Source organism: Paraflavitalea sp. CAU 1676, assembly GCF_029223285.1.
GTDB lineage: Bacteria > Bacteroidota > Bacteroidia > Chitinophagales > Chitinophagaceae > Paraflavitalea.
The window spans coordinates 346,028-403,698 of the sequence record NZ_JARHUJ010000010.1 but is presented as its reverse complement, the minus strand read 5'-3'; the positions used below and the strand labels follow the sequence as shown (position 1 = coordinate 403,698).

General features: G+C 50.2%; 48 protein-coding genes (2 of these 48 running past the window's edge). 24 read left to right on the top strand and 24 right to left on the bottom strand.

Going from position 1 to position 57,671, the window contains the following annotated elements; translation table 11 throughout:
* On the top strand, positions 1–425 hold the 3' portion of the coding sequence (locus P2H89_RS30760; protein WP_275834468.1) for a hypothetical protein. The gene continues 106 nt to the left of window position 1, outside the view; 425 of the gene's 531 nt are visible here — the last part of the coding sequence; the start codon falls outside the window, past its left edge; it ends in the stop codon at positions 423–425.
* Here P2H89_RS30760 and P2H89_RS30755 read toward each other — a convergent pair.
* The gene (locus P2H89_RS30755; protein WP_275834467.1) at positions 420–1,682 is read right to left on the bottom strand and encodes a DUF4407 domain-containing protein; all 1,263 of its coding nucleotides are present in this window, start codon (positions 1,680–1,682) and stop codon (positions 420–422) included. The two genes, P2H89_RS30760 and P2H89_RS30755, sit on opposite strands and share 6 nt — an antisense overlap.
* A gap of 239 nt (positions 1,683–1,921) precedes the next feature.
* Here P2H89_RS30755 and P2H89_RS30750 point away from each other — a divergent pair, with 239 nt between their 5' ends.
* Positions 1,922–4,567, top strand: coding sequence for an ankyrin repeat domain-containing protein (locus P2H89_RS30750; RefSeq protein WP_275834465.1), 2,646 nt, complete (start codon positions 1,922–1,924; stop codon positions 4,565–4,567).
* Between the two features lie 108 nt (positions 4,568–4,675).
* Here the strand turns inward: P2H89_RS30750 and P2H89_RS30745 are convergent, their stop codons facing one another.
* From P2H89_RS30745 to pxpB, 9 genes are all read right to left on the bottom strand, one after another.
* The gene (locus P2H89_RS30745; protein ID WP_275834463.1) at positions 4,676–5,938 is read right to left on the bottom strand and encodes an ankyrin repeat domain-containing protein; all 1,263 of its coding nucleotides are present in this window, start codon (positions 5,936–5,938) and stop codon (positions 4,676–4,678) included.
* 89 nt (positions 5,939–6,027) lie between these two features.
* The gene (locus P2H89_RS30740; RefSeq protein WP_275834461.1) at positions 6,028–6,732 is read right to left on the bottom strand and encodes a hypothetical protein; all 705 of its coding nucleotides are present in this window, start codon (positions 6,730–6,732) and stop codon (positions 6,028–6,030) included.
* Positions 6,729–7,199, bottom strand: coding sequence for a hypothetical protein (locus P2H89_RS30735; protein ID WP_275834459.1), 471 nt, complete (start codon positions 7,197–7,199; stop codon positions 6,729–6,731). The genes P2H89_RS30740 and P2H89_RS30735 overlap by 4 nt, the downstream gene beginning before the upstream one ends.
* A 10-nt stretch (positions 7,200–7,209) precedes the next feature.
* Positions 7,210–7,911, bottom strand: coding sequence for a hypothetical protein (locus P2H89_RS30730; protein WP_275834457.1), 702 nt, complete (start codon positions 7,909–7,911; stop codon positions 7,210–7,212).
* A gap of 87 nt (positions 7,912–7,998) precedes the next feature.
* The gene (locus tag P2H89_RS30725) at positions 7,999–8,436 is read right to left on the bottom strand and encodes a hypothetical protein (protein ID WP_275834455.1); all 438 of its coding nucleotides are present in this window, start codon (positions 8,434–8,436) and stop codon (positions 7,999–8,001) included.
* 52 nt (positions 8,437–8,488) lie between these two features.
* On the bottom strand, positions 8,489–9,820 hold the full coding sequence (locus P2H89_RS30720) for an NRAMP family divalent metal transporter (protein WP_275834453.1): 1,332 nt from the start codon (positions 9,818–9,820) through the stop codon (positions 8,489–8,491).
* A 16-nt stretch (positions 9,821–9,836) separates the two neighbouring features.
* Complete coding sequence (locus P2H89_RS30715; protein WP_275834451.1) at positions 9,837–10,598, bottom strand: 5-oxoprolinase subunit PxpA; 762 nt, start codon at positions 10,596–10,598, stop codon at positions 9,837–9,839.
* Positions 10,592–11,587 (bottom strand): biotin-dependent carboxyltransferase family protein, encoded by a 996-nt coding sequence (locus P2H89_RS30710; RefSeq protein WP_275834449.1) that lies wholly within the window; start codon positions 11,585–11,587, stop codon positions 10,592–10,594. The genes P2H89_RS30715 and P2H89_RS30710 overlap by 7 nt, the downstream gene beginning before the upstream one ends.
* Positions 11,588–11,653: 66 nt before the next feature.
* Positions 11,654–12,403: a 5-oxoprolinase subunit PxpB gene (gene pxpB, locus P2H89_RS30705; protein ID WP_275834447.1), complete on the bottom strand. Its 750-nt coding sequence runs from the start codon at positions 12,401–12,403 to the stop codon at positions 11,654–11,656.
* 214 nt (positions 12,404–12,617) lie between these two features.
* Between pxpB and topA the strand changes: the two genes are divergently transcribed.
* From topA to P2H89_RS30685, 4 genes are all read left to right on the top strand, one after another.
* Positions 12,618–15,218: a type I DNA topoisomerase gene (topA, locus tag P2H89_RS30700; protein ID WP_275834445.1), complete on the top strand. Its 2,601-nt coding sequence runs from the start codon at positions 12,618–12,620 to the stop codon at positions 15,216–15,218.
* 6 nt (positions 15,219–15,224) lie between these two features.
* A complete protein-coding gene (locus tag P2H89_RS30695) occupies positions 15,225–15,776 on the top strand; it encodes a YcxB family protein (protein ID WP_275834443.1) in 552 nt (183 codons plus the stop codon).
* Positions 15,777–16,024: 248 nt separating this feature from the next.
* Positions 16,025–16,939, top strand: a complete 915-nt coding sequence (locus P2H89_RS30690; RefSeq protein ID WP_275834441.1) for a transglutaminase family protein — start codon at positions 16,025–16,027, stop codon at positions 16,937–16,939.
* Between the two features lie 143 nt (positions 16,940–17,082).
* Positions 17,083–17,553 carry a Dps family protein gene (locus P2H89_RS30685; RefSeq protein ID WP_275834439.1) on the top strand — a complete coding sequence of 157 codons (471 nt, stop codon included), beginning with the start codon at positions 17,083–17,085 and terminating at the stop codon, positions 17,551–17,553.
* 123 nt (positions 17,554–17,676) lie between these two features.
* Here P2H89_RS30685 and P2H89_RS30680 read toward each other — a convergent pair whose 3' ends face one another.
* From P2H89_RS30680 to P2H89_RS30660, 5 genes are all read right to left on the bottom strand, one after another.
* Positions 17,677–18,441 (bottom strand): methyltransferase domain-containing protein, encoded by a 765-nt coding sequence (locus tag P2H89_RS30680; protein ID WP_275834437.1) that lies wholly within the window; start codon positions 18,439–18,441, stop codon positions 17,677–17,679.
* Between the two features lie 112 nt (positions 18,442–18,553).
* The gene (locus P2H89_RS30675) at positions 18,554–20,389 is read right to left on the bottom strand and encodes a RagB/SusD family nutrient uptake outer membrane protein (protein ID WP_275834436.1); all 1,836 of its coding nucleotides are present in this window, start codon (positions 20,387–20,389) and stop codon (positions 18,554–18,556) included.
* Positions 20,390–20,407: 18 nt separating this feature from the next.
* Entirely contained in the window at positions 20,408–23,548 is a 3,141-nt protein-coding gene (locus P2H89_RS30670; protein WP_275834434.1) for a SusC/RagA family TonB-linked outer membrane protein, read from the bottom strand.
* 517 nt (positions 23,549–24,065) lie between these two features.
* A complete protein-coding gene (locus P2H89_RS30665) occupies positions 24,066–25,505 on the bottom strand; it encodes a Gfo/Idh/MocA family oxidoreductase (RefSeq protein WP_275834432.1) in 1,440 nt (479 codons plus the stop codon).
* Between the two features lie 271 nt (positions 25,506–25,776).
* Positions 25,777–27,213: a Gfo/Idh/MocA family oxidoreductase gene (locus P2H89_RS30660; protein ID WP_275834430.1), complete on the bottom strand. Its 1,437-nt coding sequence runs from the start codon at positions 27,211–27,213 to the stop codon at positions 25,777–25,779.
* Between the two features lie 67 nt (positions 27,214–27,280).
* Here P2H89_RS30660 and P2H89_RS30655 point away from each other — a divergent pair, with 67 nt between their 5' ends.
* The 9 genes from P2H89_RS30655 (at position 27,281) to P2H89_RS30615 (ending at position 36,295) form a co-directional block, all read left to right on the top strand.
* Entirely contained in the window at positions 27,281–27,613 is a 333-nt protein-coding gene (locus P2H89_RS30655; protein ID WP_275834428.1) for a tRNA-binding protein, read from the top strand.
* A 21-nt stretch (positions 27,614–27,634) separates the two neighbouring features.
* Complete coding sequence (locus P2H89_RS30650; RefSeq protein ID WP_275834426.1) at positions 27,635–28,135, top strand: methylated-DNA--[protein]-cysteine S-methyltransferase; 501 nt, start codon at positions 27,635–27,637, stop codon at positions 28,133–28,135.
* 62 nt (positions 28,136–28,197) lie between these two features.
* Positions 28,198–28,728, top strand: coding sequence for an O-acetyl-ADP-ribose deacetylase (locus tag P2H89_RS30645; RefSeq protein WP_275834424.1), 531 nt, complete (start codon positions 28,198–28,200; stop codon positions 28,726–28,728).
* Complete coding sequence (locus P2H89_RS30640; protein WP_275834421.1) at positions 28,718–29,722, top strand: YhdH/YhfP family quinone oxidoreductase; 1,005 nt, start codon at positions 28,718–28,720, stop codon at positions 29,720–29,722. The genes P2H89_RS30645 and P2H89_RS30640 overlap by 11 nt, the downstream gene beginning before the upstream one ends.
* A 21-nt stretch (positions 29,723–29,743) precedes the next feature.
* Positions 29,744–30,781 (top strand): iron-sulfur cluster-binding domain-containing protein, encoded by a 1,038-nt coding sequence (locus P2H89_RS30635; protein ID WP_275834419.1) that lies wholly within the window; start codon positions 29,744–29,746, stop codon positions 30,779–30,781.
* Positions 30,782–30,982: 201 nt separating this feature from the next.
* Positions 30,983–32,251: an NAD(P)/FAD-dependent oxidoreductase gene (locus P2H89_RS30630; RefSeq protein WP_275834417.1), complete on the top strand. Its 1,269-nt coding sequence runs from the start codon at positions 30,983–30,985 to the stop codon at positions 32,249–32,251.
* Positions 32,252–32,429: 178 nt separating this feature from the next.
* Entirely contained in the window at positions 32,430–34,220 is a 1,791-nt protein-coding gene (locus P2H89_RS30625; RefSeq protein ID WP_275834415.1) for a hypothetical protein, read from the top strand.
* A 78-nt stretch (positions 34,221–34,298) separates the two neighbouring features.
* Positions 34,299–35,117, top strand: a complete 819-nt coding sequence (locus P2H89_RS30620; protein WP_275834414.1) for a PhzF family phenazine biosynthesis protein — start codon at positions 34,299–34,301, stop codon at positions 35,115–35,117.
* 161 nt (positions 35,118–35,278) lie between these two features.
* Positions 35,279–36,295: a hypothetical protein gene (locus tag P2H89_RS30615; RefSeq protein WP_275834412.1), complete on the top strand. Its 1,017-nt coding sequence runs from the start codon at positions 35,279–35,281 to the stop codon at positions 36,293–36,295.
* Positions 36,296–36,317: 22 nt separating this feature from the next.
* Here P2H89_RS30615 and P2H89_RS30610 read toward each other — a convergent pair whose 3' ends face one another.
* Positions 36,318–37,289, bottom strand: a complete 972-nt coding sequence (locus P2H89_RS30610; RefSeq protein ID WP_275834410.1) for a helix-turn-helix transcriptional regulator — start codon at positions 37,287–37,289, stop codon at positions 36,318–36,320.
* A gap of 70 nt (positions 37,290–37,359) precedes the next feature.
* Here P2H89_RS30610 and P2H89_RS30605 point away from each other — a divergent pair, with 70 nt between their 5' ends.
* The 7 genes from P2H89_RS30605 (at position 37,360) to P2H89_RS30575 (ending at position 43,743) form a co-directional block, all read left to right on the top strand.
* Positions 37,360–37,743 carry a hypothetical protein gene (locus P2H89_RS30605; RefSeq protein WP_275834408.1) on the top strand — a complete coding sequence of 128 codons (384 nt, stop codon included), beginning with the start codon at positions 37,360–37,362 and terminating at the stop codon, positions 37,741–37,743.
* Positions 37,744–37,932: 189 nt separating this feature from the next.
* On the top strand, positions 37,933–38,448 hold the full coding sequence (locus P2H89_RS30600; RefSeq protein ID WP_275834406.1) for a DinB family protein: 516 nt from the start codon (positions 37,933–37,935) through the stop codon (positions 38,446–38,448).
* 143 nt (positions 38,449–38,591) lie between these two features.
* Positions 38,592–38,960 (top strand): hypothetical protein, encoded by a 369-nt coding sequence (locus P2H89_RS30595; RefSeq protein WP_275834404.1) that lies wholly within the window; start codon positions 38,592–38,594, stop codon positions 38,958–38,960.
* A 130-nt stretch (positions 38,961–39,090) separates the two neighbouring features.
* Positions 39,091–40,422: an ethanolamine permease gene (eat, locus tag P2H89_RS30590; RefSeq protein ID WP_275834402.1), complete on the top strand. Its 1,332-nt coding sequence runs from the start codon at positions 39,091–39,093 to the stop codon at positions 40,420–40,422.
* A 1-nt stretch (position 40,423) separates the two neighbouring features.
* Positions 40,424–41,797, top strand: coding sequence for an ethanolamine ammonia-lyase subunit EutB (locus P2H89_RS30585; protein ID WP_275834400.1), 1,374 nt, complete (start codon positions 40,424–40,426; stop codon positions 41,795–41,797).
* Positions 41,798–41,816: 19 nt separating this feature from the next.
* Complete coding sequence (eutC, locus tag P2H89_RS30580; protein WP_275834398.1) at positions 41,817–42,596, top strand: ethanolamine ammonia-lyase subunit EutC; 780 nt, start codon at positions 41,817–41,819, stop codon at positions 42,594–42,596.
* A gap of 133 nt (positions 42,597–42,729) precedes the next feature.
* A complete protein-coding gene (locus P2H89_RS30575) occupies positions 42,730–43,743 on the top strand; it encodes a S41 family peptidase (RefSeq protein WP_275834396.1) in 1,014 nt (337 codons plus the stop codon).
* A 225-nt stretch (positions 43,744–43,968) separates the two neighbouring features.
* On the opposite strand, the gene P2H89_RS30570 is transcribed toward P2H89_RS30575, so the two are convergent.
* The 3 genes from P2H89_RS30570 to fbp form a co-directional block, all read right to left on the bottom strand.
* Positions 43,969–44,502: a CAP domain-containing protein gene (locus tag P2H89_RS30570; protein ID WP_275834394.1), complete on the bottom strand. Its 534-nt coding sequence runs from the start codon at positions 44,500–44,502 to the stop codon at positions 43,969–43,971.
* 335 nt (positions 44,503–44,837) lie between these two features.
* On the bottom strand, positions 44,838–45,299 hold the full coding sequence (locus P2H89_RS30565) for a GNAT family N-acetyltransferase (protein WP_275834392.1): 462 nt from the start codon (positions 45,297–45,299) through the stop codon (positions 44,838–44,840).
* 377 nt (positions 45,300–45,676) lie between these two features.
* On the bottom strand, positions 45,677–46,684 hold the full coding sequence (gene fbp / locus P2H89_RS30560; protein WP_275834390.1) for a class 1 fructose-bisphosphatase: 1,008 nt from the start codon (positions 46,682–46,684) through the stop codon (positions 45,677–45,679).
* A 527-nt stretch (positions 46,685–47,211) separates the two neighbouring features.
* On the opposite strand from fbp, the gene P2H89_RS30555 reads away from it, so the two are divergent.
* Together P2H89_RS30555 and P2H89_RS30550 are read left to right on the top strand one after the other, a co-directional pair.
* Complete coding sequence (locus P2H89_RS30555; protein WP_275834388.1) at positions 47,212–48,483, top strand: aspartate kinase; 1,272 nt, start codon at positions 47,212–47,214, stop codon at positions 48,481–48,483.
* 6 nt (positions 48,484–48,489) lie between these two features.
* Complete coding sequence (locus P2H89_RS30550; protein WP_275834386.1) at positions 48,490–50,271, top strand: hypothetical protein; 1,782 nt, start codon at positions 48,490–48,492, stop codon at positions 50,269–50,271.
* A gap of 100 nt (positions 50,272–50,371) precedes the next feature.
* Here the strand turns inward: P2H89_RS30550 and P2H89_RS30545 are convergent, their stop codons facing one another.
* From P2H89_RS30545 to P2H89_RS30525, 5 genes are all read right to left on the bottom strand, one after another.
* Entirely contained in the window at positions 50,372–51,742 is a 1,371-nt protein-coding gene (locus P2H89_RS30545; protein WP_275834384.1) for a TlpA disulfide reductase family protein, read from the bottom strand.
* 102 nt (positions 51,743–51,844) lie between these two features.
* Positions 51,845–53,329 carry a PKD-like family lipoprotein gene (locus P2H89_RS30540; protein ID WP_275834382.1) on the bottom strand — a complete coding sequence of 495 codons (1,485 nt, stop codon included), beginning with the start codon at positions 53,327–53,329 and terminating at the stop codon, positions 51,845–51,847.
* Between the two features lie 18 nt (positions 53,330–53,347).
* Positions 53,348–54,100, bottom strand: a complete 753-nt coding sequence (locus tag P2H89_RS30535) for a DUF4843 domain-containing protein (RefSeq protein ID WP_275834380.1) — start codon at positions 54,098–54,100, stop codon at positions 53,348–53,350.
* 18 nt (positions 54,101–54,118) lie between these two features.
* Complete coding sequence (locus tag P2H89_RS30530; protein ID WP_275834378.1) at positions 54,119–55,561, bottom strand: RagB/SusD family nutrient uptake outer membrane protein; 1,443 nt, start codon at positions 55,559–55,561, stop codon at positions 54,119–54,121.
* Between the two features lie 18 nt (positions 55,562–55,579).
* On the bottom strand, positions 55,580–57,671 hold the 3' portion of the coding sequence (locus P2H89_RS30525) for a SusC/RagA family TonB-linked outer membrane protein (RefSeq protein WP_275834376.1). It continues 1,205 nt past the right edge of the window; 2,092 of the gene's 3,297 nt are visible here — the last part of the coding sequence; its start codon lies off the right edge, out of view; the stop codon is at positions 55,580–55,582.

The following is a 57,671-nucleotide window of genomic DNA, read 5'->3' as shown; positions in this document are numbered from 1 at the left end:
TCATCTACCTCGCCTGGCAGATCAGCAACATCACTTCTTCAAAAGCCGATGCTTACCGGATGGACAACGGGGCATTCCAGATCAGCCGGTCGGAGCTTATCAATGATGTCCGATCTGTTGTTTCCATTGTGCTGGCTTTACTGGGCGGTTGGCTATTGCTGCGGGGTAAGAGGTCCGGTTGGGTTATCAGTATCCCCTTGCTCTTGCTGCTCAACACCATTGCAGGCGCGCTCATGGTTCAATATTATCCCCTTGCCGATAGCCTGCAGAAGGCGGTTGGCGGTGTCTTTGTATTGAGCTTGTTGCTGGCGCTGCTCTTCCTCGTAATACCTTCTGCCCGAAAAAAATATAAGGTCACCCGTGTCACTTTCGTATCCACGCTGACCTTACTGGCTTTATTGGTAGGGCTATACTTCTTCCTATAACACATCGCCTTCATCGACCTGGTAGCGCTCCTTGATCTTGCGCATCACCTCGTCCATCGAAGCACGATGGTCTTTGGGATTCCATTCCCCACGCTCCCATTTGTCGAGTTCTTCATCGATATGCTTTTGCTGCAATGCACTGAGTTTTTCGGCCAATTGATCCGATACCTCTTTTTGCTTGCGGTAAAATGCTTTCTTCTTTTCGGACGTAAGTTCTTTGTCCTTCCGCATATCATTTTCAGCAGCTGCCATGAGCGTCAGTTCTTCTTTGGCCAGCGCTATATCGTAGGGCCCCACGGGCATGATCAGTTTCGATAAGATGGGCCCCACCTCGATGAGGATAATGAGCATCGACAACAGGAAACTGGTCCAGAATACACTGCTTTCTTCACTGGCCAGGTCGGTGAGTGCTTTGTTGCGCTCCAGGAAACCAACGTTGGCTTTGGCCGCGGCTTCATATTCCTTGCGTTTATCCTGCAAGCCCGCCTTGGCGCCGGCCAATATGCTATCCTGTTTGGCGATATCGATTTGCAATTGCGTCAACTCTGGTGTATACAACAAACGTGCATTGTGGAAAGCGTCCATCTTTAGGCGGGTAAGTTGCTCGATGCCCCTCCTGCCCGATCCGCCCGTTCCATCCGCTTCCTGCACATAAGATTGCTGGAGACGGCTCAGCGTATCTTCCAGCGAGAGCTTACGGTTGACGAGCCGGTTGCGCTCGGCCTCGGTAGTTTGCATCAGCGCTTTGTTCTCGGCCTGCAACAGGCTATCGTTCAACTGGATCTTTTTGTGAATATTCTCCACCACCTTGGTATCGATCTCCTTTTCGAAGATCTTCAGCTCGAGCGGGCGGGCGATAGTTACACCGATCAGCAAAGCCAGCGCTATACGCGGCACGGCCATCCAGGCCTGCTTGCGCGGGCTGACGCCATATTTACGCATGGTGGATACGAGGAAACGGTCGAAATTGAAGATGATGATGCCCCAGATGGCAGCAAAGAGGATCGTCCAACCGATATTATTGAAGATGCTGTAAATGGCATAGCCCGATGAAATGGCGGCCAGCACGAAGGTGGCAAGGATCACCCCACCCAATCCGCTGTACTTACTATGTTCGGATGGAAACTGTTTCAGCAGCTTTTGGTGCGCGCCCGCACACCACCATAAGAAGTTATTATCCGATCGTTTTCCGCTTCCCCCACTGAAGGAATCGTAGGCGTACAGGTCACTATCCTGCACAGGTTCTTTGGCAGACATAAGAATGCTTTAAAATGAATTGTAATAAATGAACGTAGTGGTAGAAGTGGAACGAGAATACAACGGCAAATAAACGGAATAATTGCAAATGAAACGTGAAAACGCGGTGTTAAAATAATACAATTCAGCCCTTAAAGCAAGCACTTCAAACGCGAGCAGCCCATTTGCGAAAATATCAGCCATAGTTTGCCGTTTTTCCGGATTGCTCCGCCTCCAGGGAGTCCATCAAAACATATTCTATGCAGGAACACAGACATTACGACTTCGACCTTACCCACAACGAATTGTGCATGGTAGATTGGTACGGTTTCAGAACGGCGGCCAAGATCAACCTCAAAGAGGTTAGCAGCCAGGCCAAAAAATGGCCTAAGAACGCCAGCGTAAAAATTGAATCCGATTCGTCCGTGAAAAAACCGGGCGACATATTGGGGAATGACGAAGACGTCATGATCGTTTCTCTTCGGGCCAAAGAGATCATGGAATCCTTTTCGGATCCGGCCAACGTAGAGTACCTGCCTATTCAGGTTTGCGACAAAAAAGGTAAAGTGATCGGGGGTGAATATTTTGTAGTCAACCCACTCACGATATGTGAGGCGATGGATATTGCCGCCAGCGACCTGTATTGGGATAGCGACGGTGAAGTGTACCGGATCAACAGTATTGTGCTTCAAAAGGAAAAAGTACCCAAGCTACCGCCAGTATGCAGGTTGAAACACGTGGAGAAAAAAGTCATTATCAACTATCCATTGGCAACAGCCCTGTATGAAAAAAAATGCCTGCTGCCCTGGATGCGGCTGGTTTATAATGATGCTCCGGAAATCACCGCCTGGCGAAAGATGACGGGCATACCAGCCACGGCCACTTACCGGCAAATGAGCATTTCCCAGCAGTTCATAGACGCCGTAAAGGACAACAAAAAGCCCAGGGTGGTCAAGTTACTGGAGGAAGGCCCCTTCCTGAATGCATTTGACGCTCAGAAAACCGGCAGCACGGCGCTCATGTACGCGGCAGAGCAGGGTCAGGTTGAACTCCTCAAGTTGTTGTTGAAAGCAGGTGCATCACCAAATATAAAAGACCAGGAAGGCAAAACAGCCTTGTACTATGCAGTGCAGGAAGAAAAAGAAGCTTGTGTGAAAGCCTTGCTGGAAGCCGGCGCCAATCCCAACATTCCGCGGGTTGAGCGGGATGAGCCCGAAAAGATCATTGGCAGTTGTCTCGAAACGGCCGTTTACCGGAAATTCGACTCCATTGCAGCCTTATTGGTGAAGTACAAGGCCGACCCTAATCTGGCCGATCACGATGGCAAGATCCCCTTCCACGATGCAGAAAGTGAAGCGATATTCCGGCTGCTATTTGAAGCAGGCACGCACCCGAATGCACAAAGTCCCTACTTCAGTACGCCCTTTCATATGGTAGCCCGCGCAGGCTCCGTGTCATTGCTCGGGGCCATGCTTAAAAAAGGGGGCGTTGTTAATGGCGTCGATACTTATTCCAAATCGACACCGTTGATGGAGGCGGCCGCAGGAGGTTTGGTCGATAATATCCGCTTCTTATTGGAAAATGGCGCCAAGCTGGAAGCGAAAGACAAAAAGGGACTCACCGCTATACAGCATGCCTTTAATAACAAGCATTTCGAGGTGGTGGCCCTGTTGGTAAAACAGGGGGCGAAGGCCGATGACAAAATGCTGAAGCGTATTGAAAAACTACAGCAGGATAGGAAGGAACTCGCTTTCGATAAATATGCAGAGGAGATGGCGGCTTATATTGCCGGGATCATCACGAAAAACAAAAGCAAAGTAAAATTCGAAGCACAAAAACTGCAGGTTAATTTCGATAAAGAGGGAGCGCTGGACTTCTTGGCACTCACCGGCAAAACCGAAAAGCAGGTTTTTGAACATCATGAGGACGGCAAAGCCGCAAATGCGCCAACAGGCTATTCCGCCGACAGCCTGCAACAGCTCACTGCTGCTTTTCAAAAGAAACACCAGCTAAAACCCAAAGACTTTTCTGTGCTGCCGTTGTTGTGCTGGCAATTGCACAAACACCTCACGGGCCTTTTGTCGCAGCTCGGCGACAAGCCCGTTTCGCTCTTAATGGTCGTGGACGATTACAAGCATTACGAAGATTTAAGTGTTACGGGACGAAAGGTGATGACTGCCTATAACAAACAGGTTACTAAAAAAGGTTTTATGGAGGAGCTTGCCATGTTGTGCCTGGTACGCCCGGCCGGGCAAAAAGATCTGTTGCAACTATTTGACTCGCCCGACACCAGCTACGCGCTGGATGACCTTTGCGTTTCGATCGCTGCATCGGCCGTAAAGGCCGTAGTGGAACGCCGTGCAACCATCAAGCACCCTGTTTCGAAGATCAAATTGCTGTACCAGGATTTCGGCTCTATGCTGCCTGCCTTTGTTGAACTGGAGTTCGCTAAAGGCAAAGGGCAATACTGGCCCATCGAGCTTCCCTACTCTCCGCTACCCTATCATATCGACGAAATGCATGAAGAAGATTTTTTATTGCCGGATTTTGTCAACAAGCATAAGTTGAAAGGATTGGAATGGGGCGATCTCTTCCAGCTCCCGCATTCCTTATTAAGAATGGAATTGCTGATTGCCGTAGCGTCGGTAGCTCATCAATTGAAAGAGCAAGGCATTGTAGTGGAAGATGATGCGTTGATCTGTATCGGCGATGGGGAAGAAGATACCGACGATTTGAATGGTTATACCGGTATGGTCCAGAAAGACCTGCAAAAGAAACTAAAAGACGGGAAAGTGCTCAAAGCCTTTGCGGCCCTGTGCTATCGATCAAAAGAAAAGCAGGCATGGTTGCAGAAACTGCCAGGCATGAAGAAGATCGACATGAGCAATAGCTGGCTGGGGCATTAAAAGATACAGCCTGACACATACACTCCTGGCAAACACCTGTTTGCCGGGAGTGTAACGGTGGTGGCGATGCAGTAAAGACCATCCCGTCTTGCACTTATAGTCATTTGGTTACAGGTATTTTTCCAGCTTTTTTACCAGCGCTGGTTGTTGTTGGTGCGAGCTTACAGTTTTTTCGTTAAGAAAGTCTTCGATAGCAGTAAGATCGCTGTCGTACTCATCATAGTCATCGATCAGTTTTTTCATCAACCCGAACCAAGCAGGATGATTAACGGCGTCCTTTTTCTTCAACACGCTCAACAAAGCTTCTATATTTGAATAGTTGCCACTATCCCAGGACTGACAAAGCCAGCCTTCATCATCTGTTTGCGATACACGGGTGCCATACACCTCCTCAGCCACGTCCTCAAAACATGGTTGAGCATCGATAATGGTTTCCATGGCTTTTACCCAATCGTTATGCTTCAGCGCATTTGGATGCCCCAAGACCCGGAGGATTAGTTTGTTGCGTTGTTTGATAGAAAACTCCTGTACGGTTGCCGTGAATTGTGACAACCAGCCTGCTTTTGAGAAATCCATCAGCGATTGAATGGCCTGCGCGTAAGGCACGGTATCCTTTTTCAGCATATCCTGCAATTCCTGATAAGATGGACCAGGCTGTACTCCCCAACTAATGAGGGTATCGATCACTTTAGCCCAGGTTTTCTTATGCTCTGCAAATATGTCCTTAGATTTCCAGCCCATCGATGCGTTGGCGTTGATTGTCTGTAATGCATTGAGGACCGCAATATTGAAATGAAAGTCGAGATTGGCTCCGGCATCGCGCAACAGCACAGCGACCGGCATCGATGACTTCAGCAGAGCTTTATGCAGAGGGGTAGCACCTGGCTGGTAATACCAGGTCAGCCTGGTTTCAATGACATCAATAGCTGCTCCCCGTTCTATCAGCAATTTACCAATCGACACATCCAATTGGGCAACACTGAGCAGCGCCCGCCCATGGGAATAGGCCGACAGATTAACATCGGCGCCTTCATCAAGCAATGCCGTTAATTTATGGAGAAGTTCTGGTGTTGCATAATTTTCGGGCTTATCGTCAAGCAAGTCCATAAGAGTTCTGGACGCCGCGGGATTTACTTCTGGGAGATGAGTATAGGTAAGATCGGGATAGGTATTTTTTAGCTCTTCCAGGTGTTCATCGTAGGTCCAGATCGCATTGATCAGGTGAGGGCAGTCAATGAATTTTTCAGTCAACTTACCGTCCTGTTGAAACCTTGACACCACTTTCATTGCGGTCGGATCGAAATATATCTCAAGCTGATGGCCTCCTGTGGTAAACCGTTTTAACCATTGTTGCTGCATGTAGTCCTTCATTTAGAAGGGTAACTAACGCCTGCAGGCCCGGAACTGTTGTACAATTGAGCAAGGTGAAAAGACTGTTCAGGATGAATTATTGATTGTTATTACTGACCGTCATATACACTAAAAGCGGAAAAAGGAATGATCTGAACATCCTTCTTTGTGCGGTCTTGCAGGGAGGGCTTTACCAAATCGTGTCCGCGATAGCTGCCAGACACATTTTTTGAAAGGTACCAGGTGTATTCCTTTGGGGAATACCTGAAAGTGGTGCTCCGTGTCCAGGCATGGTTGCTGCCTCCCAGCTGAGTTATGGTGAACGATCCTTTTTTGATCGACATCGCTTTATAGGGATCTCCCCTCCTGCCTCCGCAGATCACGCATTTTACAATGCTGTCACTTTGCGCAGCGAGCCTGTATGAATCGCCCGTACCGGTGAGGATCAATAATCGCCTGGTGAGAATACCGGCATTCCTATGCGCAAGCGAATCTTCGTCGTATTGACGCAGCAGGATGAGAAAATCGGTAATAGTATCCAGGTTGAGGTCGCCGCTACACGTGTCGATGATCTCATAGCCTTCCGGAATATGGGTCAATACCTGCTTTATCGACGCAATGATCGGCGGATTGTCCCTATAACCTTTTGGCGCTTGTTTTGGCGTTTTAATGAGCGTAAGTTGTGTAGTGCTGTCGGTCTGCCTCTTGAACAATGTATCGGCACCGGCTGGCACAGGGGAGGCTGGCCCACTTTGGCATGCCGCGAAGGTTAGGCTGCAAACGATTGGTAAAATAACTTTTGCAAGACTTCTCATCGTTGCCGGGGATTGCGCAGTTGATCATACTCAGATTGGTTCCATTCGATCTTCGTTAGTTCGATGGTCCTTTCCTCACCGTTCTGGTGTGTTTCAAGCATGCGTTGTTTGGAGAACTTCGAGACATACAAGCTGTCGGTCACCTTGATCCAGTCAAACCTCTTTTTGTCAAGCCGATCGCCACGGTACTTTCTGAAGCAGGTGTCGCAGTAAGTGGTGACCCGTTCCCTGAAGCACTTACCTTTCTTGTTGAAATCGTAATAGAAAGAAGTACGATACCAGGAACTGTCATCGATATGCATGGCGACCGTGTGCTCCCCCTGCTCAATGGGATCGCCTTTGTATTTATGGAATTTAACGCTCGACCTTAAAGCACGCAGGGTGGCCGTGCGTGTTTTCCCGATGTATTGGGCAGAAGCCTGGGCCGCAACGACCAGGCAGAGAACTACCAGCAGCAGTTTATACATAGCAAAGGGTTTATTGGTCTTTGTAGATGTCGAAAGCGGTGAAGGGTACTTTGCCGAAGTCTTTAACGGTGCGCACTTTTTGGGTTACTTTATCCGGATCTGACGTGTGATAGCTTTCACCGCCATCTTTGTGCAACAGCCAGGTACTGTCGGCAGGCGAATATTTGAAAGTAATGACACGCGTCCAGCGCCAAGCGCTTCCGCCATAATGTTCCACCGAGAAATAGCCTTGTTTAATGGCAAGTTGCTGGTAAGGATCACCCATCACCCCCCCGCACGACACACAATAAACAGCATTGTCATTCCTGGCTACCTGGTTATAGGTTCCATCGGGCTGTCCCAGCAATACCAGCATGGGCCTCTTAATGGTTTCACCTTCGACGTCTTTTGCCTTTGTAGCTTCGTCATTTTCTTTCAGCACCACCAGCATATCCCCGTATTGATCGAGGTTGAGATCGCCGCTGCAGGTGTCTATCACGGAGTAGCCTGCCGGAACAAAAGAAAGTATGCGTTGATCTAAACCAGACAGCACTTCCCGGCCAAGCGGCGAAATGGCGTCACCGGATTCGCTGGCCAGCGTTGAATCCTTTTTTAGGGTATCAGCACGATGAATGGTGGAATCTTTTTTAGCTACACCAGCAGATGGATGATCGCTGCAGGCACTTACAACAAGCGTACAGATTAGAACGAACGGGGTAATTTTCTTGACCATGGGTTTATTTGACAGGCCACCAAGGTAAGCAAAACCAATGGCAATTGCGCATGGCCGGTATCAGTGGCTTTTGCGAGCTAATCAATCTTACACATCGTTATAATCATTCAGCGGCTCATGACTATCCCGGTAAGAACCGATGAACGAGAGGTAAAGAAACCGGAGACCACCCAGGATTCCCGCTACTGCCACTACTCCTACAACTACGGGCTGAAAAAGGATGCCTCCATAGCTCAGCACATAGAATATATAAAAAGCGGCCAAAAAGCCCATGATGAGGAAGAAAATGCCATATACGATCCCGCCCCGGTTTTCCTTTTTGAACTCTCCCCCATTGGCGGCAAACAATTCCTCCAGCATTTGCGTACCCTGCAGGTAATCCATGCCGCGGTAATCGGCAGTAAGGTTCTCCAAGATAAACTCACGCTTCGTTCCTTCCTTCACCGCGCTGATCGCATAATCGATATTGTCTTCGGTAACTCCCTTCAACAGGTAGTTGGTTTTAACAGTAGCAAACTTTTTCATAACAGGGTTTTAGGGGGTGCCCCAAAGTAATAACTTTCATGCACAATTGCTACTACCGCCACAATTTTGGCAAGTCGCTCACCACGGCTACCGCGCCCATATACCCCATCACCGCCACCACGGCCCAGCCCGCCAGCTGCATCCACAAGGGATGCCGGTATCCCTTCATCAGTTTTGTATTCATGGCGCCCAGCAGTATGATGGCCAGCCCCACCGGCAGGATCAACCCATTCACCACACCCGCCGCGATCAGCAATTGCTTCGGCTTACCGATCCACACGAAGATGAGGGTAGAAAGGATGATGAATATCGATATACATAAGCGTTCATAACGCACAAATACCGGGTGGAAGGTTTTGAAAAAAGAAACCGAGGTGTAGGCCGCCCCTACCACCGAAGAAATAGCCGCGCTCCACAACACCACCCCAAATATGCGGAACCCCAGTTCGCCGGCCGCATGGCGGAATACACTGGCGGGCGGATTGTTCTCATCCAGCACCACGCCCTGCACCAACACGCCCAGCGCTGCCAGGAACAAAACATAACGCATGATACTCGATATCACGATGCCACTCATGGCACTGCGGTTTACCTGGGGAATATTGGCCGTGCCCTTGATGCCGGCATCCAACAGGCGATGGGCTCCTGAAAAAGTGATATAGCCGCCCACCGTGCCACCTACCAATGCCACGATCGCGATCGTACTCACTTTTTCGGGCATGATGGTTTGCCGCAGGGCTTCGCCCAACGGCGGATGAGCATTATAAGCAATGTATAAGGTGAGCAGGATCTTGACAACACCCAATGTTTTGGTAAAGCCATCGAGCATTTTACCGATCTCGGTGATCCAGAACAACACCAGCGCCACCACGCAACTGATCATCGCCCCCTGCTCAAAGCTCATACCCGTAAGCACATTCATGCCCAGACCACAACCTGCGATATTGCCGATATTAAAGGCAAAGCCTCCGAGGATCACCAATATGGAAAGAAAGTAACCCAGTCCGGGCCACAAAGCATTGGCGAGGTCCTGCGCCCGCAGCTCGCTCACGGTTAGGACACGCCAGGTATTGAGTTGTGCCCCGATATCGAGCAATACCGATACGAGGATCACGAACCCCATGCCGGCCAGTAGTTGCGCCGTAAAGACGGTGGTTTGTGTTAGAAATCCCGGACCGATCGATGAATTGGCCATTAGAAAGGCGGCGCCCAGTACGGCTCCGCTACCTCCAAACCAGGCCCGGTTTTGAATAGATCGATTGGGCGAAGGACCGGCCTGCTTAGCCTGTGCGGGATTACCCGGTTTGCCTGATGTTGCTGATGGCTCCCCGTGCGATTCGTTTGCCGGGTTATCGGAGGATGGATCTGATCTTTTCTGTTCCATTGGGTTGTCAGCTGCATCAGCGGGGCCTGATGTCGATGCCTTCTTCTTTTAAGGTATTGTGTATTCGTTGGGCAAAGGCCAGTGCATGTGGCCCATCACTGTGCAGGCAGATCGTCTCGGCCCGGATGGGGATTGCTTCACCTGCCACCGTATTGACCGTCGATTGCTGCACCATTTGCAACACCTGGCCTATGGAAGCTTCTTCGTCAGTAATTAATGCGTTGGCCTGCGACCGGGGCGTAAGCAGGCCCCCGGACTGGTAGGTACGATCGGCAAATACTTCGTGACAAACTTCGAGGCGCACCAGTTCCGCTTCGTTCATCAATTCACTGCCCGAGAGTCCATATAGAATGAGGTCGCTATCGAAATCTTTCACCGCACGGCAGATCGCTGCGGCCAGCGCCGGATCGGCTGCCGCCATATTGTACAGTGCGCCATGCGGTTTTACGTGATGCAGCGATGCGCCATACAACTGCAGGAAAGCCTGCAAGGCCCCCACCTGGTAAATGATGAGGTCATATACTTTTTCGGGAGAAAGATCTTTATTGGTGCGACCAAAATTTTCCCGGTCGTAAAAGGAAGGATGGGCCCCCACCGCAACTCCTGCATCGAGTGCTGCCGAGATAAGGTCGTGCATCGTTTGCGGGTCGCCGGCATGGAAACCGCAGGCGAGGTTCATAGAGCTGATCCAGGGGAGCAGCCGCAGATCGTTTTGTAAATCGTATTGCCATAGATGGGTGCTTTCGCCCATATCACAGTTGAGATCGATCGCTACCATACCAGTTGATTCAAATGATCGTAACAGGCCCGCTGAATGATACTGAGCTCATGCTCCTGTGAAAATAACAATTCCTCGGCAGTAGGCATGTCTACCATACGGAATTGTATGCTGTCGCTGGGACGAAGCTGGGCCAGTTTAGGTAGTTGTGAAGAAATGACATGACCTACACGCGGATAACCACCTGTAGTCTGGTGATCGGCCATCAACAATATCAGTTGTCCGTCGGGCAGCAACTGGATGGTACCAAAGCCCACTCCCGACGAAACCAGTTCCGATTGTTCCTGCCGCCTGAGGGGTACCCCGCGCAACTGATAACCCATCCGGTCGGAAAATGGATGGATCATAAAATTATTGTTCAGCATATCACGCTGGGAGGCCGAGGTCAACTGGCACCACTCGTGACCGGTTGTAAAAAGTATTTCATGCGGCAGATCATACGCACGCCGGGTATCGACCCGCCAGCTGAGAGGCTGGTATTCGCGGGCTTCTTTGAGCAGTCCGGCAAAATAGATCGAGTTCTCTTTAAAAGGCACTTCGTCACCTTTCTCCAGCTTGCGCCCGTGAAATCCACCGGCTGCCGCTTTGAGGTTGGTGCTATAACTATTCAACCATTTTGGTACGCAGAATCCACCGTGCACGGCGAGGTAACAGCGGCTGCCCGACGCCCATTTGGGAAAATGAAGCAAGGTATTGCGACGCACAACAATGGGCCGCCAGGTGCCTATTTTCTCATCATCATTAAGCGTGGCCGTAAAATCGGCCCCGGTGATGCTGATAAGGGCATTCTGTTCGAACAGGATCTGCGCTGCCGGAAAATGTATTTCCATCACGGCTTCTCCGGGATCGTTACCCACCAGCATATTGGCCACACGGGCCGCATAACCATCCATTACCCCGCCGGGATTGATGCCCCAGCTGCTATAGCCATACCTGCCCAGGTCCTGTATACTGTCTAACAGGCCCGGTTTGATGATTGATAGGGACATAGGTTTTGTTTCGGGTTTATATGTTACGGTTTTCAGTTATTGAAGACGTGTCGATGGTGAGGCCTCCTACGCTTCTTCTTCGGCTGCATAGAACTCCACTTCGTCGCCGGCCTTTATGAGTACGGGATTTTGTGCGTGAGCGTTGAACATTTGTAAGGGGGTACGTCCGATTATATTCCACCCCCCAGGGCTGTTGAATGGGTAAATGCCTGTTTGTGAACCAGCTATGCCCACACTACCTGCCATTACGGTGATTGGTTTTTCTTTTCGTGGATGCGCTATGGCAGCCTCTACCTCGCCCATATAGGAAAACCCGGGCAGAAAGCCGATCATGTAAACGCGATACAGTTTGCCGGTATGGATATGGATCACTGCTGATTCGTCTAACCCTTTGGCGGCTGCCAGGCGGCTAAGATCGGGCCCATTGGTGCCACCATAAAATACGGGAATACGATGCCTTGACGGTGTACCGTTCAACCCGCTGCCAGATTCGCGGTAAGCGGTCTGCAACCTTTCATATACCCACTCGAAAACAGTACCCACAGGTTGGTAGTGCATTTTTATAAGGGAGGGATCATACACAAGGGTGAGTGATGCGTAAGCGGTAATAATGTCTTTCAGGCCATGGAAGCGGTTCTGCTGCAGCCAGAGGTACATCGCCAGCACTTTGCGGTTCAGCGACTCGCTGAGCTGGTTACCCAGGTCGATGGTGGCGGCCCCATCGCCCATTGAAAATATGAGCGGCAATTGGTTCAATGACAGGCGGCAGGATATCCGGTCTATTAAAGATATGGTTTCTTCAAGAAAATAATGCATTGTGGGGAGATTAACCCCGCCGGCCCACAGAAGCCCAGGCCACCCGGCAGGCCCCTGCCGTATTCCCGATGTGGGAATGCGGAGCCGCAATTTCTGTTTCCCCTTGATTTTGTACTATTTATGCGTTTGCAGGCAGGCATCAATTTGTTGGTGTCGTGCTTATACACTAAACTTGCACGCCAACAGGCCAATTGTAAAACCGTTCAATCAACGTATGGCGAAGAATTTATTGATCGTAGAGTCCCCTGCAAAAGCGAAGACTATTGAGAAGTTCCTGGGCAAAGATTTCGAGGTTAAGAGTTGCTATGGGCATATCCGTGACCTGGAGAAAGACGAGATGGGTATTGATATAAAGAACAATTACCAACCCCGATATATTGTTCCCGACGAGAAGGAAAGAGTCGTAAGGGAATTGAAGACACTGGCGAAGAAATCGGAAGAAGTGTGGCTGGCAACGGATGAGGACCGCGAAGGGGAAGCCATTAGCTGGCATTTGTGTGAGGTATTGGGCCTTGATCCCTCTACCACAAAACGTATTGTATTTCATGAAATTACTAAGCCCGCCATTGTCAAGGCGGTAGATAGGCCACGAACCGTAGACATGAACCTGGTGAATGCCCAGCAGGCACGCCGGGTACTGGACCGCATAGTGGGTTTTGAGCTCAGCCCTGTGCTCTGGCGCAAGATGAGCATGAAGAACAACCTGAGTGCCGGCCGCGTACAGAGCGTTGCCGTTAGACTTATTGCTGAGCGCGAACGGGAGATCAATGCATTTACCGCTGTTAGCTCCTTTAAAATAGACGCCCAGTTCACCGCAAAAGATACAACGGGTAAACAGGTAACTTTTGGCGCCGAAGGCAAAAAATATAATCAGGCTGAAGACGCCGAGAAATTTCTCCAAAGTTGCATCGGCGCCGATTATACCGTAACAGATATCCAGGTAAAGCCAGGCAAGAAATCACCATCTGCCCCCTTTACCACCTCTACCCTGCAGCAGGAAGCTTCCCGCAAGCTGGGCTATTCTGTGAGCCGCACAATGTTGCTGGCGCAGAAACTGTACGAAAGCGGTAATATATCTTATATGCGTACCGACAGTGTGAACCTGAGCGAAACTGCCATGGACGGCATCCGCAAACAGGTAACCGGTCAGTATGGCGATCGCTATTACCAGCCCCGCAAATACAAGAACAAGAACGAATCCGCCCAGGAGGCACACGAAGCGATCCGTCCTACTTATATGGAAAACTCCACAGTAGACGATCCCGATACCAAGCGCCTCTATGAGCTGATCTGGAAACGTACGATGGCCAGCCAGATGTCGGACGCCGAACTGGAAAAGACCGTTGCGAAGATCCAGATCTCAACCAATAAAGAAGAACTGGCCGCCAGCGGCGAGGTATTGAAGTTTGAAGGCTTCTTAAAAGTTTACCGCGAAGACCGTGATGAGGAAGATATCAGCGACGATGATGAGCAAGCCGAAGGCATGTTGCCCCCATTGGCCGTTAAGCAACAGCTGCCCCTGCGCGACATGAAAGCCATCGAACGTTTTTCCCGTCCCCTGCCCCGTTATACGGAAGCTTCGCTGGTTAAGAAGCTGGAAGAGCTGGGCATTGGCCGACCTTCTACTTACGCCCCCACCATCTCCACGATCCAGAAAAGAGGATATGTGGAGAAGAGAGATAAAGACGGCATTCGCCGCGAGTACCGCGTTTTCCGCCTGGCCGACGACAAGATCAGCAAAGTGGTGGATTCGGAGAATACCGGTGCCGAAAAATCAAAGCTGTTCCCTACCGACCTTGGCCTGGTAGTCACCGACTTCCTGAAGCAATACTTCGACGACATCATGGACTATGGCTTCACCGCCCGTGTGGAAGAAGAGTTCGACGAAGTAGCTGCCGGCAAACTGAAGTGGAACCGCATGATCGACGACTTTTACATCCCCTTCAAAAAGGATGTGGAGAATACCATCGAAAATGCCGAACGCATCAAAGGCGAGCGCGAGCTCGGCATTGAAGAAGCTACCGGCAAAAAGATCGTGGCCCGTATGGGACGTTATGGCCCCATGGTGCAGATCGGCGATGTGAACGACGAAGAGAAACCCCGTTTCGCAGCCCTGCAGAAAAGCCAGAGCATCGAAACGATCACCCTCGACGAGGCCATGCAGCTGTTCCAGTTGCCCCGTACACTGGGAGAATTTGAAGGCCAGGAAGTAGCGGTGAACATTGGTCGCTTTGGACCCTATGTAAAGCTGGGCGAACAGTTCATTTCCATTCCCCGCGGTGAAGATCCGCTGGGTGTAAGCCTCGAAAGGGCGATCGAACTGATCAAAGAAAAACAGCAGGCTGATGCCCCCATCAGCACCTACGATAACAAACCCGTTACCAAGGGCAAAGGCCGCTTTGGTCCCTTCATCAAGTGGAACGATATGTTTATCAACGTTCCGCGCCGGTACAACTTCGATGCCCTGAGCGCTTCGGATATCAAGGAACTGATCGAAGCCAAGATCAGCAAAGAAGCCAACCGTTATATCCAGCACTGGCCCGACGAAAAGATCGCCATCGAGAATGGCCGCTGGGGTCCCTTCATCCGGTTTGGCAAGAAGATGCTCAAGCTGGGTAAGAAGGCCGACGACACCAAATACACGCCCGAAGAAATGGCAGGCGTGAGTTTGGACGACATTAAAAAGATGATCGAAGCCCAGGTGCCCAATGCCTTCGCCAAAAAGACCAAGGCAGCACCGGCTAAAAAAGCGGCGGCCAAAAAGGCCCCGGCCAAGAAAGCAGCAGCCCAAAAAGCTGCCCCGAAGAAGAAATAATCGCGGATGCTGGTTCTCAAATACCACCTTACCGAAGAAGAATACTTCGATTATAATTACTATACTGCCTGGTCTGCTCCCGAAAAGAAGGGCTACAGGGTATGGTACTACCTGCGCGTATTCCTCCTGTACGCAGCAGTAGCCGTACTTTTTATCATCAGTCGCAAAAGTCAGCAGTTGCTGTGGGATGCCATTATTTTCGGTATCATAGCCCTCGTTTACTTTCTCATGGTTCCCTGGCTCATCCGTAAATCGATCGGCCGGCGCATCCGGGACATGCTGCGCCAGCCTGAGAATCAGCATGTGTTGAGTGAATCGGAAGTATCCATAGCCGATGCGGGCATTACCGATAAAGACCAAGCCTCCGAATCGAAATACTCCTGGGATGCCATTGTGCGTAAGGGAGAAACGCCCTTGTGCTATTACCTGTATACGAATTCCTATCACGCGATCGTTATACCTAAGCGCGCCGTTCGCAACGATGCCGACAAAAAAGAACTGGAAAGATTATTCGACACACACCTGTCGCTGACCTCGGAATTCAGTCCAGAAGAATAACTTTGTATAGAAGAAAGGCCACGAGTTACTGACATTTTTATGGCTGCATGCGACCGGCTGCATGTTCATGCGAAAACCTTTACACAGCTAAATCCTACCGTACCTTTACATTGATTTCAACACAGCTTTGCTGTTTGAATGCTTTCCCATTTGTGGATTTGTGGAAAACATTTTCAGTTGGATTATTTCAGTTTACCCGAACTTGACTGCCATATCTGATGTGTTGGATATTGAAGTAACTGCAAAACATGGAAGAAACTAAGGAAATATCGGCGCTGTTTCATTTGTTGGATGATCCTGACACAGAGGTATACAATGTGGTATCGACCCGCATCATCGATTTTGGAAAAGGCATCATCCCCAACCTCGAGAACCTGTGGGAGAACACCATCAGCGAAGAGGTGCAGGAAAGGATTGAACAGTTGATACACCGCCTCCACCTGCGTGATCTTTCGGAAGAAGTGGGCGTATGGAACAAGAACGCACACCAGGACCTGCTCAACGGAGCACTGCTGGTATCGAGGTTCCAGTATCCCGAACTGGCCACCGCTCCTGTGTACCAGGAAGTCGAAAAACTGCGCCGCAATATCTGGCTCGAGCTCAACAATTACCTCACGCCGCTCGAGCAGGTGAATGTACTCACCAGCATCCTTTACAACTACTATAGCCTCCGTGGCGCTGAAGTGGGCTATCAGCATCCTGAAGAGTTCCTGATCAATAAACAACTCGAAACCAAAAGAGGCAATGCCATTGCCAATGGCATCCTTTATTTAATACTGAGTGAACTGCTCGATGTGCCCATCCGCGCCATCAACATTCCCCGCCAGTTCGTGCTGGCCTATTTTAAATCAGACTACGATTTTGGCCGGCCCACCTCCGACCTCATGTACAAAGCCGAGTTTTTCATCGACCCCATGAGTGGCCAGGTATTTACCCATAAAGATGTAGAAGCTTACTTCAAGCGCATCAGCGTACCGCCGGTGCCGTCTTATTTCAAACCCCTCTCCAACAAACGTATCATACAATTGCTGCTGGAAGAGTTCAGCAAATGCTTCGATACCGATAAAACCCGTTACAAACAGCAGGAGTTGATGGGCCTCGCCGAGATGATCACCGAGGAACCCGAAACCCCGCCCACGCCTCCTGACGCTACGCCTGAATAACCTGACCTTATTGGCCCTGCCTCAACAGGCATTTTATCATTTTTGGCAGGCATTGGATTTGCAATGTTGCTCGACATTGGTACCACTCCCCTATATGGATGTGCACCTGTATCAAGCTGCATTAACAAACCAAATCATAAAGTATGAAAGCCAATATTGGTCTTACTGAAAAGAATGCCCAGCAGATTGCGCTTATCTTAAACAAGATACTGGCCGACGAAATGATCGTGTATTCCAAAACCCGCAATTATCACTGGAACTACGAAGGCGATAATTTCATGGAGATGCACAAATTCTACGAAGGTCAATACGAAGAACTTGCCGAAGTGGTGGATGAAGTGGCAGAGCGCATCCGTACGCTGGGTCATTTTGCCGAAGGCCGCCTGAAGGAGTACCTCAAGCTCACCGACCTGGAAGAACAGGCGCCCACGCCCGATCAGCAAAAACAGGTGAAGAACCTGCTCGACGATCACGAAACCATGGTACGCTATATACGCGAGCAGATCAATATTACGCAGGATAAACTGAAAGATGCCGGCACGGCCGACTTCCTCACTGGCCTGATGGAAAAGCATGAGAAGTGGGCCTGGATGTTGCGGTCATACCTGAAATAACCAGTACTCTCCAACAATCAATAAGGTGGGTAGTCCCGATTGGGGTACCCGCCTTACTAGTTTTTAGGCAGGTGGTTATTGAAAAGGGGAATGGGGTGGTACAGCTGCCTTGCAGGCAGGCTGCTAAAAAGTAGCAGACAGCAGTATCCGTCGGAATGGATAAAAGACAGGGTGCGAGTTAAAATGCTCCGCCAGGCGCTGCTTATAGACATTAATGAAGCTTTCTGTCAATGCCTCCGGCAGTGCTTCGATATACGGGATCATCCCGGTAGCGCCAACAAAGTGATAGACCTCCTCCACGTTCTTAAACTCCAGCGGATATATCTTCTCTATGACAGTAAGGTCTGTACCGCCATGAGTAAACAACAGGGTGGCATATTTATCGAGCGACATGACCGGCGAATCCCTTTTAAAGTCTTTCATGCCTTCCTTGAAAGGCGACTCCGTAGCGAGGTGCAGCAACAAGCGGTTGGCGATATTGTGGTGCTGCGCCGGCATCTGCGCAATCAGCTGCCCGCCGGGTTTTACCTTTTTGATGAGTTTTGCAAAAAGGTGCTCGTGATCAGGTACCCACTGCAGGGCTGCATTGGAGAACACCAGGTCGTAGGTTTCCGGAAGGGCCAGCTCCTGCTCGATGGAGCGCTGTTCGAAGCGCAGGTTCTTCTTTACATACTTATCCGCATCGCGCAACATTTCGGGGGAGCTATCGATACCTAGAAAGCTGCCATCGGGATGTTTGTCGGCGAGGTGACTGGTCAGTTCGCCTGTGCCACAGCCCAGGTCGATCGCCTGCAAGGCAGGCTTTTCATGGACCAATGCCATGGCATCGAAAAACGGCGCACTGCGCTGGTTGATGAAGCGGTTGTATTTATCGGGATCCCATGGCATACTGTGTATTTTAGGATGAATATGTAATTTACTCATAATACCTCATATAAAATGGAAGAGGGCATCTCCGTGACGCTGGAGACACCCTCTTTGGATAGCCATATTCAAACACCTATTTATCGATCGGGATCGTATCGAGCGCAGGTACGTTTCCGGCAAAGCCTACATAACCTTTGTTCTGGTTCATGCGGGCGCTGCTGTTGGCCTGGATGGCCGAGGAAGGTACGGGCCACAATACGTGATAAGGACTGATGGTGTACTTATCGCCGTGGTTGGTGACTATACCATCCCGGTAGAAAACATTCTTCGAAATCGTGCGGTCGTAGAAATAGTTGGCATCCGAGAAATTATCCAGCTTGTAGGTCTTACCGTTCTCTGCCATTTTACCGGTCTTGGCAAACAAGAAGGATATACGGGTCAACTCTGTTTTACGGGGCTCCTCAAAGAACAACTCACGGGCACGCTCATCGAGGATCATGGCCATATTCACCTTGCTGGCGTCTGCATAAGGCGCACATTGCGCCCGCGTACGCACCTGGTTGATATCGGCCATCGCGTTGGCCAGCTCACCTTTCCAGAAATAAGCCTCGGCACGCAGCAGGTAGGTCTCCGCCAGGCGGAACATATACCAATCGGTGTGGCCACCCTGCATGGGTGAGTTTTCCGCATCAGGGATAAATATTTTGTATTGCGGCCAGCCGAACCAGCTGCGGATAGTATCTGAACAAAGCAGTGCACCGGATACCGGGTGACGCAAACGCAGGTTCTTCATATAGGAGGTGTCGGCCGGCGCTTTCTTCAGGTCAGGATCGTTGTATACCATGTCTTCCATATTCATCCAGTTACCCTTGGCATGGCGCAGGTCATTGGCATCATCCCATATTTCGTACTGGCTGTACGGCGTGGGGCGGCAGCGGCCAATGCCACGACCGATGAAATTGGATTGCACATATTCCACATTGGCGCCTACTCCATCTGCCGTACCCTTGCGGCCGATCGGCGTGGTAATATAGGTACCCCAGTAGGGAACCGCCTGGCGCATGATGCGGATGCCGCCGTCAAACTGGCCATCACCAAAACGATCGATGACCATGAACAATCCTTCCTTGTTTTCATTGATCGATTTGTTCTCTGGACGATGAAGGTCCCAGATCACATTCTTCTTGGTCGACCCAAACGGATTGCGCATGAGGCTATAGGGACCACTGTTGATGAGCGTAGAAGACATGGCGATGGCTTCATCAAACTTACCCAGGGCCAGGTATACTTTGGTTAGCAGGTGGCGCACTGCCCCTTTGGTCACTTCTCCTTTACTCACATTGTCCTGCACCCATTTTTCGGCAAACTCCAGGTCTTTCATGATCTGCTGCAATACCACTTCGCGTTTTACGGTCTGGAAGTCGAGCTTGGGATAATTGTATTCCTTCAAGGGAACCGGGATATCGCCAAACTGGTTCGCCAGGCGGTAATACCTGAGCGAACGGTGGAAATAAGCCGAACCTAATATAGCATTGCGCTCTGCCTCGGAGGCGTACTTCGCATTGTCGATAAAAGTGATCACGGAGTTGGCATATTTGATACCACGGTATCCTTCGCGCCAGTACCAGCCGATTTTGGAGTGATCGGCATCATCGAAGGCAGTATTGTCGGGCGTAATGAGGAGGTTGAGGTCCTGCGCCGGTCCCGATTTGTCGGTGATACCCTCTACTGTAACTTCAGAGAAAAGCATTTCCGTGAGTATAGGTGGGTTATCACCATAATATTCGATACGCGCATTGCGGGCGCAGGCTACCAGCCCGGCACGCATCCCGGCAGCATCGTTGAAGGCATTTTCGGGGGTGAAGAAGGATTGCGGCTCCGGCTTCAGCCAGTCTTTGCCACAGCCGCTGCAGGCAACCAGTCCGGCCACGGAGAGTATATAGATGGATCGTTTCAATAGCGTGTTCATATAATCGAATTGATTGGATTAAAAAGTAACATTGAGGCCTAATGTATAGATGCGTGGCGCAATGGCAGTAGATATCGCGCCATTGCTGTCGCGGTTCCTGAACTCAGGATCCCAATACGTCCAGTCGGGCGCGTAAATACCGGCATTGGTTACGTTCGCGTATACTTTCGCGCTCTCGAGGCGTGCCTTGCTAATAAGCGTCTTGGGCAGTGTGTAGGCCAGCGATATGGTATTGAGCCTGATGAAGGATGTTTTTCTATACACCGAGAATGAAGCGCCACCATTGCTGGAATACAGACGTGCATAATCGCTGATGGGGTTGGCCGCAGTCCAGTAGGGGAACTTATAAGAGTTCTGCCTGTCCTGAAACCCGCTGTTGTTCTTGGCCTGGTTGTAGTCATTCATCTGGCCCCAACTGCTGTACAAAGAGAAGCCAAAATCAATGCTGCGGAAGAAGGTGAAATCCTGGCGCATGGTCCACTGGAAACGGGGGGATCTGAAACCCAGGAACTGGCGGTCGTCGTTGGAGTATCTAAAGTCGCCATTTACGTCCTCCACTTTGAAGTCGCCGGGATAAACACCATACTTCTTGGCTTCGACCGCTTCACTCTCCTGCCATACGCCCAGGACTTTCTGATCCCAGATCACATCGATATCCTTACCGATGAACCATCTGTTCACCTGGTCGTCTTTTTCCTGCTGACCGATCAGTTTGCCATCCTGGTCATAAACATTCACCGGACCGTAGAGGCTTACGATCTTGTTGCGGTTGAGCCAGAAGTTGAGGGTGGTTCGCCAGGAGAAATTGCGCTTATCGATGTTCACACTGTTCAGTGCGATCTCGATGCCTTTGTTGTTGATCTTACCGATATTGTACATTACATAGTCAAAACCGATCACCGTAGGCAAGGCGCGTTGCACCAGCATATCCTGGGTCGATTTTTCATACACATCTACCGAACCGCTCAGGCGATTATTGAGTACACCAAAGTCAAGACCCAGGTTGAAGGAAGCAGTCTTCTCCCATTTCAGGTTGGGGTTCGCCATTCGGTTGGTCCATAACTGAGAAACGGGGAGAACGACACCGGCGGCATTGATGTATTGGTATTTACCGGATGTGAGATCGGAGATAGCCTGGTAGCGGCCTACGTCGCGGTTACCGTTGATTCCATAGGAAATACGGAATTTTCCATAGTTGAGCCATTTTACATCTTTCATAAAATCCTCTTCAGAAACCACCCAGGCAAGGGCAGCAGCCGGGAAGCCCGCGCGGGGATTACGCTGGCCAAAGGCCGAATAGCCATCGCGGCGGTAAGAAGCTGTGAGGATATACCGATCGTTGAATACATAATTAAGGCGCGCCATGAGGGCATCACCAGTGCTTACCTGGTCATCGCTACTTATAATGGGCTTAATACCGGATCCGATATTACTGTAGCTCAACACGTCTTTAGGATCGAAGCCTTCGTTATCCATTTGCTCCCTCCAGGATTGGAATTTCTCTACGTTCCAGAGCATCGTTACGTTGAACTGGTGCTGACCGAAGGTCTTATCCCATTTAATCAGGTTATCCACCTGCCAGTTGTAGGTAGTTTGTGTGGTGCGTGTACCTATGCCCTTGCGCACGCGGTAAGTAGGGTGCATGGCAGAAACCCCGTTGAAGTAGCGGTAAAAATCAAAACTCGGTGTAAAGTTCACCTGGTACGAGAACCCGAATGGTAGGTTGCCTTTGGCGTAAATACTGCCAAACAGGGTATTGTTCTTTTGCAGGCGGTTGGTGTAAGTATTATCTGCAAAGGGGTTTGAGTTGTTACCGATATCGTCGTTGGGGCTATCGCGGAGCGTACTATCGTCGGCATTGTATACTTCGCCATACGGGGAGGCGTTCACCATCTGTCCCCAGTTAACGGGCACCTGGCTTTCGTCGCGGTCGGCGAATTGCAGGTTAAGGCCGGTAGTGAGGTATTTGGCAATACGCCCTTCGAGGTTGATGCGCGTGCGGAAGGTTTTGAACCGATCGCCCACGATAATGCCTTCGTTATCGGTATAGCCGAGTGACCAGTAATAAGAGAACTCATCTTTTTTGCCAGCAAGGCTTACGGTATGGTCCTGGCGCAGGCCACGCTGGAACATCATATCGTACCAGTTGGTGGTTTCGCCTTTCTTATAATTGGCGATCTCGACGGGCTTAAGTCCCAGCCTGTCGAGCCAGATGTCGATCGAATCGCCGGTACGACCGTCACGCCATTGCGTCATGGTGATGCCGGCAGGGAGGTTGCGGGGATCATCGAAGGTGTAAAGCTTGGTAGATGTATTGTTGCGGCTCTTTTGTACATCTTGTCTCCAGGCTACGAAGCCGGGGCCCCCATACAGTTCTTCATTTTTCGCTAATTCAGAAAAGCCGATGTTGGTGTTGAAGGTGATGGTTGGCTTGGCTTTGCTACCTCGCTTGGTGGTAATTAATACAACGCCACTGGCGGCCTTGGCGCCGAATACGGCAGCTGAACTGGCGTCTTTCAATACATCGATGGTGTTGATGTCGTTGGGGTTGATATCGCTTAACTGCCCCTGGTAAATAACACCATCCAATACGATCAGCGGCGTTGTACCGGCGTTGATGCTCGTTTTACCCCGGACCAGCAGGTCACCACCACCTTTGGCACTGGCGGCATTGACTTGAGAAATATTCATACCGGGTACGTTTCCGCGCAATACATCCTGCACACTCGCGGGGTTTTCATTTTCAAGCTGGGTCGCTTTCACCTGTGCCACGGCGCCGGTGAGGTCTTTCTTGGTTTGCGTTCCGTAACCGATCACCACCACTTCATTGAGGTTGATGGAAGCAGCCGTTAGCTTTACATCGAGGGATGTTTGTCCGTTCAGGGACAATTCCCGCGACTCAAAGCCCACCCCGCTGAACACGATGACAGCCTGTGTATTGGAAACGGCCAATACAAATTTTCCCTCTGCGTCAGTAGAGGTTCCTCCTGTTGTACCTTTCTGCACGACAGAAATACCCGATAACGGTTCCTTGGAATTTTGATTAGTGACAGTGCCACGAATCGTGGTCTGTTGCGCCTGTACCATTACCGGCAGCAGGAGGATAGCAGCCAGGTAATAGCACAAAACGGAACTTCTTTCGAAGAGTCGCTTTCTCATAACGTGATTTTAAGTGATGAAGGTGTATTTGGATATAGCTAGTGACAATAGGGGACCTGTGGGCAAGCCCGGGTTGGCTGGCTTCAGGAACTACAGGGCTCTAACGGCAATATTTGGGGGGGAATAGAAAGATGATGGTTCCCGCAGGAGCAATAGATCTCCCGGCGAAGGAATGCGTTTTCCTTTTCCATATAGCAGTTAACGTTACGAGGATGCTGATGAGGCAGTCAGCAGGATCCCTGGTTAATGAATCTTTTAGTTTTGGACGTACAAAGTTTTACTAAACTTTAACTACAATTTATTGTATTTATGACACCGGCGAACTATACTAATCTATATTGTCAATCTTTTGAGAATATTTTTTTAAAGGATGCATATACAGCTTACTGGTATGACAACGGGATGCATCAAGGTTACACGAAAAAGCAGGATAACTGATAAGCATAAAAAAAGGAGACACCTTTTGCAAGGTATCTCCTTAATGAAACAGGCGCATGCGCGACTGTATAGTTACGTATTAGAAGGTGAGGCTCCAGCCGTCGCGATAATCGCGCTTCACGAACTGGTTGGCTTCGTCGAAGTTTGTAATCTTCATGTTCTTGGCATCCCACAGGAGCTTCTTGCGGCCAAGGTATTTGTCGTCCCATCCTTTGCCGTTGGGGTTCTTCATCAGGAAGCTGCGGATAGCCAGGTTAGAGATGAGGATACTTTCGGTGAAAGGACCTGCAAACTCGAACGGAGAGCTGGTTTGTCCTTTTCCATAACCTTCGATACAGGCGTTTACCCATTGTACGTAGTGACCTTCGGGTACGCGCTTAATGGTTTCCTTGGGCATCTTCTTTTCCTGCATCAGGCGTGTGGGCAGCAAACGGGGGTTTGCACCGTAGCAGTCGCACATGATCTTGCCTTTGGTACCGATAAAGATGGCGCCACCATCCCAGTTACCCATGGGTTCATCGGGCAGCAGCTCATCAGGACGCTCGGGCAGCAAACCGCCATCGTGCCAGCTTACTTTGATATTGCCTTTACCATCCTTGCGGGGATAGTTGAGGTGTACTATAGAAGAAGGAGGACAGCTATCGGGATTGGCAGAGTCGTTCCACATTTCTTTCCAGATGGTTGCCACGCTGGCTTCTACGCTGGAAGGATAGTCGATCGGAAGGATGCGGTAAACGGGGTCCATGATATGGCAGGCCATATCGCCGAGCGAACCGGTACCGAATGCCCACCATCCGCGCCAGTTGAAGGGCAGATAAGCAGGGTTGAAGTCGATCTGCTTCGCCGGGCCGAGCCAGAGGTTCCAATCCAGTTCGGTAGGAACAGCAAACTGACCAGATGGAGTAGGCACACCTTGTGGCCATACGGGACGGTTGGTCCAGCATTGTACGGTATGCACCTCACCGATCATACCGGCGTCAACCATTTCTTTCATTTTACGAACACCGTCGCCCGAACCACCCTGGTTGCCCATTTGGGTAACCACTTTGAATTTCTTGGCGGCCAACGTAAGCTGACGCGCTTCGTAGATATCATGGGTCATTGGTTTCTGGCAATACACATGTTTACCCAGTTGCATAGCGGCGATCGCAGCTACGGCGTGGGTATTGTCGGGTGTTGATACGGATACAGCATCAATATTCTTGGCCTCTTTTGCCAGCATTTCGCGGAAATCCTTGTAGTAATTGGCCTTGGAGAAACGCTCGCGTGATTTTTTGGCCTGGCGGTCATCCACATCGCACAATGCTACAATATTGGCATTGGGACTTTTAGAAAACTCAGCCAGATCGCTTGCACCCTTACCGCCTACTCCGATACCGGCGATATTGAGTTTATCGCTGGGAGCGATGAAGCCTTTTCCCAGAACGTGCCTGGGTACTATGAAAAAACCTGCGGCAGCCAGGGAGGTATTGCGGATAAAGTCCCGGCGCGTTGGTTTATTCGTTTGTTTCTTTTTCATGCTGACAAACTTGGTTTTAAATTAATTTGTTATCGAATAGCAGTGGAATAACGATTTAGCAGCCAAATTACAGAGAACCGTCCATTCCCCGAAAATAATTTTTACAGCCTTGCATTAAACTTTAATGAATTCGCAAGGAAAGGACCGGTTTCTTGCAATTTAGCTAAAGAACTATTGAAAATGAGCCCATTCGATGGATTTGCCGTCCACGCTCCTTCGCCTGTTCAGTAGTCCCGCCACCACCCTCCTGCTGCTATCCGTTCTTCTATTATTAAAGTTCCAACTTCCAGTTACCCCGGTATTGACGGCGGATGAACTGGTTAGCCGGTTCGAAGTTGGTCACCTTCATATTGGCGCCATCCCAGAGCAGCTTTTTACGTCCCGTGTACTTCTTATTGCCCTTGCTGTCGGTTTCGCTGTAATAGAAGCTGCGGATACCCAGGTTACCCATCAAAACAGTTTCGGTCAGCGGTCCGGCCATTTCAAAAGGCGAACTGGTATAAGCGCCATGGCCTTTCTTACAGGCATCGGTCCACTGCGTTTGGTGACCTTCGGGGCCCCGCACAACATACGGACGATCGGCCTTGGGCAGTTTGGCATTTTTGAATTTATTAGCCGGCAGCAACTGAGCGTGCTCGCCAAAGATGCCTGCCAGTATCTTTCCTTTGGTGCCTTCGAAGAGAATACCACCGCTGTCTTCACCAAATGGTTCATCGGGCAGCAGTTCATCGGGCCGGCGGGGCATGATGCCGCCATCGTACCATACCATTTCCACCGGTACCATTTTATCGCGTGCAGGAAACTGAATATGTGACTTGGAGGAAGGCGGATAACTATCGGTATTGAATGCTTCCTGGAAGAAACCGGTCCACACCCGGGTTACACTCGATTCAACGGAAATGGGATATCGTAGCTTTAGAGCACGATAGGGCACATCGATGAAATGGCAGCCCATATCGCCCAGCGAGCCGGTGCCAAAATCGGTCCAACCCCTCCAGGTTGCCGGGATATAAGCGGGATTGAATTCGCGGTAGGGGGCGGTACCCAACCACAATTCCCAATCTACTTCGGCCGGAACGGCAAACTGTCCCTTGGGGGTAGGCACGCCCTGTGGCCAGGTAGGCCGGTTGGTCCACACATGTACCGTATGTACATCACCGATCACACCGTGCTGGATCCAGGATTCCACATTGCGGGTACCATCGCTGCTGCTGCCCTGGTTGCCCATCTGCGTTACCACTTTATACCGCTCTGCAGCCTGCGTAAGGGTGCGCGCCTCATAAATATCATGGGTAAGTGGTTTTTCAACATATACGTGTTTGCCCAGTTGCATACAAGGTAAAGCCATCACAGCGTGCATATGATCGGGCGTACTGATCATAACGGCATCGATGGATTTACCTTCCTTATCGAGCATCTCACGGAAATCGCGGTAATAGGAAGCTTTAGGATGTTTCTTGCGCGAGTCGGCCGCCTGGCGGTCGTCCACATCGCACAAAGCAACGATATTCTCTGCACCGTTGTTGTAGGCAAGTGCAATGTTCACAGATCCTTTGCCACCTGCGCCAATAGCGGCAATGTTGAGCTTATCGCTCGGGGCAATATATCCTTTTCCCAATACATGACGCGGCACGATGAAAAAGCCGGCTGCGGCCAGCGAGGTGTTACGGATGAATTTTCTTCGGGACGAAGACTGGTTTCTTTTCATATTGCAATAAAGTGGTTGGGTGATAAAGAAAGCTTATTTGTTATTTTTGATTAAACTATTTTAATACATGACCATCAGTTGGGATGATTTTGACAAGATCGATATCCGTGTCGGAACAATTCTGGAAGTTACCGATTTTCCAAAAGCGAAAAAACCTGCTTACCAAATTACTATCGATTTTGGTGAACTGGGCATTAAAAAATCATCGGCGCAGATCACGGCCATGTATGGCAAAGACGAGCTCATGGGCAAACAGGTTGTAGCCATCGTAAATTTCCCCGTCAAACAGATTGCGAATTTCTTCAGTGAATGTCTGGTACTGGGTGTTTATACTGACAAAAAAGATGTAGTTTTATTGCAACCCGAAAGAAAAGTTGACAACGGCTGGAAGATCGGATAGCTTTATGCAAACGATTGATCGATGGCAACCTTTACGACATATTATCACTCACCAGTAGGATTGCTTCGCATTTCCGGCACCGACCATTACATCAGCGAAGTACATTTTATGAAAGAGGAAGAAGCTACGGTCGCACCCGCCGGCACCACGCCCCTTCCCCCCATGGCCATCCAGGCGATCGAACAACTTATACAATACTTTCACGGCAACCGGCGCATATTTGAGCTGCCCCTGAACCAGGAGGGTACGGATTTTCAGCAAAAAGTATGGAACGAACTGGCGAATATTCCATTTGGCAAAACCATCAGTTACCAGGAATTCTCCCGCCGCCTGGGCGACCCCAAAGTCATCAGGGCTGCCGCATCCGCCAATGGCAAAAACCATATCGCCATCATCATCCCCTGCCACCGGGTCATTGGTGCTAAAGGCGAGTTGGTTGGTTTCGGTGGCGGCCTGGCCCGAAAGAAATGGTTGCTGACCCACGAGAACAAAGTGGCACACGGTGTGCAGACTTTATTCTAAGCCCGGCCAACCAACTAATCAACACCGGCTTCGATTGCTTTTCATGATTACAATTACAACTTATGTCTACTCAATTAAAAGTAGTGCGTGGAGACATCACTCAAATGACGGTCGATGCGATCGTGAATGCAGCCAACACTTCGTTGCTCGGCGGCGGAGGGGTTGATGGCGCCATTCACCGCGCCGGCGGTCCGGCCATACTGGAAGACTGCAAAAAGATCAGGAATAAACAGGGCGGTTGCGCTGTGGGCGAAGCAGTCATCACTACCGCCGGCAAGCTGCCCGCAACATACGTGATCCATACAGTGGGCCCCGTGTGGCAGGGTGGCCATAAGGGGGAACGGGATTTGCTATCTAACTGCTACCGGAACACATTAACTTTGGCGGTTGAGCAGGGTATAAGAACAGTGGCTTTCCCCAATATCAGTACGGGTATTTACGGATACCCCAAAGAAGAAGCCGCAACCGTTGCCATCGACACCGTGCGTGATTATATGGCGGCCCATCCCGGTCGCATCGAGGAGATCAGTTTTGTTTGTTTCGACGAAGAGAATTACCGCTTGTATCAAAAGAAGCTATCATATGCCATTTAAAGCACTCTGGATTACCGAGACCCCCGACGGAAAATTTGAAAGGAATATCATCGAACGCGTGATCGACGACCTGCCCCAGGGCGAGGTGGTGATCAAGGTGCTCTACTCTTCCCTGAATTATAAGGATGCCCTGTCGGCCACCGGCAACAAAGGCATCACCCGCAAATACCCGCACACACCCGGCATCGATGCCGCCGGTATTGTAGAGATCAGCCGCAATGAGCAGTTTGCCACCGGCGATGAAGTGATCGTGACCGGCTACGACCTTGGCATGAACACTTGTGGCGGCTTTGGTGAATTCATCCGTGTGCCAGCTGCCTGGGTGGTGCGCAAGCCCCATGGTTATACGTTGAAGGAATGTATGGTGCTGGGCACCGCCGGCGTTACCGCTGCCATTGGTTTGCATAAGATGGAGCTGCTGGGCATGTCGCCCGAACGCGGCCCCATCGTGGTGACCGGCGCAACCGGCGGCGTGGGCAGCATGGCCATAGCCCTGCTCGCCAAAGCAGGTTATGAAGTGATCGCGGTGACCGGCAAAAGCCATGCGCAGGAATACCTGCAATTCCTGGGAGCGGCCAAAATAGAAGACCGGGAATTTGTCAATGACCACTCGGGCAAAGCCCTGTTGCGTCCTCATTGGGCCGGCGCCATCGATACGGTTGGCGGCAATACCCTCCTCACGTTATTGAAAGGTTGTAAACCAGAAGGCATGGTGGTGAGTACGGGACTGGTATCGTCGCCCAAATTCGATGCAACGGTATATCCTTTTATCCTGAACGGCGTTAGCCTGCTCGGCGTAGGATCGGCCGAAACACCCATGACTACCCGCCTCGTGATCTGGGATAAATTCAGCGATATCTGGAACATAAAAGACAAGCTGAATGCCATTGCCAAAGAAGTAACTCTCGACGAACTTAGCCTCACCTATATCGATTCTATCTTACAGGGCAAGATCATGGGCCGCATCGTTGTAAAGGTAGCCGCCGACAAATAATCCATTACATTCAATTTGCCCATGGAACTATTGCAATGGAAGGTGGTCCGTGTGATCCCCGAAGCGAAGAACACGATCAGTTATGTACTGGAGCCGCTGGGCGAGCAGGCCGTCACGTACCAGGCAGGCCAGTTCCTGACCTTCCTGTTCAATGTACATGGCCAGGAAGTTAGACGCTCATTTTCGCTTGGTTCCACACCAGGCATCGACCCGCAAGTATTCATCACCGTAAAGAAAAAGGAGAACGGCGCGCTATCGAGGTACATACTGGAACATTGGCAGGTGGATACCGTCGTCGATACGCTGCCCGCGACCGGCCGGTTCACGCTCGATACGGACGCCGCTTTCGAACGACAGGTTTTCTTTATTGCGGCAGGTAGTGGCATAACGCCCGTGTATGCCCTGCTGAAAAAGCTGCTGAACGAAGAACCCCATAGCCGGGCAGTGCTGCTGTACCAGAACCACGATGAAAACACTATCATCTACCACGAAGCACTGCAGGCCCTGAAGAAAAGTTTTGGCAATCGCTTTACCCGCATCGACCTGCTCAGTTATCCCATCCTCCACAAAATACCCCATCAGCGACTCAGCAATGGTCTCTTTGAGATCCTCATCCATCAATACCTGCAACCTGGCCTCCACCCTACGCTATACTATACCTGCGGCCCCGCCCCTTTCATGCGTATGGTACAGTTCACACTACGGGTAACGGGTGTACCAGAGGCATTTATCCGTAAAGAAAATTTCACGGTCGACACCCTGCCACCACCGGCCTTTACCATCGATGCAGCGCCCCGGAAAGTGCAGGTTCGGCAGGGCGCCCGCATCCATGAATTTGAAGTATCCTACCCCGACACCATACTGCAGGCGGCACAGCATCATCATATTCACCTGCCTTACAGTTGTAAGGGTGGTCGTTGCGGAGCCTGCACGGCACATTGTATAAGCGGCACCGTTAAGATGAATATGAACGAGGTATTGACCGAAAACGATCTTCAAAAAGGGTTGATACTAACCTGTGTCGGGTATGCATTGACAGATCTTACGCTTGAATTGTAAACAAAAAAGATTCGTCGTGCGTTATACAAGGGAAAAAAGCGACAGCTCCACCTGTTGACCCTGGGTAAGGACCTGACTGTAAGAGTAGTAAGTTGGAAATGTGAATATTATCGACATCAGAATCCCGGGTTTAGCCAATGGATCGGGGGCCTGCTTTTTGCAGACAGCATTTACTTTTGACAATCAAAATGGATTTATTCTATGGACAGTCAACAAAAAAAAGTGGTGGTCATTGGCGGAGGGTTTGCCGGTGTACACCTGATCCAGCAATTGGCCAAAGATGAACGTTTTCACATTACCCTGGTCGACAGGAACAACTACAACTTCTTTCCCCCGCTCATTTACCAGGTTTCTGCCGGCTTCCTTGAACCATCCAATATCAGCTATCCGTTCCGTAAGCTGTACCACCACAAGAAGAACATCACCTTCCGGCTGGGCGAATTTCAACGGGTAGTGCCGGAAGAGAATAAGGTGATCATCTCGACCGGTGAGTTGACCTACGACTACCTCATCTTAAGCACCGGCACACAGAGTAACTTCTTTGGCATGGAGAATGTGCGGCAAAAAGCGGTGCCGATGAAGACCATCAATGACGCTATAGAACTCCGTAACTATATTCTGCAAACGATCGAGAAGGCCACCGTGACCACCGATGCGGCAGAGCGCAAGAAACTGCTCACCATGGTGGTGGCCGGTGCCGGCCCCAGCGGCGTAGAGATATCCGGCATTCTGGCCGAAATGAAGAATGGCATCTACCGAAAGGATTATCCCGAGCTGAAGGGCTCTGGCGGCGAGATCTACCTGGTAGACTCGAATGCCAAAGTACTGGGACCCATGAGTACCAAATCGCAGGACTATACCTACGAATCGCTCCAGAAACTGGGCATTAAGATATTACTGGGCAAGCAGGTGAAAGATTATGTCGATGACCAGGTGATCTTTGCAGATGGAGGTAAGATCGCAACGAAAACCCTGATCTGGACGGCTGGCGTGATCGCGGTAGAAATTCCCGGATTACCCAAGGAAGTAATAGGCCGCGGTCGCCGGGTGATGGTAGACGCACATAACCTGGTGCAGGGATCACAAAACATCTATGCCATCGGCGACAGCTCTCTCATGAGCACCGACCCCTCCTTCCCTAACGGGCACCCCCAACTGGCACAGGTGGCTATTCAGCAGGGACGCAACCTGGCGAAGAACCTGCGCAACATCGCAGATGGCAAAAGGCAGCAGGAATTCAGTTACTATGATAAAGGCACCATGGCTATCATAGGTAAAACAAAAGCGGTGGCCGATATTGGCAAACTGCATTTTAAAGGCTTGATCGCGGCCCTGATATGGGGCTTCATCCACATCTGGTCGTTGATCAATTACCGCAATAAACTCAAGACCTTCTTCAACTGGTCGTTCGCCTGGTTTACCAAAGACGTGGCCATGCGGTTTATCTTCAGACCGGATAAGAAGCTGTAAACAATATTCATTGTAAACAGAGGCGCCCCAGATTGGAGGCGCCTTTTTTCTTGCACCCTATCCCCCTAAGGAGGTACAAAAACATAGTAAATGTGTATGTACTTTACGCACTCAATATGAGCCGGAAGCCTATCATCCGGTTTATGAATTGTAAACCGCTTAACCCCGATAAGAAAACATGCAACCAAGGCACTACCTTGCAGCAGCGCTGACTGCTGCCATCCTCTATGGATGTAAAAAAGAAAACAAAGACAATAACCAGGAGCCGGATATTCCAGCTACCGGTAACTATCTGAACGCAAAGGCCACCGTTCTCGACACGATGCTGATAACCCAGGTAACAGCAGAAAGTGTGTCCATCAACCGCACTACTGGTTCGGTAACTCCAAAAGCCGGAGATATACTCGTGGCCCCGGCCACCATCGCCAATCCCGATGGGGTGTTGCGAAAAGTAGTAAGTGTCGTCGTTTCGGCCAACCAGTATGCCTGCACTACCGAACAGGCCGGTCTCAATGAAGCATTCCGGCAGCTCGACATCAACAGTGTTTATGAAAATGATTTTACGGCCAACAGCACAGTCGCCAAAGGTGTTAGCTTAGGCTTCAACTTCTCGACCGAAGGCACTTCGATCCCCGGCGTCAAGATCACCGGCACCCTTAAACTCAATATTCCTTCAGTAAAGCTCGAATACGTCAAGAAAGATGGCTCGCTGATGCCTGAGAAAGTATTGATCCAGGCCGACCTCAATACCGACGGTAGTGCACTGGAGATCACCAACAAGTCGCCCAATTCAATAAAGTTGCTGGAAGAAGTTACCCTAAAAGAAATTCCGCTGCCGGTGATCAGGTTAACGATCCCGGTTACCACCCCGCTCGGCATATTCCCACTGCCGGTTCCGCTCCATCAAAAGGTGATCCTGAAATGGCTGCCGGTGACCATCTCCAATAAAGCTGCCTTCAAGATCAGCCCCAAAATCAATGTTGTTTTCGGCGCTCAATACGGTAAAAATGGTTGGCAAAACATCAGCACCTTCAGCTCCAACATCAGCGCCGATTCTCTGTTGCAGGACAACTTCAATACTTTGCTCGACATGAATGCCAGCTTTACCTTGTTCAAGCCTGTCTATCAGATAGCGCCCTACAACTCCGATGTATTGAAAGCAGCGGTAGAAATCCCCAATGAGTTGGAATTCGACTTCACCCCAAACCGTACGCCACAATACGCGCTTAAATTCTCTACATCAGTTACCGGAAAAGTATCTTCCCAGCTGTGGCTCGGCGAACATAATGAATTTACCTTATCGGTTCCCCTTATTGATAAAACCATCAAAGAAGGCAGCTGGCTGCCCAGACCGGATACACTATATATTGTGGCCGGCAATAACCAAATGGGTAAAACCGGGCAATATGTAAGTCCTTTAAGTGTAGAAGTAAAGGATGTAGCCGGCAGGTTGTATCCGGGAGCAAAAGTGGAATGGACAGTTACCGGTGGCGGAGGTGCCCTTGATTCCGCCCTTACTCATACCCGTAGCGATGGCTACTCCTTTAACAAATGGAAGCTGGGCTCGGGCACACCACAACAGGTTCAGGTAAGCGTTAAGAAAGCCGATGGCTCGCATGTAAAGGGATCGCCGGTGATCTTTAAAGCATCACTCGATTCGGTGGAGATCTATAAACAATCCATGCTGGGACAATGGTTAAAATCCCCGGCCGATCCTGCCGGCAGTACCACCTATTGCCACATGCAGGCAGATGGCAAAGGGTATTACACTGTTTTCAACAATCCTTCCTGGACCGATGGTACCAAATTCGGCATGACCTGGAATATCGTTTACCAGAATGGCCGGTATTATTATTGGGAAAGCGGATTCTGGCATCCGGGCTTCCCCAGTATTGAGGCCGGTTATCCACTTACCTACCCGGTCAGCAGCTTCAACTTTCACAATAATACGGTGTACACGAAACAATAATAAAAGCCTTTAACCCTTAGACCAATCCGGCGGATTGCACTGCATGCAATCCGCCTTTTTTTCTACCTTCATCCTTGTATGGAGATCCAAGTACACCTGATCGACACCTTCACCTCCGAAGCATTCCGTGGTAACCCTACGGCAGTTTGCTTTTTGCCGGGCTATATCTCTCTTAAGCAACAGCAGGCCATTGCCAGCGAGCTTAACTTGCCGGTGACCGCCTTTACCGGCGCTGTATCGTCGCATGGCTGGGGCATCAGTTATTTTACACCTGCCACGCAAATACCCACCTGCGGCCACGCCACACTGGCTGCCGCCAGGATGCTCTTCGATGAGGTCATGGACCCTGGTGTGAGCACGCTTAACTTTCTTGCAGGACGTGCACTCTACATTCCCGTGCGCAAACAGGATGACCTGATCGTGATGACCTATCCCCGCTACGATCTGAAGCCCGTAGAGCCAGGCATCGACCTGCTGAACAGTCTCGGCATCACCCAATTGGTTTCTGCAGGCATGTGTTCCGAACTGGAAACCTTGTTCATCGAGCTCGACAGTGCAGCTGAATTAAAGAAAATCCAACCCGATTACCTGGCGCTCGTGGCCAGCAACCCCGATATCAAAGAAGTCGTCATTACTTCCGCATCCAACCTGCCGGATTATGATTACCTGCTGCGGTCCTTCTGTCCGTGGATCGGCATCGATGAAGATCCAGTTACCGGATCGGTTCATTCGGTATTGGCCGGCTTCTGGCAGCAGCGCCTCGATAAAAACAACCTGAAGGCCTGGCAATGTTCTCCCCGTGGAGGTGAATTGTTCGTCAGCGCTTTCGACGATAAAGTGGAACTGGGCGGTACAACCGTTACCCTGATGCGTGGCACCATGAACCTACCGGATTGATCACGGGCTCTTTCACGGGCACTCGTCGACCCCATACCCAAACAGGTAATCCATCAGTTAAACCTGCTATTTCAACAGCTTACCCGCCTTCGCTTTAATAGGTTCCGGCAATCCGATAATTTACCACCCGGTAACATATTCCTCGTCAATTGTCCACACCCATGACCCGCATTTTTGTTCACCAAACAAACAGCCAGGAAAAGTCTTTCCGTATTTCCATAACAGGCAAAACGCTCACCACCGAACTGATCGCCGACTATGGCGAACCTAAAACATCCAGGAAAGAGTTTAAGGATGCCGGCGCCTGCCAACAGGAAGCCCATAAACTGATGGCTAAAAAATTATCGCAGGGGTATGAAGAAATACCCCTGCATATTCCCGGCGTTCCGGTAAGCACACTAAAGCATGTGCTGGCAGCCAAAAAAGGAGAGATCGATACGCTGGAGATCTGGCAGGCAGCTGAATCAAATGAATTGATCGCGTTGGTTTGCACCATTACCACTTTAAAAAAGCTTCGCTTGAATGGCATTGCCAGTTTGCCAGACAGCATAGGCAACTTACAACAGCTTGAATCGCTGGAGATCGATGAAAGCAGGAACCTCTCCACATTACCAGATAGTATTGGTAAACTATCGCAACTAACCACCCTGAGCATCGGTCATACTGCTATTGAACAGTTGCCCGAAACGATCGGCAACCTTTCCAATTTGCGTTACCTCACCATTATGGGCAATGATCAACTTGCTGCATTGCCGGCTTCTATCGGCCTCCTTGAACACCTCACCTTTCTGGTGGCGTTTCACAACCGCGAAGGGGAAGGCAACAGGCCACTGGGTGTTCCTGATACCATTGGGCAGCTCAAACACCTCATGAAACTCGACCTCTCTTCCAACCAACTGAATTCCTTACCATCCTCCATCGGACTCTTGAGCGATCTGCAATACCTTGAGTTACGTAATAACAAGGGTCTTACCACTATACCTCCTGCCCTCTTCGAATTGCCGCAGCTCTACCTGCTCGATCTGGAAGGTTGCGGGATTACGGAACTATCTCCGGCGATGGCACATATCTCCACACTGGAATGCATTGAGCTACGTGGCAATAAGATCAGTAATGTACCAAACGACATTATCGAGGAGGGCTGGGAGGCTATCAGGTATTTCCTGGCAGAAGCTTAAGAATGATCAAAGCAGGTATTGGTTACCTGTTCATGACCTTACGCATTCTGTCGGGCGAATCGCCATACCACTTTTTGAAAGAATGAATGAAAGCGGCCGGCTCTGCATAACCCAATATGGTGGAGATGCCGGAAATGGAATACCGGTCGTGCCGCAGCAACAAGGCGCATATTTGTTTCTTGATCTCTTCCAGCACCTCGCGGAAGGTAACGCCTTCTGCACCCAGCCGCCTTTGTAAGGTGCGGGGAGTGAGGTACAGGGCTTCCGATACCTCCTGGATATTCGGCAATTGCGGATTCGACATAGACAACAGGATCGTTTTTACCTTACCGGCAAAACTAACATCGGGTTGCAGTTGCACGATCATACGTAAATATTCCGGCACCAGGATATCAACATGGAGATGACTCGTATTTTTCAAAGCAGCCTTTAATACCACCGGCTCAAAGACCACGGTATATTCATCGCCGGCTTGCCATGCTGCCGGGTATAGATCGTTGCAATGAGGCGAATACAGGGTAATGGTAGTATCCTCGCCAGCCATCATCCGTAATTCACGGCCCACTACTGCCAACGTATACTCCAGCAGGATACGGTTGAGCGAAGAGGCCTTGTTATTGATCGTAAACTTAAGAGTAACGGACTCTTCCTTCAATGTGGTATCAACGGCTACTATCGGCACGGCCGCCACCAGGTAGCTTTGTAAATAATGCAGCGCTTCCTGTATGGTAGTTACCTGCAGCGATATCCGGTAGATCAACCCCAGCAGCTTCAGGGAAATAAAATGCGCGCAGGAAATACCCCAGCATTTATCGTCCAGTTTATCATCGATGAATTTCAATACTGCGTACACCTCTTCCTCCGCTACCACTGCCTGTTCATTCAGCAGATCTTCGGGCGGATCCGGCAGGAGCAACAACATATCCTGCCACGCAATGCCCCTTACCCGGGCATAGTCCATGAAATGATAGAGGTGAATGGCGAGGATACTCATTATGTCGCAATTTATCAATTCGCCGCCGGACGCCCAATCTACATTTGTGGGGTACTAAAAATTAAACAACATGAATAGGTTAAAAAATGTATTACTGATCAACGCATTGACCTCTGGTGCAACCGGTTTGTTACTCGTGCTGTTTCCCGGCCTCACTGCCAACCTGTTTGGCGCCGGGCTCCATTGGCCTTTTGTGGCCGCAGGTCTCTTCCTCATCGTGTTTGCCTCCCTGGTATGGATACAAAGCCGCAAAGCCACCCCGCAAAAAGGATGGGTGAAGCTGATCATTGTGCTCGACATAGTGTGGGTGGTGGAAAGTTTAGTCATCGTAGTGCCTCAGTTGTTTGGCCTCACCTTCCTGGGCTACCTGCTTATCACCGGTGTAGCCGGCTGGGTAGCGCTGATGGCCTGGCTGCAAACACGGGGGCTAAGGCAATTGAGTACAGTGCGGTAGAGTTTACCTATCTACCCCACCCTGCGAGTCGATGCTCGTACCGGGCAAACATAGCCATGATCAACCAGAGTCCCGGCCAGCAACTGCTGTGCCGGGCTTTTTTTGGAAGCGGTTGTTGTAAGCGCTTGCAACAAAGCAGGGCTTCGCCTGTTATAATCACCAGCCTATCCATCCACTAAAACTATTATCATGGCATCTCAAACATCAACGACTACCGTAATCGACAAAGAACTATTTATCAAGATGGTGATCTCGAATTGGGAATTACAGAATACGCGGTTCAATAAACTCCTCGACAAACTTACCGACGAACAGCTCGCCTCACCTACGGCGCCCGGCCGGAATTCCGGCACCTGGATACTGGGGCACCTCATTGCAGTGAATGACGGAATGATCCCCCTGCTCGGCTTTGGCGATAAATTGTTTCCCGATCTCGAAGTACATTTCACCGGAGAAAAAGAACGGGCAGGTACACCAGCGCCTGCATTGGAAACCCTCAAATCAAACTGGCACACGCTCAACGCCCGGCTTGCGGCCTATTTTACCGAACTGCCCGCCGACGAATGGTTTACCCGTCACAATTCCATATCGCCCGAAGATTTTGCCAAAGAGCCACACCGCAACAAGCTGAACATCCTCATCAACCGTACCAATCACGAGGCTTATCACCTCGGTCAGCTGATCTACCTCGACCAAAAACATTAGACATTTATCAAAAACCCGTTCATTCCTTTTCTTTTTGCCCGGCAATTCCTGCCGGGCTTTTAATTTTCCGCATTGCAGCTTGTTACCTATTAACTGATTGATTACATTTACCGTCGGTTACTTATCTCCACCTGCCATTCAACATGAACTATATTAATGTTATACCGGTATTGTTATGTGGACTGCTGGTTGTAACACTGATTGCAACCTTAGGTGCCATTGCGTCCCGCAAATTCAACTTCCAGTATACCTGGCTTAGTGTTGCATCTGCCATACTTTACACTTATTTTGGCTACCTCCTTTCGCGCGAATTCGATCTGCTCATGGCGCTTATCGTCAACAATGTGATTGGATTTTACGATGCCACCGTCGGACTAAAACTCTGCATCGTTTGCAAAGCTAATTTCAAGATGGTCGACGAAGAAGTGGAGTTACCTTCCACCCAATTCAGCGTGGCCACCATGATGTTCGTCTCCACTGTACTCACCTTTCTGGGTTATATCTTTGCCTGACGCCAGCACATCAATAAATTTCAACATACTTCTCCTTAGCCCGTCAAACAGGAAAATTATTAGCCGAATCTTCCTGCAACCTTAATTTTCCATCGCCACATGCCTTATTTTTAAGGCAAACTGGCTGTTTATGAGCGAACCCACGACGGGATTAAAAAAAGTAATACGTCCAATACACCTTTGGGCGATAGCCGTGGGATTGGTAATCAGCGGTGAATATTTCGGTTGGAACTATGGCTGGGGCGTGGCCGGCACGGTCGGGTTTCTCATAGCCACCGTCATCATTACGATACTGTATATCACCTTCATCTTCAGTTTTACGGAACTTACCACCTCCATTCCGCATGCGGGCGGCCCGTTTGCTTATTCGTATAAGGCATTGGGTCCATTGGGTGGACTGATAGCGGGATATGCTACCCTCATAGAGTTCCTATTCGCCACACCGGCCATTGCTTTCGCACTCGGCAACTATGTGCATTTTCTCTATCCATCGCTGCCGGTTTTATGGACAGCCATCGCCTGTTACCTTATTTTTACCGGCATCAACCTGCTCGGCATGAAAGAGTCGGCCACCTTTACGCTGGTAATGACATTATTGGCGGTCGGTGAGTTGCTGATCTATATGGGCATTGTGGCTCCTTCGTTCAAATCGGAAAATTTCCTGCGCAATCCCATCAAAGATGGATGGGGAGGCGTGTTTGCCGCCCTGCCATTTGCCATCTGGTTGTATGTGTGCATCGAAGGGGTGGCCATGGTGGCAGAAGAAGTACAGCAACCCGACAAAACAATTCCGAAGGGCTATATCTCCGGCATTTTAACCCTGATGTTGCTGGCGATCGGAGTAATGGTATTTACCGGCGGGATCACCGACTGGCAATTGCTCACAGCGATCGATTATCCCTTGCCCGAGTCGATAGGGATCGTATTGGGAAAAGACAACAGCATTACCAAATTATTTGCCGGCATTGGGTTGTTTGGTCTCATTGCATCATTCCACAGCATCATTATCGGTTATTCGCGTCAGCTGTTTGCCCAGGCACGAAGTGGTTACCTCCCCCGGTTCCTGGCGGGCGTAAACCAGCGGCATGGCACGCCACATTGGGCGTTGCTGGCTGGTGCCTTGTTCGGCATTGCTGCTTTGTTTATCGGCAAAACAGATCAATTGGTGATCCTTTCGGTGTTGGGCGCCGTGGTGATGTATATCATGAGCATGATCAGCCTGTTCGTGCTGCGCTTCAAAGCGCCGGGTATGCCCCGTCCTTTTAAAGTGCCCTTTTATCCCTGGTTTCCTGCCATTGCACTACTGTTATCCATAGTGGCGCTTATCGCCATCGTCTATTACAACCGATGGCTTTCTTTATTGTTCTTTGCCTGCTTTGCACTGATCGCTGTGGTTTTTATGGCGCTTGGCAAGCACAGGCAGACCGCGGGGAAAGATGTAATTTTAGAATCAGAAGCATAGTATGATTTATAACACCACTATTGGCAATATTACATACAACTTCATTGATCTGAAGACTGTATTGGCAAAAGCAACTCCCTACCGTTCGGGGGATGCGTTGGCCGGTTTAACGGCGGAGAGTTATGAAGAACGGGTTGCTGCTCAAATCGTGCTGGCTGATATTCCCCTTCAACAGTTTCTGCAGGAAGTGGTCATCCCTTACGAAACCGATGAAATTACCCGGCTCATCATCGACACCCACGATACACAGGCCTTCGCTCCCGTGGCGCATTTTACGGTAGGCGAATTGCGCGACTGGTTGCTGAGCGATGCCGCAGATAGTGAGATGCTTCGGTATATTGCCCGCGGACTTACGCCTGAGATGGTCGCCGCCGTATCGAAGCTGATGCGCAACCAGGACCTCATCAGTGTGGCACGTAAATGCGAAGTGGTGACAAAGTTCAGGAACACCCTTGGTTTGAAAGGACGGTTCTCCGTGCGCCTTCAACCCAACCACGCTACCGACGATATCAAAGGCATTGCCGCCAGCATGGTAGATGGGTTGTTATATGGCAGCGGTGATGCAGTAATTGGAATCAATCCGGCCACCGACAGTCCGGCCATGACCACGCAATTGCTGCAGATGATGGACGAACTACGGCAGCAATTTGAAATACCTACACAAACCTGTGTCTTGTGTCATATAACTACAGCCCTCTCCATTATGCCGCAGGCGCCGGTTGACCTGGTGTTTCAGTCCATCGGCGGCACGGAAAAAACCAACAGCAGTTTCGGCGTGAATCTTTCCATACTGGCAGAAGCACAGCAGGCGGCGCTATCATTGAACCGCGGTACTGTGGGCAACCATGTCATGTATTTTGAAACCGGACAGGGCAGTTCCTTATCAGCCAGTGCCCATGCAGGCGTTGACCAGCAGACCTGTGAAGCGCGTGCCTATGCGGTGGCCCGGCAATTTTCGCCGCTGCTGGTGAACACGGTAGTTGGCTTTATTGGTCCGGAGTACCTATACGATGGAAAGCAGATCACGCGTGCCGCCCTGGAAGATCATTTCTGCGGCAAACTGATGGGCCTGCCCATGGGAGTAGACGTGTGTTACACCAACCATGCCGAAGCCGACCAGGATGATATGGACAACCTGCTCACCTTATTGGGCGTGGCAGGCTGCAATTATATCATGGGCATACCGGGAGCAGATGATATCATGCTCAATTATCAATCGACCTCTTTCCATGACGCCTTGTATCTCCGCAAGGTGTTGGGATTAAGGCCGGCTCCGGAGTTTGAGGCATGGTTGATGCGACAGGGCATCATCAATGAAACCGGCGAATTACAGAAAGTAGACAAGCAACATAAACTGTTACAAAGCAGCTGGTAAACAGCTCACCCGCTTATTCATGCACAAACACAATCTGCAACAGGCATTGATCCACACCGACCCATGGGCATCCTTGCGTGCTTTTACGGCGGCGCGGATAGCGCTGGGCCGAACCGGCACAGCTATCCCCCTACAGGAAGTCCTGTCTTTCAGGATGGCACATGCCCATGCGCGCGATGCCGTTTATTCGCTGTTGCAGGTGGAACCATTGACGCAACAACTGACGGTACTTGGATTGCCTGTTAACCAGTTGCACAGCCAGGCGGCTGACCGGCACGAATACCTGCAACGACCCGATAAAGGTAGAAGATTGAATGAAGGATCGGTTGCGCAATTGATGGGCAACAATTCGCCATACACCAGCGATGCCGCCATCGCTATCATCCTCGCCGATGGATTAAGCGCTACCGCCGTCAACCATCATGCGGTGCCCCTGCTGTCGCAGTTAATTCCATTGCTACAGAACATCAACCTTCGTCTATTGCCGGTCAGTCTGGTGCAGCAGGGCCGGGTAGCGATCGGCGATGAGATCGCCATGCTACAGCAAGCAACATTAGTGGTAGTATTGATCGGTGAACGGCCAGGATTGAGTTCGCCGGATAGCCTGGGAATTTACATCACCTACCAACCCAGGGTAGGTCTTACGGATGAAGCCCGCAACTGCATATCCAATGTACGCCCGGAAGGTTTGTCGTACCAGGCAGCAGCCGACAAATTGTATTGGCTGATCCGCGAATCGCTCCGTCTCCGGGTTTCCGGAGTAGAACTAAAAGATCAGGAAGGATTGCTGAACGGTTGAAGTACGACACAATTGGGCGGTCAATTCCTGCCATTCATCCGCTAATTCAGTAAACAATCGGAAGCTGACGGGCAAGCAATGCGTTGATCAGCTATCTTAGGCTAAAATCGATAGCCATTCAATCCTTCGGCCCATGAAGAAAGTCTTTCTCCCCTTACTCTTACTTGTCGCCTTCCAGGCAACCGCTCAACCGGCAAAAGAATGGCAACCATTGCTGGATTCGGTGATCGACATTATGCGTAACAATGCATTACATCGCCATGAGCTGAACTGGCGCAAAGTGCGTGGCAACCTGTACGATAAAATAAAAGGCATACAGGATTCAGACAGCCTGATGGCCAAAATGCCTTATTTGTTTGAACTGATCGGCGATTATCATGGAGGTATACAAACCAACAGCAAATTCTACAGCTGGACTGCCGGACAACCACCCACCAGGAGCAATACCGCATTGGACAGCGCTATGCGCAAAGCCCCTAAGTTGCTAACACAACGATGGGGCGATATCGGATATTTCCGCCTGCCGGGCGGAACAACGAAAAACCTACCGCTGGTTACACAGATGCTATCAGATAGTTTGTGTACACTGCAACCGGCCACTATTAAGGGATGGATCATCGATCTGCGATTGAATACCGGTGGTAATATCTGGTTCATGCTACCGCCATTGGCGGGATTATTGGGAGAAGGCATGACGGGTGGAGTAAAGTATGTGAATGGACAGCCTGATGGTAAAAGCTATATTAAAGACGGGAAGGTTTGGGGCAACGGCACCTCCTACGAAGTACCCCAGCCCAAATGTATCATCGCCGGCACGTCGATACCTGTCGTAATATTGACCGGCCCTAAGACCGCCAGCTCTGCAGAAGGTGTAACGCTGGCCTTCAAAGGGAGGCCGAATACCATCGTGATCGGAGAACCAACCGCCGGGCTTATCACCAGCAACAATACCTGGACGCTGCGCCATGGAATAACGTTGGTACTTGCCACGGGGTATATGATGGATCGCCAGGGCAATCACTATACCGCTGCAATAACTCCCGACTTATTGATCGAAGGGGGCGATGATCTCTTCCAGATGGAGTATGACCGCAAGATCGCCGCGGCAAAGCAATGGCTGGACAAAAGGATGGTATCCGGACGCTAAGGCATAATATATACCAGAAATTCCCCTGCAGGTATGTATCAGGATGTATAGGCTACACACAAAAAAGACGGACTGCCCATCAGAACAGTCCGTTGATACAATAGTAATTTCCTGCCTCTGTATAAGAAACGGGCAACCTCAACTAATAACTATAGCTGGCAACTCCATTTTTTGATATCGCGGGTAAATACTCATTTACAAGTTGTGCCGGAGCTTTTTTCTCGCCTAATTCGCAAATATCTGTGTGAAATAAAGGGTGCTTTTCGAATCCCTGGCCACGCCGATACCGGTCAGGCGGTATCGACCTTCAATGTTCTTGCGATGGCCCGGACTATTAAGCCAGCCCTCCACTACCTCCTGGGCCGAACGGCTTCCGTAGGCAACATTTTCTGCCGTAGCGGTGATGCCCTGTACCTTGGTCGTGATCACCTTGCTGCGATAGTTGAATCCATTATGGCCAAATGGTGTCTTTTTTGAGGCCATCGACACGGTGTGCCGGCGAGCCTCCGTTTCTATCACTGAATTGGACTGCAAGGGCGCCAACCCCATCTTTTTGCGGTGTTGGTTAACAAGCGTCAGAATCTGATCTTCCAATGCCGGCGCCACGCTGGCTGTAGACGGTTTGGGTACGGAAGGCCGACTCGTGGTACCGGATGGCTTTGAGCTGGATGTGGACGGTTTACTGCTCGAACAAGACGAAAAAGCAATAACGAACGTGCTGATATACAATAAAATCGTGTAAGAAAGTCCTCTATGCATCTAAATCGTAATTTATACTACGGCTCTACTAATTTTATACCAGCTTGTGTGAAGGAATTCAGAATTGTACCCGTCGGGCATATTTTATGCATTCGGATGGATCCCAGGTGCTCATGGGGTTCGTGTGAGATTCTCTAAGCGTGGTACACGTATGCTCTGGAATAGCTACACATATCCTACGCTATCAGAGCAGTCGCAGGCAACTCCCAGACCATCCTTAGGCCATCCCCTGAGGCATTATCTAACTAAATTGCCCAACCCCGGTGGCGGATCTCGCCTCTTTCGCAGCCCGCCACATCCAATCCCATAGCCAGCCAATTCCTGGCCTGCCCGTCTTATCCCTCCATCTCCAACTCCATCTTCACATCTGCCGTTGCAAACGGCGAATGCTCCACTTTTACATGGCGGAACCCATATTTTTCGTACAGGCTGATGGCTGTTTTGAGCTGACTGTTGGAAAACAACGACAGCTTCTTTACTTTCCAGTCGCGGGCCGTTTGCATACATTGGTCAATCAGCAGCCGGCTGATGCCCTTACCCTGCCACTCCGGGGTGACCGCCATTTTCGCGAACTCATACTCCCCCTCGCCTTCTTTCATAAGGGCCGCAGAGCCCACAATTTCGTCGCCAGCCTGGGCGAGGTAGATAATGCCGCCCCGGTCGATGATCGTGCCACGGGGGTCATTTAAAACCATTAAATCGTGTGATTCGGTAAGGTTGTACTTGTCCAACCATTCGAGATTGAGCCGCTTGAAATCGGCAGCATACCTGTCTTCATACAGAATGATGTTAATCATGGCTTTAATTTAACTGAACAATAAAATGTAAATAACTAAACGGGAAGTTATAAAGGCAGGCTGCAAAATAATCAGCCGGAGTGTGTTGGTAAGTCCCCGGTTCCGGGCATGGCGATTGACGCGACTACCCCAAATATAAGGATTTATCACCTCACTGCAGCCGGCCGGGCCGGGTGACGACCAATTTCATCCTGCAAACGGCGGTTACCGGATCCATTTCTGCCCAATCACGAGCGGGATCAGCTCATGCAAAAAGCAAGGCCGTCCCGGTGGACGGCCTGTAGCAAAAAGAAGCAAGTATATGGATAGCTGCAGACAATGCTGCAGTATGCTTTATCGATTCAGGAGATGGCGGGACAGTGCCGCCCATATCTCATTTACAAACAGCTTTCCAGTTCTTCCATCATGCCGCGGCTGCCGATAAACAGTGGCGAGCGCTGGTGCAGCTCGGTTGGTTGAATATCGAGAATGCGTTCGATGCCATTGGTGGCTTTACCGCCGGCCACTTCCAGGATGAACGCAAAGGGATTGCACTCATACAACAACCGCAGCTTCCCCTTGGGCTTGGCAGTAGTGCCCGGATACATGAAAATACCGCCCTTGATCAGGTTGCGGTGAACATCGGCCACCATGCTGCCGATATAACGCTGCGTATAAGGTCCGCCGTTGTCCTTATTCTTCCGCTGGCAAAGGTCGATGTATTTTTGAACGCCGGTGGCATACTGGAAAAAGTTACCATGGTTGACCGAATAGATATTGCCAAATTCCGGCGTCTTGATATTCGGGTGACTCAGACAAAACTCACCGATAGAGGGATCGAGGGTAAAACCGTTCACGCCGCGGCGCGTACCATACACCAGCATCGTCGAAGAGCCATACACCATATAGCCGGCAGCCACCTGCTTACGGCCTGGTTGCAGAAAATCTTCGAGCGTAACCGGAGAGCCTACCGGCGTTACCCGCCTGTACACACTGAAAATGGTCCCTATGGATACATTTACATCGATGTTGCCGCTGCCATCGAGCGGGTCAAACATGCAGATGTATTTCGAACCGCAGCTTACATTGTCTTCAAAAGCCACGATATCGTCCAGTTCCTCACTCGCAATGCCTGCACAGCTGATGCCGTGCTGCAGCACGCCCTGAAACTGGTTATTGGCAAATATGTCGAGTTTTTTCACATCCTCGCCCTGCACATTCACCGCCCCGGCATCGCCGAGGATATCCACGAGGCCGGCCTTATTCACCTCCACATTGACCCGCTTGGCCGCGCGCCCCATGTCGCGCAAGAGGCCGCTCAGTTCGCCGGTAGCATGGGGAAAATCCCGCAGCTGCTGGATGGTGAACTCGTCGAGGGTCATTACTTGCCGTTTAATGGTGCTCATGTTGGTGCGTTTGCGTTTTAGGAAGTGTGGCCAAAAGTAAGGCGAATGCCCTGAAACTCAAAGCCTCCCATTCGCCGGAAACCCGCGCCAAATCTGCAAAAACGGTATAGCTTACGGACGTTCGCTTGTAAAGTTTTTTTACGCAATCGTTGACGGAAAGATAGATTTTGGCGCCTTAGCCCATTCCGACGCCATTATTCCCTATCGTAATCTGGAAACGGCTCAGGGACCACCTGTCTCATTTACGGCCCTTTTCCGGTCCTGCAGACCAAGTTTCGAAGTGCCAAAGGCTCAGTCGCCTTTGCCGCTTGTTTCCGGGCGTAAGGGTAACGGGCGTTCGGTCTCCGGCGCTTTTTACAACCAGGTCCCGGCGACTTGGTACACCCCGGCAAGCCTCCTCTTTCCGTACTCCATGACTTTCAATTACATTTGCTGCGATTTTAACGGACCGGCCAGGCAGCCACCAACATCAGGCATTGTGCCGGACACCTTTCCCCGGTCCCAAACAGTTCAATTATTATAGCTTTATGAAGGTTTTCAAATTCGGAGGCGCCAGCGTGCAGAATATCGACAGAATTCACCTGGTAGCAGATATCCTGAAAAGTTATCCCAACGAAAAGATCCTGGTAGTGATCTCCGCTATGGGCAAAACCACCAATGCCCTCGAAAAAGTAACCGAAGCATTCTTTAATAACCATAAGGACGAGGCTTTGCTGTTGTTTGAAGCCGTCAAGCAGCAACACCTTACCACGGCCAAATACCTGCTCGTAACACACTACAATGCTGCCCTCGAACAACTGGCCAACTTCTTCACCGAAGTAGAATGGCTGTTGCACGACAAGCCCGTGCGCGATTACGATTATTATTACGATCAGATCGTGTGTGCCGGCGAATTGCTGTCGACCGCCATCATGAGCGCTTACCTCAATGAGGCAGGCATCAGCAATGAATGGATCGATGTACGCGACATCGTACGCACCGACAACAACTTCCGCGACGCCAATATCGACTGGGCCTTCACCCAGCAAAAGATCGATACCGATATACTGCCCCTTTTCGAAGACACCGATATCGTTATTACGCAAGGCTTCATCGGCGCCACCGACGAAAATGAAAGTACCACCCTCGGCCGAGAAGGGAGCGATTATACCGCCGCCGTATTTGCCAACATGCTGAATGCCGAAAGCCAGACCATCTGGAAAGATGTAAAAGGCGTTATGAATGCCGATCCCAAAACCTTTCCCGATGCGCAGTTCATCGGTGCCCTCAATTATACCGAGGTTATTGAAATGGCCTATTACGGTGCACAGGTCATTCACCCCAAGACCATCAAGCCATTGCAAAACAAAGGCATTCCCCTGCACGTAAAATGCTTTCTCGACAAAACCCTGCCGGGCACCGTCATTCATAACAGTGCCGTTAAGCACCTGCCGCCGATCATTGTGGTGAAGCCGGCGCAAGCCCTCATCCACCTGCATTCCAGGGACTTCTCTTTTGTAGGTGAAAAACCAGTGGCCGATCTGTACGAGTTATTGGCATCTATAAAAATAAAGCCCAACCTGATGCAAACCGGAGCGGTATCCATCCAGGTATGTCTCGATGACCGCACGGATAAGATCGAGAAGCTCGCGCTGGCTGCCTCCGAAATATTTGAAGTGCAGGTGGAGAAGGGCCTCACGCTCCTCACCATCCGCCATTATAACGAAGCCATCCTGCACAAGATGATCGGCAGCCATGTCATTGCCCTTCGTCAGCAAACACCCGAAACCGTACAGGTATTGATGCACCCCCATTCATAAAGTATTATGCAAACACCGGCCGCTTATTACGAAACAAGGATACAGCAACTCGGTACCGAATTACAAAGCGTTCAAAAACGCAGTGTGGTAGTCTCCATAGCCCGGCTGGCCATCTTTGTGGCGCTGGCCTGGAGTGTGTGGCGCTGGATACAGGAGGGAAGCCTGAACTATCAATTGTTCACGGGCGGTTTCTTCGTATTGTTTGTCGTATTCATCCGCCTTGCGCTCAACCTGAGCGATCGTAAGAAGCTGCTGGAGAAACTACTCTTCCTCAACCGGAACGAACTGGATGTATTGCAATACAAACCCAGCCAGTTTGACCATGGCGCCAGCTTCAGCAGCCATGATGGTTACACCGGCGACCTCGATATTTTCGGACCCAATTCCGTTTACCACCTGCTTAACCGCACCACCACCCACCACGGCTCACAAGCCCTCGGCGCTTTGCTTAAACAATCGCTGCTGGACAAAAAGGCGATCGAAGCACAGCAGGAGGCAGTCCGCACATTGAGTGAGCAGAAAGAACTGCGGCAATTGATCGCCGCCAATGGACTACTCCACCAGGAATCCGAAGGCAACCTGCACGATGTGGGCTCGTGGTTACAAACGCCCCCTATTTTACAGGGCAAGGCCTGGATCAATGCAGTACGACTGCTGGTGCCCGCTTACAATATCGCCGCCATCATCTTTTATTTCTTTACCGATAACTACCTGCCTGTACTGGCTGGTGTATTCATTGGCTGGCTGTTCATCGGCCGCTTTGCCAAACAGATCAATCAACAACACCTGCTGCTCGGCAAAAAGCAATCGATACTGGAACAGTATGCCGCCATCCTTCGCCTGTTCAGCTCCGCCGATAAAGGAGCCTCCGCATTATTGCAGCAGCAACAAGCTACCGCTGGAGAAGCCCACCTCGCCATTAAAAAGCTATCCAAACTCGCTGGCCTCTTCGACCAGCGCATCAATATGCTGGTGATCCTTTTCCTCAACAGCCTTTTCCTGTACGACCTGCAGTGTATGTGGGCGCTCGAAAGCTGGAAGGCCACCAACAAAGACCGCTTTGCCGGCTGGATCGATTGCGTGGGTATCATTGAAACGTTGAACTCACTGGCCACTTTTGCTTACAACAACCCGGCGAATCACTGGCCCGCCGTCAATGACCAGGCACTGCACATCAGTGGAAAGGCGCTCGCACATCCGCTGATACCCGCTGGCGAATGCGTGGCCAACGATTTCACGATGGGTGTGCAGGAAAGACTGGTGCTGGTAACGGGCTCCAACATGAGTGGTAAAACCACCTTCCTGCGCACGGTTGGTGTAAACCTGCTGCTGGCCCAGTGCGGCGCCCCCGTATCTGTGCAGTCGTTCGACTTTACGCCCATGAATATCCTTTCCTCTATCCGGGTAAGCGATTCGCTGCAGGAGCACACTTCCTACTTCATGGCCGAATTGAAGCGCCTCAAGCAGATCATCCTTTACCTGCAGCAAAACAAGGCGCCGGCCCTCGTACTCATCGACGAAATATTACGCGGCACCAATTCGGAAGACAAAACCCATGGCTCCGAACAGTTCATCAAAAAACTGCTGCAATACAACTGCCTCACCATGTTCGCCACGCACGATCTGTCGCTCAGTGTACTCGAGCAGGAGCTGCCGGGAAAACTTAACAACTATTGCTTTGAAAGCATTATCCGCAATGGGGAGCTGATCTTTGATTATACCTTGCAACGCGGCGTAGCGAAGAACCGCAACGCCTCCTTCCTCATGCAGAAGATGGAGATCATATAGTGGCATTGCAGGCACCCTCAACGACAGGTGACCAGCCTTCTTAAAATGGTGAAAGCCCCACAGAAGTGGGGCTCGTACACATGAGTAAAGGGGGAAAAACTTATTTTTTCAGCTCTGCTTCCAATAACATTTTCAACTCCTTACCGGAGGGCCTGGGTGCATCGATCGAAACAATATTCCCCTTTTTATCAAATACCATGAAACGGGGTATGGCTTTGATGTCGTAATTCTTCGCAATGTCGCTCCAGCCACTGGCAAAAAGCTGAACGCCTTTCATTTCTTCTTTGGCAATGAAATCCTCCCACTTCTGGTGGTCTTTCTCCTCATCGACCGAAACACTCATAAACACGATATCCAGGCCACGCATCTCTTCTTCCATCTTCTTCAGGTCGGGCAGTTCTTTCTTGCAGGGGCCGCACCAGGTAGCCCACACATCCACCAGCACTACCTTTCCCTTGAAGTCGGTGAGTGAAACCTTTTTGCCTTTGTTATCGGGATAGGTAAAATTGATGGCTTGTGCGCCGGGCTTGGACGATTCCTTCGCCAGCTTCACCGATACTTCATTGGCCCGGCGTTGCTGATCGGCGGTGAGGATGTATTTACCATAATTCTTCTGTAGATCGAGGTAGCCGAGATAGGTCTTCAATCCACCAGCAAACTGCACCACCTGTTCGCCACGCAAGGTATCGTTGGCCACTTTGGCGATCCTGGCATCGAGGTCGCCACTCAGCTTATTGCCGGCAATGATATCAACCCCCATCGGCAGGAAGGACAGCAACCGCTGACCAAAAGGATACTGCAGCAGAAACGCATCCTGCGTATAGTCTTCTACTTTAATGCCCTTGTAGTAACTGATATAATCGGCCGGTGTTGGATGAATTGAATTAGGGCTGCTGGTAAAGGCAATAGCCCAGTTCAGCACCTCCAGTTTACGCATGCGGGCAAACACGGCGTCAAATTGTTTGTTGCCTGTTTTCAATGGTTTATAGGCAGGCAACTGATTAACGAAGGAGTCGAACTTCGGGAAGAATTCTTTGTACGTAAGATGAGACCGCAACGCATACAGCGCAGGATAACTCACCCCGGCGCCAAATTGCTGCCAATCGGCGATCGCACGATTCTCTTTAGAGTTCTCACCCTGGAGGTTGAATACACCTTCACCGGGAAAGGACACATTCAACTGATCACCAGGTTTGAAATAAAAGGTGAACTTCTCGGCCAGCACCTGGTCGGGGCCCGCACCGATCACGTAAAAGCCTTCGGTGGCCGGGTAGAACAGGAAGCCAAACTTACCGGCCGTGTCGATCCTGGACGAAGCCAGTTCTTCAATCCGGCCATGGGTGATGGCATACAACTTCATGGGCTCTTTGGAACGACGGGCAGTTGTGCCATTAACAGTAGCCGGTTTCGGCTGGGCAAAGGCCAGCAGTACGCAGGACACTGCGCATAAGCTCAGGAATAATCTTTTCATTGTTTACATGGATAATTTAAAGAACAGAAATGAGGATCATGATCCGCAGGATGGCGGACGTTACAGCCAGCCATCCTGCGGTATAAAGTTTATGCAGGCTGCTTACCTGGCGCGATAAGAAAAGTCGACAATCTTACCTACCCCACTCCAGCTATTCTCCGGCAAGAGCGGTCCTTGTACCGGTTGTACCGTGTAGGTAGCCAATGTACCATTGGCGCCTTCGGATTTGGATGGATCGTAGCTGGCCACTACCAGGGTGCTGTTCCTGAAACGGATCTGGGTAAATACTTCATTACCCTTGTCGATCATCAGTTTGCTGCTCATGAGCGACACGTCGTACGAATAAAGCTTCCCGCCCACGGTGTAGAATATGTATCCGAAATCGGGGCTCACGGCATATTTAGTCGCCTTGTTCATATCCGTAGCTGCAGCCGGGATCGTATCGTAATCGACCTGTTTGACATTGGCGCCAATTGTAAAACGGGCCAGGTATTGGCGGCTACCTTCGGGATCACGAAGGATGGCGAATACATTACCATTGGAAAAAGGCGTATAGGTCATGTACTCGAGGTCCTTACCGGTAGTGTAGTTGAAAAGTGTATCGACGGAAGGCATGGGGCTCATAAAGCCATCGGCCCCGTTCTGCCTGACGAAACGTTTATTATCGAGATCATAATAAGCACACATCGGATTTACTACAGCCGCATTGGGCGCCAGGAATGGAGCCACCCGGAACGTTTTGGCCTCGCCTTTCAGGATATTCACCGGCAGGGAGTACCGGATATTGCTTACATACTCATAATAGTACGCATCGGTGCCTTCAATCATGTACGAAGTTCCGCCGGAACCGCTGGTGATGACCTTGGGAGCAAAATTTTCCGCCACATTCGAGAGCAACTCATACTTGATATTCATGGTCGATTTATACTCGAAGGTCTCTGCATCGACTCTTTCAGTGGTTTGGTCGGTCATCAGATAGATAGCGTAGCCGGTTGACAGTGAATTCAACCGGTAACAGTTGATGCCAACCGGTTTTCCTTTTAATGTCAGTCCGGAGCCCACCCTGGTCAATATATCAGGTTGAACAGTATAAACGTCAACGTTATTTACCTTCAGTTTGCTGATCATATCAACCCGCGGAGCACCGTACACTTCCGTCATCAGCATCCATCCTTCATAGATATTACTGGTTACCTCTATGTCGAACGATTTCTGCCATTGAAGGCCAGTCAACGTATCGAGGATGCGGTAATATACATTGTACTTACCGGCCGGCAGGTTTACATTGATACGGAGGCTTTTATTGTTACCCAGGTCTTTGCGTTTGTCGGCTACCAGGGCGCCTATTTTCATCGCTATCCATTCGTACTTATACCGGGCAGAGTCGTCATCGGCTGCATCCCGGAAGCCTAGCTTCGGAATGATCTCCAGGTAACCTCCCTGTAGTGATGTATAGTATTCTCCGATACCATCAATAAATACCTTATCGGGATCTTTATAATCATAATTGCCGAGATCCTTGTAACAGGCGCTGAGCGTTAACGCCAGGCAGGCGCCTGCTATATATTTTAAGTAATTCAATTTCATGGAGTTTAATTTTTCGTGTTACTGAACAGCCGAACCCATTATCATGTCCGTACCATCGTCTTCTTTGATGATGTTACCCAGCGTCTTTTGCTCATTGAGGTAGCGTTGCATGAACTTTCCATAATAGTTCACCTCCGCAACAGATACCGTAGTATTGAGCTTATCGATCGGGATATCCAATTGCTCCGACATGAGGTACAGTTTCTTCCTCGAGAACACGCCCAGATAACCATCGATCCAATACATGGGTTTCTTCAGGATGTCGTCTACCATTACCCGGTGACGGATGGTACTCACATATTTATTGGCAGAGGCCAGTTTTTTCTCCAACCCCACGCCGAAATTTTCATTGGGGTGAAGCTCGAGGTAAATATTGAACGACTGCGTCAGCATTTCAGGGATCCGCTTGAGTTTAAGGTACACGGTATCCGAGATCTTACCGGCGCCGATGGTGAAGTCGGAATTAATGATCTCGTAATGCACCCCTGCTTTCGCGGTAGAAGAATCATTGGCCTTTATCAAATAAGGCCTGTCGTAATCCATCACCAGGCCCGAAACTTTGATGGGCACCACCAGGACGGAATCCTTATAGGCGGCAGATGCATAGGCAAATGAAACAATGGTAGAATCAACCAGTATCGTATTGAACGATTGTCTCGGCTGTGAGGCGTATTGAAAATATACATCGGGCTTTCCGTCGAAGGTCTTGATATCCTTTTCACAACCAGCCAGTACCCCCGCCAGGATCGATATAAATAATAATTTTTTCATGTTTTGGGATGCTTGGGGTTAACGGTATAGGGTTTCCGACAAAGGCAAGGGCACTACATACTTGGTGGCATTCATCGTCACATTGCCCGTAGTAGAAGCACCGTTCGGAATGGAGGTCACATTCCTTCGCTTATAGTAATAGAACAATTGCCCTTCACCTATAAACTCCTTCTGGTACTCCTTTTGTAATTCAGTATTGATGTTCACCGTAGAGGCTACATCGGGCAATCCCCGGTTTCTGCGAACGGTATTGAGGTATTCCCGCGCCCTGGCCGCATCGGGTTCGCTTTCTGCCATGATATAATACATTTCGCTGATGCGGATAAGTGGCATCTTGAACCGGAAAGTACTGTCTGCGCTGGAGATATCACTGTACTTATAAAAGGTCTTGTAAGATTTTCCTCCCACTGTAGGAACAATCCACATGGGGTTGTAGCGATAATCGCCTTCATTGCTCTCGAAAATGGCTTTCAATCTTGTATCGTTGGGCGCCAGTATATTTACATCCTTTACTTCAGGAGCGAATACCGCCTTGTAGTTATTGTACAGGTCGATATTGAACATCCCCAGGATCAACTCCGAAGGGAACACCCTTTCCGGATCGATCCGGTCTGAAATGATACGGGCCGGCTTTATCCAGGGGAAATGTCTTCCGCCATTATCAACTACTGCTTTCGCAGCTTCCAACGCCGCTGGTTTGTTGTTGCGGTACAGATGCACGCGTGCCTGCAATGCTTTCACAGCATAATAGTTCATCCGCAAATTCCTGTTGTTTAGCCAATTCAATCCGTCAACGCGGCCCCCTGTGCTCACCCCGTTGGCGATGATGGGGTCTTTTTGAAGCAGTTGTTCGGCAATAGTCAGATCGGCCAGGATACTGTCGATGACCTGGTTGGCCGGTAACAAAGCACCAATCTCAGGTGCTGCCTTGCGGTAATAAGGAATCGAAGGACTTACTGAATCTTTTGTATTGTAGATGGGACCATATAACCGAAGCAGATCGAAGTGCAGCATAGCACGGATACCGGTCGCTTCGCCACGCAACAACGATTTCAACTCGCCCGTGATCGTAGGCCCGTCATACACATCCAGGTTACGGACATACTGATTGGTATTGACAATCCCTGCATAAGCAGCCTCCCATATCCCTGAAAAGCGGAACTTCACAGAGTCCTGATCCCAGGCATAGGTCTGAAAATTATAATCCCGGTGGCCAACGGGCGTATTGTAACGTTGTGCCAATACCTCTACCGCCTGCATGGTCAACTGGCGGCCATACAGGATAGAGGAAGACATCTGGAGGTATATGCCATTAAGGGCAGTAACTGCTCCCTCCAGGTTGCTGAACATCTGCGGTTCCAGGAATTTATCTTTGGGTTTCACATCGAGCCATTTATTACACGATCCTACACCAAGACTCATCAGGCCCAGCAGCAATAAACTTATATATCTTGTACGCATAAGAGTTGTTTGGTTGTTTTAGAAAGAAGTACTGATGGAGAAAGCCATCGTACGGGCAAAAGGATAGCTGATCCCCCGTTCATTCTTCACAGTGGAAATGCGGAACACATCATTCAGGTAGCCGGTCAGCGTGAGACTACGCATACCCAGCTTTTTCAGAAAGGCAGCCCGGGCAAAATCATATCCTACACGGATAGATTCGCCGGAAATAGTATTTTCCTCCTGTATGAAGCGTGAAGATATAGGTGTAGTGGACGTGATCGAAATGGCTTTGAAACGCGCTACATCTCCCGCTTTTTTCCAACGGTCGTACAATGCCCGGCGGTCCTGGTTGTAGAAAACATTGTCATCACTGATATTCTCTACTTTGTTATACAATGCTTCATTCCTGACATCGCCGCCAACCCGGTAGCGGATAGTGATACCTGCACTGAACCCTTTCCACATAAAGCTGGAATTGATAACACCTTCCGCAAAGGGACGCTCACTGCCTACCACACGAAGGTCTTTCGCATCGTAGTCGTAAGTAACCGTTCCATCCTGTTTCAGGAACATCTCGCGGCCGGTGCCCGGGTCGATACCCAACGAGTAAACAGCCCACATATCTTCAGGGCTGTAGCCATCACGGTACCGTCTGAGGGAATTGGCAAGCTCCTCCGATTTATCAAGCCCCTTCAACTCGTTGGCAAGACCACTATAAATCGCTTTTTGAATAATACCGGTAACACCAATTGTCCAAACCATGGTATTGGGCCTGTTGATCGGCTTGAAGTTGAGGTTTACCTCGATCCCCTTGTTATTCAGGGTACCTACGTTTTTGGGATAACCGTACAAGCCAGTGGAAGATGGCAGGTCGAGCGATACGATCAAAGGATCGGTGTATTTCTGGAAGACATTGATGAAGCCACCAAACCTGCCTTTGAACAACGAGAACTCAGCACCCACATTCGTTTGCAGGGTGTTCTGCCATGCCAGGTTGGGGTTGCCCAGGGTAGCGAGCGTAAGCCCTTGACCAAACAGGTTGAGCGTTGGCTCATAAGAGTAAACAGACACAGAAGTAACCTGGTCGAAATTCTGGTTGCCTGTAGCACCTGTATTCACCTTAAGGCGAAGCAGGCTGATCCATTTTTTATCCCGGAATGCCGCTTCGTTATGCAAGTTCCAGGCCGCACCTACCGACCAGAACGGGCTGTATTTCTTATTGGAGCCGAATGCCGTAGAGCCATCCATGCGGTAAGAAAAGTCGACCACGTAACGCCTGTCGTAAGTATAACTGCCCGATACCAGGAAGTTATTCCGGCGGAACTGCCGGTACGAAGTGGATGGCTGGTCATTCGGATTGTAACTGTATGCAAAAGCTGGATTTCCATTGGTACCCGGCGGAAAACCCACTACTTTCGAACTGTACGCATCATTCTGTTCTTCCTGCACCTCCACCCGGGCATTACCCGATACCTGGTGCAAACCATTAAAGACACGACCATAGGTAAGCATGGCATTGGCCTGGTAGGAGAAAGAATTCAGCCGCTTGTTGGTATGGCTTCCTCTTTCGAATAACCCTACATCATCAAAGTTGCTATGATCGGGTGCCAGAAATACAGACTGCTCACCGGAACCTTTTTGGAGCTGGATCGCACCACGGATATCCATATCCGGGCTTAACTGGTAGTTGATGGCCAGGTTATTCTGAAATGAAAAGTTCCTGGTTTCGTCGAAATTATTCAGCAATGCATTGTAAAGTGGATTAGGAATGCGTTCCGTACGCAAATCCCGGCGTGATGATATTTCAAGATACTTATCAACCCCGCCACCCTCATTGTATTTAGCATAGTAGGGATTGGCCCTGGCAAAATTGGCAAATGAGCCATACGGTGATTCATTGGCGGTGAATCCATTCACAAAAAACTTATTGAGGATATTGACCCTGTTCTTGCGATAGGTAAGGTCGATATTACCCTGCCAGGTCTTACGACCCGATCCCTTCAGTACACCATCACTGATCTTGTATTGAAGACCAGCGGCATAACTGATGATATTGTCACCACCTTCGGCACGCACCGAATGACCCTGCGAGAAGCCCAATTGCACAGGTTCATTGATCCAGTAGGTA

Excerpts from the sequence above, each read along its gene's own strand:
- P2H89_RS30755 (WP_275834467.1), bottom strand. The coding sequence starts at position 1,682 with ATGTCTGCCAAAGAACCTGTGCAGGATAGTGACCTGTACGCCTACGAT.
- P2H89_RS30750 (WP_275834465.1), top strand. The coding sequence starts at position 1,922 with ATGCAGGAACACAGACATTACGACTTCGACCTTACCCACAACGAATTG.
- P2H89_RS30745 (WP_275834463.1), bottom strand. The coding sequence starts at position 5,938 with ATGAAGGACTACATGCAGCAACAATGGTTAAAACGGTTTACCACAGGA.
- P2H89_RS30740 (WP_275834461.1), bottom strand. The coding sequence starts at position 6,732 with ATGAGAAGTCTTGCAAAAGTTATTTTACCAATCGTTTGCAGCCTAACC.
- P2H89_RS30735 (WP_275834459.1), bottom strand. The coding sequence starts at position 7,199 with ATGTATAAACTGCTGCTGGTAGTTCTCTGCCTGGTCGTTGCGGCCCAG.
- P2H89_RS30730 (WP_275834457.1), bottom strand. The coding sequence starts at position 7,911 with ATGGTCAAGAAAATTACCCCGTTCGTTCTAATCTGTACGCTTGTTGTA.
- P2H89_RS30725 (WP_275834455.1), bottom strand. The coding sequence starts at position 8,436 with ATGAAAAAGTTTGCTACTGTTAAAACCAACTACCTGTTGAAGGGAGTT.
- P2H89_RS30720 (WP_275834453.1), bottom strand. The coding sequence starts at position 9,820 with ATGGAACAGAAAAGATCAGATCCATCCTCCGATAACCCGGCAAACGAA.
- P2H89_RS30715 (WP_275834451.1), bottom strand. The coding sequence starts at position 10,598 with ATGGTAGCGATCGATCTCAACTGTGATATGGGCGAAAGCACCCATCTA.
- P2H89_RS30710 (WP_275834449.1), bottom strand. The coding sequence starts at position 11,587 with ATGTCCCTATCAATCATCAAACCGGGCCTGTTAGACAGTATACAGGAC.
- pxpB (WP_275834447.1), bottom strand. The coding sequence starts at position 12,403 with ATGCATTATTTTCTTGAAGAAACCATATCTTTAATAGACCGGATATCC.
- topA (WP_275834445.1), top strand. The coding sequence starts at position 12,618 with ATGGCGAAGAATTTATTGATCGTAGAGTCCCCTGCAAAAGCGAAGACT.
- P2H89_RS30695 (WP_275834443.1), top strand. The coding sequence starts at position 15,225 with ATGCTGGTTCTCAAATACCACCTTACCGAAGAAGAATACTTCGATTAT.
- P2H89_RS30690 (WP_275834441.1), top strand. The coding sequence starts at position 16,025 with ATGGAAGAAACTAAGGAAATATCGGCGCTGTTTCATTTGTTGGATGAT.
- P2H89_RS30685 (WP_275834439.1), top strand. The coding sequence starts at position 17,083 with ATGAAAGCCAATATTGGTCTTACTGAAAAGAATGCCCAGCAGATTGCG.
- P2H89_RS30680 (WP_275834437.1), bottom strand. The coding sequence starts at position 18,441 with ATGCCATGGGATCCCGATAAATACAACCGCTTCATCAACCAGCGCAGT.
- P2H89_RS30675 (WP_275834436.1), bottom strand. The coding sequence starts at position 20,389 with ATGAACACGCTATTGAAACGATCCATCTATATACTCTCCGTGGCCGGA.
- P2H89_RS30670 (WP_275834434.1), bottom strand. The coding sequence starts at position 23,548 with ATGAGAAAGCGACTCTTCGAAAGAAGTTCCGTTTTGTGCTATTACCTG.
- P2H89_RS30665 (WP_275834432.1), bottom strand. The coding sequence starts at position 25,505 with ATGAAAAAGAAACAAACGAATAAACCAACGCGCCGGGACTTTATCCGC.
- P2H89_RS30660 (WP_275834430.1), bottom strand. The coding sequence starts at position 27,213 with ATGAAAAGAAACCAGTCTTCGTCCCGAAGAAAATTCATCCGTAACACC.
- P2H89_RS30655 (WP_275834428.1), top strand. The coding sequence starts at position 27,281 with ATGACCATCAGTTGGGATGATTTTGACAAGATCGATATCCGTGTCGGA.
- P2H89_RS30650 (WP_275834426.1), top strand. The coding sequence starts at position 27,635 with ATGGCAACCTTTACGACATATTATCACTCACCAGTAGGATTGCTTCGC.
- P2H89_RS30645 (WP_275834424.1), top strand. The coding sequence starts at position 28,198 with ATGTCTACTCAATTAAAAGTAGTGCGTGGAGACATCACTCAAATGACG.
- P2H89_RS30640 (WP_275834421.1), top strand. The coding sequence starts at position 28,718 with ATGCCATTTAAAGCACTCTGGATTACCGAGACCCCCGACGGAAAATTT.
- P2H89_RS30635 (WP_275834419.1), top strand. The coding sequence starts at position 29,744 with ATGGAACTATTGCAATGGAAGGTGGTCCGTGTGATCCCCGAAGCGAAG.
- P2H89_RS30630 (WP_275834417.1), top strand. The coding sequence starts at position 30,983 with ATGGACAGTCAACAAAAAAAAGTGGTGGTCATTGGCGGAGGGTTTGCC.
- P2H89_RS30625 (WP_275834415.1), top strand. The coding sequence starts at position 32,430 with ATGCAACCAAGGCACTACCTTGCAGCAGCGCTGACTGCTGCCATCCTC.
- P2H89_RS30620 (WP_275834414.1), top strand. The coding sequence starts at position 34,299 with ATGGAGATCCAAGTACACCTGATCGACACCTTCACCTCCGAAGCATTC.
- P2H89_RS30615 (WP_275834412.1), top strand. The coding sequence starts at position 35,279 with ATGACCCGCATTTTTGTTCACCAAACAAACAGCCAGGAAAAGTCTTTC.
- P2H89_RS30610 (WP_275834410.1), bottom strand. The coding sequence starts at position 37,289 with ATGAGTATCCTCGCCATTCACCTCTATCATTTCATGGACTATGCCCGG.
- P2H89_RS30605 (WP_275834408.1), top strand. The coding sequence starts at position 37,360 with ATGAATAGGTTAAAAAATGTATTACTGATCAACGCATTGACCTCTGGT.
- P2H89_RS30600 (WP_275834406.1), top strand. The coding sequence starts at position 37,933 with ATGGCATCTCAAACATCAACGACTACCGTAATCGACAAAGAACTATTT.
- P2H89_RS30595 (WP_275834404.1), top strand. The coding sequence starts at position 38,592 with ATGAACTATATTAATGTTATACCGGTATTGTTATGTGGACTGCTGGTT.
- eat (WP_275834402.1), top strand. The coding sequence starts at position 39,091 with ATGAGCGAACCCACGACGGGATTAAAAAAAGTAATACGTCCAATACAC.
- P2H89_RS30585 (WP_275834400.1), top strand. The coding sequence starts at position 40,424 with ATGATTTATAACACCACTATTGGCAATATTACATACAACTTCATTGAT.
- eutC (WP_275834398.1), top strand. The coding sequence starts at position 41,817 with ATGCACAAACACAATCTGCAACAGGCATTGATCCACACCGACCCATGG.
- P2H89_RS30575 (WP_275834396.1), top strand. The coding sequence starts at position 42,730 with ATGAAGAAAGTCTTTCTCCCCTTACTCTTACTTGTCGCCTTCCAGGCA.
- P2H89_RS30570 (WP_275834394.1), bottom strand. The coding sequence starts at position 44,502 with ATGCATAGAGGACTTTCTTACACGATTTTATTGTATATCAGCACGTTC.
- P2H89_RS30565 (WP_275834392.1), bottom strand. The coding sequence starts at position 45,299 with ATGATTAACATCATTCTGTATGAAGACAGGTATGCTGCCGATTTCAAG.
- fbp (WP_275834390.1), bottom strand. The coding sequence starts at position 46,684 with ATGAGCACCATTAAACGGCAAGTAATGACCCTCGACGAGTTCACCATC.
- P2H89_RS30555 (WP_275834388.1), top strand. The coding sequence starts at position 47,212 with ATGAAGGTTTTCAAATTCGGAGGCGCCAGCGTGCAGAATATCGACAGA.
- P2H89_RS30550 (WP_275834386.1), top strand. The coding sequence starts at position 48,490 with ATGCAAACACCGGCCGCTTATTACGAAACAAGGATACAGCAACTCGGT.
- P2H89_RS30545 (WP_275834384.1), bottom strand. The coding sequence starts at position 51,742 with ATGAAAAGATTATTCCTGAGCTTATGCGCAGTGTCCTGCGTACTGCTG.
- P2H89_RS30540 (WP_275834382.1), bottom strand. The coding sequence starts at position 53,329 with ATGAAATTGAATTACTTAAAATATATAGCAGGCGCCTGCCTGGCGTTA.
- P2H89_RS30535 (WP_275834380.1), bottom strand. The coding sequence starts at position 54,100 with ATGAAAAAATTATTATTTATATCGATCCTGGCGGGGGTACTGGCTGGT.
- P2H89_RS30530 (WP_275834378.1), bottom strand. The coding sequence starts at position 55,561 with ATGCGTACAAGATATATAAGTTTATTGCTGCTGGGCCTGATGAGTCTT.